Origin of the sequence: Pseudomonas sp. R32 (assembly GCF_009866705.1) — a bacterium.
In the GTDB taxonomy this organism is placed as follows: domain Bacteria; phylum Pseudomonadota; class Gammaproteobacteria; order Pseudomonadales; family Pseudomonadaceae; genus Aquipseudomonas; species Aquipseudomonas donghuensis.
This window is the reverse complement of record NZ_CP019396.1, coordinates 3,807,015-3,864,685: the sequence shown is the minus strand read 5'-3', so window position 1 is coordinate 3,864,685 and position 57,671 is coordinate 3,807,015. Positions and strand designations below refer to the sequence as shown.

The 57,671-nt window shown below is 62.6% G+C and carries 44 protein-coding genes and 1 pseudogene (2 of these 45 cut by a window edge); 24 read left to right on the top strand and 21 right to left on the bottom strand.

The annotated features are described in order from the left end of the window. On the top strand, window positions 1–3,619 hold the 3' portion of the coding sequence (locus PspR32_RS17880; RefSeq protein WP_159388975.1) for an NAD-glutamate dehydrogenase. Its footprint begins 1,247 nt before the window's first position; 3,619 of the gene's 4,866 nt are visible here — the last part of the coding sequence; its start codon lies beyond the left edge, outside the window; the stop codon is at window positions 3,617–3,619. Window positions 3,620–3,766: 147 nt separating this feature from the next. Here PspR32_RS17880 and ppsR read toward each other — a convergent pair whose 3' ends face one another. Further along, window positions 3,767–4,585: a posphoenolpyruvate synthetase regulatory kinase/phosphorylase PpsR gene (gene ppsR / locus PspR32_RS17875; protein ID WP_036996439.1), complete on the bottom strand. Its 819-nt coding sequence runs from the start codon at window positions 4,583–4,585 to the stop codon at window positions 3,767–3,769. Between the two features lie 176 nt (window positions 4,586–4,761). Here ppsR and ppsA point away from each other — a divergent pair, with 176 nt between their 5' ends. From ppsA to PspR32_RS17835, 8 genes are all read left to right on the top strand, one after another. Beyond that, the gene (ppsA, locus tag PspR32_RS17870; protein ID WP_010223311.1) at window positions 4,762–7,137 is read left to right on the top strand and encodes a phosphoenolpyruvate synthase; all 2,376 of its coding nucleotides are present in this window, start codon (window positions 4,762–4,764) and stop codon (window positions 7,135–7,137) included. A 107-nt stretch (window positions 7,138–7,244) separates the two neighbouring features. After that, complete coding sequence (locus PspR32_RS17865; RefSeq protein WP_159388974.1) at window positions 7,245–8,234, top strand: alpha/beta fold hydrolase; 990 nt, start codon at window positions 7,245–7,247, stop codon at window positions 8,232–8,234. Window positions 8,235–8,431: 197 nt separating this feature from the next. Further along, complete coding sequence (rraA, locus tag PspR32_RS17860) at window positions 8,432–8,920, top strand: ribonuclease E activity regulator RraA (RefSeq protein ID WP_036996437.1); 489 nt, start codon at window positions 8,432–8,434, stop codon at window positions 8,918–8,920. 28 nt (window positions 8,921–8,948) lie between these two features. Next, the gene (locus PspR32_RS17855; protein ID WP_159388973.1) at window positions 8,949–9,944 is read left to right on the top strand and encodes a zinc transporter ZntB; all 996 of its coding nucleotides are present in this window, start codon (window positions 8,949–8,951) and stop codon (window positions 9,942–9,944) included. A 93-nt stretch (window positions 9,945–10,037) separates the two neighbouring features. Then, window positions 10,038–10,292: a CrfX protein gene (locus PspR32_RS17850; protein WP_371128640.1), complete on the top strand. Its 255-nt coding sequence runs from the start codon at window positions 10,038–10,040 to the stop codon at window positions 10,290–10,292. Window positions 10,293–10,294: 2 nt separating this feature from the next. Then, on the top strand, window positions 10,295–11,119 hold the full coding sequence (locus PspR32_RS17845) for a mechanosensitive ion channel family protein (protein ID WP_010223316.1): 825 nt from the start codon (window positions 10,295–10,297) through the stop codon (window positions 11,117–11,119). A 114-nt stretch (window positions 11,120–11,233) separates the two neighbouring features. Continuing rightward, window positions 11,234–11,800: an RNA polymerase sigma factor SigX gene (gene sigX, locus PspR32_RS17840; protein ID WP_010223317.1), complete on the top strand. Its 567-nt coding sequence runs from the start codon at window positions 11,234–11,236 to the stop codon at window positions 11,798–11,800. 110 nt (window positions 11,801–11,910) lie between these two features. Continuing rightward, window positions 11,911–12,948, top strand: coding sequence for an OmpA family protein (locus PspR32_RS17835; RefSeq protein ID WP_159388972.1), 1,038 nt, complete (start codon window positions 11,911–11,913; stop codon window positions 12,946–12,948). 64 nt (window positions 12,949–13,012) lie between these two features. Here PspR32_RS17835 and PspR32_RS17830 read toward each other — a convergent pair whose 3' ends face one another. After that, window positions 13,013–15,136: a tryptophan 2-monooxygenase oxidoreductase gene (locus tag PspR32_RS17830; RefSeq protein ID WP_159388971.1), complete on the bottom strand. Its 2,124-nt coding sequence runs from the start codon at window positions 15,134–15,136 to the stop codon at window positions 13,013–13,015. A gap of 239 nt (window positions 15,137–15,375) precedes the next feature. Between PspR32_RS17830 and PspR32_RS17825 the strand changes: the two genes are divergently transcribed. Then, window positions 15,376–17,754, top strand: a complete 2,379-nt coding sequence (locus PspR32_RS17825; protein WP_232531754.1) for a penicillin acylase family protein — start codon at window positions 15,376–15,378, stop codon at window positions 17,752–17,754. Here the strand turns inward: PspR32_RS17825 and cobA are convergent. From cobA to PspR32_RS17800, 5 genes are all read right to left on the bottom strand, one after another. Beyond that, window positions 17,665–18,468 carry a uroporphyrinogen-III C-methyltransferase gene (gene cobA / locus PspR32_RS17820; protein ID WP_010223321.1) on the bottom strand — a complete coding sequence of 268 codons (804 nt, stop codon included), beginning with the start codon at window positions 18,466–18,468 and terminating at the stop codon, window positions 17,665–17,667. The genes PspR32_RS17825 and cobA overlap by 90 nt on opposite strands. A 29-nt stretch (window positions 18,469–18,497) precedes the next feature. Next, window positions 18,498–20,168 (bottom strand): bifunctional protein-serine/threonine kinase/phosphatase, encoded by a 1,671-nt coding sequence (locus PspR32_RS17815; protein ID WP_159388970.1) that lies wholly within the window; start codon window positions 20,166–20,168, stop codon window positions 18,498–18,500. A 10-nt stretch (window positions 20,169–20,178) separates the two neighbouring features. Continuing rightward, entirely contained in the window at window positions 20,179–21,390 is a 1,212-nt protein-coding gene (locus PspR32_RS17810; RefSeq protein ID WP_100782020.1) for a nitrate/nitrite transporter, read from the bottom strand. Window positions 21,391–21,540: 150 nt separating this feature from the next. Further along, the gene (locus PspR32_RS17805) at window positions 21,541–22,116 is read right to left on the bottom strand and encodes an ANTAR domain-containing response regulator (RefSeq protein ID WP_010223325.1); all 576 of its coding nucleotides are present in this window, start codon (window positions 22,114–22,116) and stop codon (window positions 21,541–21,543) included. A 14-nt stretch (window positions 22,117–22,130) separates the two neighbouring features. After that, complete coding sequence (locus PspR32_RS17800; RefSeq protein ID WP_159388969.1) at window positions 22,131–23,345, bottom strand: CmpA/NrtA family ABC transporter substrate-binding protein; 1,215 nt, start codon at window positions 23,343–23,345, stop codon at window positions 22,131–22,133. A 152-nt stretch (window positions 23,346–23,497) separates the two neighbouring features. Between PspR32_RS17800 and PspR32_RS17795 the strand changes: the two genes are divergently transcribed. Further along, window positions 23,498–24,520 (top strand): quinone-dependent dihydroorotate dehydrogenase, encoded by a 1,023-nt coding sequence (locus PspR32_RS17795; protein ID WP_159388968.1) that lies wholly within the window; start codon window positions 23,498–23,500, stop codon window positions 24,518–24,520. A gap of 96 nt (window positions 24,521–24,616) precedes the next feature. Here the strand turns inward: PspR32_RS17795 and rmf are convergent, their stop codons facing one another. After that, window positions 24,617–24,832 carry a ribosome modulation factor gene (gene rmf / locus PspR32_RS17790; protein WP_010223328.1) on the bottom strand — a complete coding sequence of 72 codons (216 nt, stop codon included), beginning with the start codon at window positions 24,830–24,832 and terminating at the stop codon, window positions 24,617–24,619. 537 nt (window positions 24,833–25,369) lie between these two features. Between rmf and rlmKL the strand changes: the two genes are divergently transcribed. Together rlmKL and PspR32_RS17780 are read left to right on the top strand one after the other, a co-directional pair. Continuing rightward, entirely contained in the window at window positions 25,370–27,568 is a 2,199-nt protein-coding gene (gene rlmKL / locus PspR32_RS17785; RefSeq protein ID WP_100782019.1) for a bifunctional 23S rRNA (guanine(2069)-N(7))-methyltransferase RlmK/23S rRNA (guanine(2445)-N(2))-methyltransferase RlmL, read from the top strand. Window positions 27,569–27,670: 102 nt separating this feature from the next. Then, window positions 27,671–30,064 (top strand): sensor domain-containing diguanylate cyclase, encoded by a 2,394-nt coding sequence (locus PspR32_RS17780; protein ID WP_010223330.1) that lies wholly within the window; start codon window positions 27,671–27,673, stop codon window positions 30,062–30,064. A gap of 7 nt (window positions 30,065–30,071) precedes the next feature. Here PspR32_RS17780 and dacB read toward each other — a convergent pair whose 3' ends face one another. Further along, complete coding sequence (gene dacB / locus PspR32_RS17775) at window positions 30,072–31,535, bottom strand: D-alanyl-D-alanine carboxypeptidase/D-alanyl-D-alanine endopeptidase (RefSeq protein ID WP_026001339.1); 1,464 nt, start codon at window positions 31,533–31,535, stop codon at window positions 30,072–30,074. A gap of 214 nt (window positions 31,536–31,749) precedes the next feature. Between dacB and PspR32_RS17770 the strand changes: the two genes are divergently transcribed. Next, window positions 31,750–32,094, top strand: coding sequence for a YggL family protein (locus tag PspR32_RS17770; protein WP_010223332.1), 345 nt, complete (start codon window positions 31,750–31,752; stop codon window positions 32,092–32,094). Window positions 32,095–32,151: 57 nt separating this feature from the next. Here the strand turns inward: PspR32_RS17770 and PspR32_RS17765 are convergent, their stop codons facing one another. The 6 genes from PspR32_RS17765 to PspR32_RS17740 form a co-directional block, all read right to left on the bottom strand. Then, on the bottom strand, window positions 32,152–35,802 hold the full coding sequence (locus PspR32_RS17765; RefSeq protein ID WP_159388967.1) for a transporter substrate-binding domain-containing protein: 3,651 nt from the start codon (window positions 35,800–35,802) through the stop codon (window positions 32,152–32,154). 8 nt (window positions 35,803–35,810) lie between these two features. Continuing rightward, entirely contained in the window at window positions 35,811–36,443 is a 633-nt protein-coding gene (locus tag PspR32_RS17760) for a response regulator transcription factor (RefSeq protein ID WP_010223334.1), read from the bottom strand. A 286-nt stretch (window positions 36,444–36,729) separates the two neighbouring features. Next, the gene (locus PspR32_RS17755; RefSeq protein WP_010223335.1) at window positions 36,730–38,061 is read right to left on the bottom strand and encodes a deoxyguanosinetriphosphate triphosphohydrolase; all 1,332 of its coding nucleotides are present in this window, start codon (window positions 38,059–38,061) and stop codon (window positions 36,730–36,732) included. Window positions 38,062–38,250: 189 nt separating this feature from the next. Next, the gene (locus tag PspR32_RS17750) at window positions 38,251–38,583 is read right to left on the bottom strand and encodes a hypothetical protein (RefSeq protein ID WP_010223336.1); all 333 of its coding nucleotides are present in this window, start codon (window positions 38,581–38,583) and stop codon (window positions 38,251–38,253) included. Then, on the bottom strand, window positions 38,580–38,957 hold the full coding sequence (locus PspR32_RS17745; protein ID WP_010223337.1) for a phage holin family protein: 378 nt from the start codon (window positions 38,955–38,957) through the stop codon (window positions 38,580–38,582). The genes PspR32_RS17750 and PspR32_RS17745 overlap by 4 nt, the downstream gene beginning before the upstream one ends. 9 nt (window positions 38,958–38,966) lie before the next feature. Beyond that, the gene (locus tag PspR32_RS17740; RefSeq protein WP_036996427.1) at window positions 38,967–39,281 is read right to left on the bottom strand and encodes a DUF883 family protein; all 315 of its coding nucleotides are present in this window, start codon (window positions 39,279–39,281) and stop codon (window positions 38,967–38,969) included. A 300-nt stretch (window positions 39,282–39,581) separates the two neighbouring features. On the opposite strand from PspR32_RS17740, the gene PspR32_RS17735 reads away from it, so the two are divergent. Beyond that, the gene (locus PspR32_RS17735; protein WP_036996426.1) at window positions 39,582–40,790 is read left to right on the top strand and encodes an ammonium transporter; all 1,209 of its coding nucleotides are present in this window, start codon (window positions 39,582–39,584) and stop codon (window positions 40,788–40,790) included. A gap of 5 nt (window positions 40,791–40,795) precedes the next feature. On the opposite strand, the gene PspR32_RS17730 is transcribed toward PspR32_RS17735, so the two are convergent. Further along, window positions 40,796–42,754: a monovalent cation:proton antiporter family protein gene (locus tag PspR32_RS17730; RefSeq protein ID WP_036996425.1), complete on the bottom strand. Its 1,959-nt coding sequence runs from the start codon at window positions 42,752–42,754 to the stop codon at window positions 40,796–40,798. Between the two features lie 178 nt (window positions 42,755–42,932). Here PspR32_RS17730 and PspR32_RS17725 point away from each other — a divergent pair, with 178 nt between their 5' ends. The 4 genes from PspR32_RS17725 (at window position 42,933) to PspR32_RS17710 (ending at window position 45,037) form a co-directional block, all read left to right on the top strand. Then, window positions 42,933–43,169, top strand: coding sequence for a glutaredoxin family protein (locus tag PspR32_RS17725; protein ID WP_010223342.1), 237 nt, complete (start codon window positions 42,933–42,935; stop codon window positions 43,167–43,169). 94 nt (window positions 43,170–43,263) lie between these two features. Continuing rightward, window positions 43,264–43,695 carry a D-Ala-D-Ala carboxypeptidase family metallohydrolase gene (locus PspR32_RS17720; RefSeq protein ID WP_010223343.1) on the top strand — a complete coding sequence of 144 codons (432 nt, stop codon included), beginning with the start codon at window positions 43,264–43,266 and terminating at the stop codon, window positions 43,693–43,695. A 92-nt stretch (window positions 43,696–43,787) separates the two neighbouring features. Next, the gene (locus tag PspR32_RS17715; RefSeq protein ID WP_010223344.1) at window positions 43,788–44,099 is read left to right on the top strand and encodes a hypothetical protein; all 312 of its coding nucleotides are present in this window, start codon (window positions 43,788–43,790) and stop codon (window positions 44,097–44,099) included. 50 nt (window positions 44,100–44,149) lie between these two features. After that, a complete protein-coding gene (locus PspR32_RS17710) occupies window positions 44,150–45,037 on the top strand; it encodes a pseudouridine synthase (RefSeq protein WP_036996424.1) in 888 nt (295 codons plus the stop codon). A 42-nt stretch (window positions 45,038–45,079) separates the two neighbouring features. On the opposite strand, the gene PspR32_RS17705 is transcribed toward PspR32_RS17710, so the two are convergent. The 3 genes from PspR32_RS17705 to acnA all read right to left on the bottom strand — a co-directional run bounded on the left by PspR32_RS17705 (window position 45,080) and on the right by acnA (window position 50,506). Then, window positions 45,080–46,645 (bottom strand): methyl-accepting chemotaxis protein, encoded by a 1,566-nt coding sequence (locus tag PspR32_RS17705; protein WP_010223346.1) that lies wholly within the window; start codon window positions 46,643–46,645, stop codon window positions 45,080–45,082. Between the two features lie 190 nt (window positions 46,646–46,835). Continuing rightward, entirely contained in the window at window positions 46,836–47,612 is a 777-nt protein-coding gene (locus tag PspR32_RS17700) for a CPBP family intramembrane glutamic endopeptidase (protein ID WP_159388966.1), read from the bottom strand. 152 nt (window positions 47,613–47,764) lie between these two features. Beyond that, window positions 47,765–50,506: an aconitate hydratase AcnA gene (gene acnA / locus PspR32_RS17695; protein ID WP_036996422.1), complete on the bottom strand. Its 2,742-nt coding sequence runs from the start codon at window positions 50,504–50,506 to the stop codon at window positions 47,765–47,767. A gap of 253 nt (window positions 50,507–50,759) precedes the next feature. On the opposite strand from acnA, the gene rlmM reads away from it, so the two are divergent. Next, window positions 50,760–51,824, top strand: coding sequence for a 23S rRNA (cytidine(2498)-2'-O)-methyltransferase RlmM (rlmM, locus tag PspR32_RS17690; protein WP_036996421.1), 1,065 nt, complete (start codon window positions 50,760–50,762; stop codon window positions 51,822–51,824). Window positions 51,825–51,946: 122 nt separating this feature from the next. Next, window positions 51,947–52,189, top strand: a complete 243-nt coding sequence (gene tusA, locus PspR32_RS17685; protein WP_010223351.1) for a sulfurtransferase TusA — start codon at window positions 51,947–51,949, stop codon at window positions 52,187–52,189. Here tusA and PspR32_RS17680 read toward each other — a convergent pair. After that, window positions 52,186–53,583, bottom strand: coding sequence for an MATE family efflux transporter (locus tag PspR32_RS17680; protein ID WP_159388965.1), 1,398 nt, complete (start codon window positions 53,581–53,583; stop codon window positions 52,186–52,188). The two genes, tusA and PspR32_RS17680, sit on opposite strands and share 4 nt — an antisense overlap. A gap of 143 nt (window positions 53,584–53,726) precedes the next feature. Here PspR32_RS17680 and pdxB point away from each other — a divergent pair, with 143 nt between their 5' ends. Next, entirely contained in the window at window positions 53,727–54,869 is a 1,143-nt protein-coding gene (gene pdxB, locus PspR32_RS17675) for a 4-phosphoerythronate dehydrogenase PdxB (protein ID WP_159388964.1), read from the top strand. A gap of 53 nt (window positions 54,870–54,922) precedes the next feature. Here the strand turns inward: pdxB and PspR32_RS26205 are convergent, their stop codons facing one another. Beyond that, on the bottom strand, window positions 54,923–55,096 hold the full coding sequence (locus PspR32_RS26205; RefSeq protein WP_010223354.1) for a PA1571 family protein: 174 nt from the start codon (window positions 55,094–55,096) through the stop codon (window positions 54,923–54,925). Window positions 55,097–55,372: 276 nt separating this feature from the next. On the opposite strand from PspR32_RS26205, the gene PspR32_RS17670 reads away from it, so the two are divergent. Both PspR32_RS17670 and PspR32_RS26735 read left to right on the top strand, forming a co-directional pair. Beyond that, window positions 55,373–57,145, top strand: a complete 1,773-nt coding sequence (locus tag PspR32_RS17670; RefSeq protein WP_010223355.1) for an ABC transporter transmembrane domain-containing protein — start codon at window positions 55,373–55,375, stop codon at window positions 57,143–57,145. Between the two features lie 209 nt (window positions 57,146–57,354). After that, window positions 57,355–57,671, top strand: a pseudogene (locus tag PspR32_RS26735) (methyl-accepting chemotaxis protein); its annotated part runs 367 nt beyond the window's last position; the annotation flags it as partial.

Here is a 57,671-nt window from a genome sequence, read left to right as displayed (position 1 = left end):
GCGCTTCTGCTACTGCCTGGCCTACGTGCCGCGCGACATCTACTCCACCGAAGTGCGGCAGAAGATCCAGCATGTGCTGATGGAGCGCCTCAAGGCCAGCGACTGCGAGTTCTGGACCTTCTTCTCCGAGTCGGTCCTGGCCCGCGTCCAGCTGATCCTGCGTGTCGACCCGAAAAACCGCATCGACATCGACCCGCAGCAACTGGAAAACGAAGTGATCCAGGCCTGCCGTTCGTGGCAGGACGACTACGCCAGCCTGACCGTCGAAAGCTTCGGCGAAGCCCAGGGCACCAACGTCCTGGCCGACTTCCCGAAAGGCTTCCCGGCCGGTTACCGCGAGCGTTTCGCCGCCCATTCGGCAGTGGTCGACATGCAGCACCTGCTGACCCTGTCCGAGCGCAAGCCGCTGGTGATGAGCTTCTACCAGCCGCTGACCCAGGCCGGCAAACAGCAACTGCACTGCAAGCTGTACCACGCCGATACGCCGCTGGCGCTGTCGGACGTGCTGCCCATCCTGGAAAACCTCGGCCTGCGCGTGCTCGGCGAGTTCCCGTACCGTCTGCGCCATGCCAATGGCCGCGAGTACTGGATTCATGACTTTGCCTTCACCGCCGCCGAAGGACTGAACCTCGACATCCAGCAGCTCAACGACACCCTGCAGGATGCGTTCGTGCACATCGTCAATGGCGATGCCGAGAACGACGCCTTCAACCGCCTGGTACTGACCGCCGGCCTGCCGTGGCGCGACGTGGCGCTGCTGCGTGCCTACGCCCGTTACCTCAAGCAGATCCGCCTGGGCTTCGACCTGGGTTACATCGCCAGCACCCTGAACAACCACACCGACATCGCCCGCGAGCTGACCCGGCTGTTCAAGACCCGCTTCTACCTGGCGCGCAAGCTCACCAGCGACGACCTCGACGACAAGCAGCAGCGTCTGGAACAGGCCATCCTGACTGCCCTGGACGACGTTCAGGTGCTCAACGAAGACCGCATCCTGCGTCGCTACCTGGACCTGATCAAGGCCACCCTGCGCACCAACTTCTACCAGACCGATGACCAGGGTCATAACAAGTCGTACTTCAGCTTCAAGTTCAACCCCAAGCTGATCCCCGAGCTGCCCAAGCCGGTGCCGAAGTTCGAAATCTTCGTCTACTCGCCACGGGTCGAGGGTGTGCACCTGCGCTTTGGCAACGTCGCCCGCGGCGGCCTGCGCTGGTCGGACCGCGAGGAAGACTTCCGTACCGAAGTGCTGGGCCTGGTAAAAGCCCAGCAGGTGAAGAACTCGGTGATCGTGCCGGTCGGCGCCAAGGGCGGTTTCCTGCCTCGCCGCCTGCCGCTGGGCGGCAGCCGCGATGATATCCAGGCCGAAGGCATCGCCTGCTACCGGATCTTCATCTCCGGCCTGCTGGACATCACCGACAACCTCAAGGACGGCGCCCTGGTGCCGCCGGCCAACGTCGTGCGTCATGACGACGATGACCCGTACCTGGTGGTGGCCGCCGACAAAGGCACCGCGACTTTCTCCGACATCGCCAACGGCATTGCCATCGACTACGGCTTCTGGCTGGGCGATGCGTTCGCTTCCGGTGGTTCGGCCGGTTACGACCACAAGAAGATGGGCATTACCGCCCGTGGCGCCTGGGTCGGCGTGCAGCGGCACTTCCGCGAGCGCGGCATCAATGTCCAGGAAGACCCGATCACCGTGGTCGGTGTTGGCGACATGGCCGGTGACGTGTTCGGCAACGGCCTGCTGATGTCCGACAAGCTGCAACTGGTGGCGGCGTTCAACCACCTGCACATCTTCATCGACCCGAACCCGGAGCCTGCCAGCAGCTTTGCCGAGCGCCAGCGCCTGTTCGATCTGCCGCGTTCGGCCTGGAGCGACTACGACACCAGCATCATGTCCGAAGGCGGCGGGATCTTCCCGCGCAGCGCGAAAAGCATCGCGATCACCCCGCAGATGAAAGAGCGCTTCGCCATCGAAGCCGACAAGCTGACCCCGACCGAGCTGCTCAACGCGCTGCTCAAGGCGCCGGTCGACCTGCTGTGGAACGGCGGTATCGGTACCTACGTCAAGTCCAGTGAAGAAACCCACGCCGACGTCGGCGACAAGGCCAACGACGCCCTGCGCGTGGACGGCAACGAGCTGCGTTGCAAGGTGGTGGGCGAGGGCGGCAACCTCGGCATGACCCAGTTGGGCCGGGTCGAGTTCGGCTTGAACGGCGGTGCGACCAACACCGACTTCATCGACAACGCCGGTGGTGTGGACTGCTCCGACCACGAGGTCAATATCAAGATCCTGCTCAACGAAGTGGTGCAGGCCGGCGACATGACCGAGAAGCAGCGCAACCAGCTGCTGGGCAGCATGACCGACGAAGTGGCCGGCCTGGTGCTGGGCAACAACTACAAGCAGACCCAGGCATTGTCGCTGGCTGCACGTCGGGCCAAGGAGCGCATCGCCGAATACAAGCGCCTGATGGCCGATCTTGAGGGCCGCGGCAAGCTGGACCGTGCCATCGAGTTCCTGCCGACCGAAGAGCAACTGACCGAGCGCCTGGCGGCCGGCCAGGGCCTGACCCGTGCCGAACTGTCGGTGTTGATCTCCTACAGCAAGATCGACCTCAAGGAGCAACTGCTCAAGTCGCTGGTGCCGGATGACGACTACCTGACCCGCGACATGGAAACCGCGTTCCCGCCGTCGCTGGTGAGCAAGTTTGCCGAGGCCATGCGCCGCCATCGCCTGAAGCGCGAGATCGTCAGCACCCAGATCGCCAACGATCTGGTCAACAACATGGGCATCACCTTCGTTCAGCGTCTGAAAGAGTCCACCGGCATGAGCCCGGCGAATGTCGCCGGTGCCTATGTGATCGTGCGTGACATCTTCCACCTGCCGCACTGGTTCCGTCAGATCGAGGCCCTGGATTATCAGGTCCCGGCGGAAATCCAGCTGACCCTGATGGACGAGCTGATGCGCCTGGGCCGCCGCGCGACCCGCTGGTTCCTGCGTAGCCGTCGCAACGAGCAGGATGCTGGTCGTGACGTGGCGCACTTCGGGCCGAAGATCGCCGCACTGGGCCTGAAGCTCGACGAACTGCTCGAAGGGCCGACCCGCGAGCGCTGGATGACCCGTTACCAGGGCTTCGTCGACGCCGGCGTGCCGGAGCTGCTGGCGCGCATGGTGGCCGGTACCACGCACCTGTACACCCTGTTGCCGATCATCGAAGCGTCCGACGTCACCGGCCAGGACCCGGCCGAAGTGGCCAAGGCCTTCTTCGCCGTTGGCAGTGCCCTGGACCTGACCTGGTACCTGCAGGAAATCAGCAACCTGCCGGTGGAAAACAACTGGCAGGCCCTGGCCCGCGAAGCCTTCCGCGATGATATCGACCTGCAGCAGCGGGCGATCACCATCTCGGTGCTGCAGATGGACGATGCGCCGGAGGACATGGACGCCCGCGTGGCCCTGTGGCTGAACCAGCACCGGGTCATGGTCGAGCGCTGGCGTGCCATGCTCGACGAGCTGCGCGCGGCGACCGGTACCGACTACGCCATGTACGCGGTGGCCAACCGCGAGCTGGTGGACCTGGCCTTGAGTGGCCAGGCAACGGTGATGCCGTCCTGAGCGTGAGCTGAAATGAAAAAGCCCCGGCATTTGCCGGGGCTTTTTTTGTGCCTGTCCCGGCCTCATCGCGGGTCAAGCCCGCTCCCACAGGGTGGATCGTGCTGTACCTGTGGGAGCGGGCTTGACCCGCGATGAGGCCGGAGAATTTTATTTGAACCTTCGCTCTACACCTTTCTCGACCAGAATCTTCGCCGCAATCTCTTCCACGGAGAAATGCGTGGAGTTGATGTGCGCAATGTTCTCGCGGCGGAACAGGTTCTCCACTTCACGTACCTCGAACTCGCACTGGGCAAAGCTTGCGTAGCGGCTGTTGGGCTTGCGCTCGTGGCGGATGGCGGTCAGGCGGTCGGGGTCGATGGTCAGGCCGAACAGCTTGTGCTGGTGGTTCTTCAGGGCCTGGGGCAGTTGCAGGCGCTCCATGTCGTCTTCGGTCAACGGGTAGTTGGCCGCACGGATACCGAATTGCATGGCCATGTACAGGCAGGTCGGGGTCTTGCCGCAACGCGACACGCCGACCAGGATCAGGTCGGCCTTGTCGTAGTAGTGGGTGCGCGCGCCGTCGTCGTTGTCGAGGGCGAAGTTGACCGCCTCGATGCGTTCCATATAGTTGGAGTTGCCGCCGATCGAGTGGGATTTGCCCACCGAATACGAGGAATGGGCAGTCAGCTCCTGCTCCAGCGGGGCCAGGAAGGTCGAGAAAATGTCGATCATGAAACCGTTGGAGGTGGCCAGCACCTCGCGGATATCCTGGTTGACGATGGTGTCGAAGATGATCGGACGGACGCCGTCCTTTTCAGCGGCGCTATTGATTTGTTGTACCATCGCACGCGCTTTTTCTACGCTGTCGATGTACGGACGCGTGAATTTATTGAACGGAATGGTATCGAACTGCGCTAGAAGACTTTGTCCCAGCGTCTCGGCGGTAATGCCGGTGCCATCGGAGATAAAGAAAGCAGATCGTTTCATTTGCGCCTTGGGCCTTAAGCTGGTGACGAATCTTGGATATGATAGGTTCGGTTTACCGAACACTGCGTTCGGCATTCTCACTTATTTTCCAGGTCCAGGCCACAAGCGCCCGGCCAAGCCAGAGCTGGCAGGCGGGCGACCTGAGCTTTTCCAACACAGTTAGTGGAGAGATCACCTTGGTAGAGTACGTAGTTTCCCTCGATAAGCTCGGCGTCCATGATGTAGAGCATGTGGGGGGCAAGAACGCATCCCTCGGCGAGATGATCAGTAACCTCGCGGGCGCCGGTGTCTCGGTCCCCGGCGGCTTTGCCACTACGGCTCAGGCGTATCGTGACTTTCTCGAGCAGAGCGGCCTGAACGCACAGATCCACGCCGCCCTCGATGCGCTGGACGTTGACGACGTCAACGCTCTGGCCAAGACCGGTGCGCAGATTCGTCAGTGGATCATGGAAGCCGAGTTCCCCGAGCGCCTGAACGCCGAAATCCGCAGCGCCTTCGCCGAAATGTCCCAGGGCAACCCGAACATGGCCGTGGCCGTGCGCTCTTCGGCCACCGCCGAAGACCTGCCGGACGCCTCGTTCGCCGGCCAGCAGGAAACCTTCCTGAACATCCGCGGCGTCGACAACGTCATCCGCGCCGCCAAGGAAGTATTCGCCTCGCTGTTCAACGACCGTGCCATTTCCTACCGCGTACACCAGGGCTTCGACCACAAGCTGGTGGCCCTGTCGGCCGGCGTGCAGCGCATGGTCCGCTCCGAAACCGGCACCGCTGGCGTGATGTTCACCCTCGACACCGAGTCGGGCTTTCGTGACGTGGTGTTCATCACCGGCGCCTACGGCCTGGGTGAAACCGTCGTGCAGGGTGCGGTCAACCCCGACGAATTCTACGTGCACAAGGGCACCCTGGAAGCCGGCCGCCCGGCGATCCTGCGCCGCAACCTGGGCAGCAAGGCGATCAAGATGGTCTACGGCGAAGAGGCCAAGGCCGGTCGCTCGGTCAAGACCGTCGATGTCGACAAGGCTGACCGCACCCGTTTCTGCCTGACCGACGCCGAAGTCAGCGAGCTGGCCAAGCAGGCGATGATCATCGAGAAGCACTACAAGTGCCCGATGGACATCGAATGGGCCAAAGATGGTGACGATGGCAAGCTGTACATCGTTCAGGCCCGTCCTGAAACCGTGAAGAGCCGCGCCCAGGCCAACGTCATGGAACGTTACCTGCTGAAAGAAACCGGCACTGTGCTGGTCGAAGGCCGGGCCATTGGCCAGCGCATCGGCGCCGGCAAGGTGCGGATCATCAAGGACGTCTCGGAGATGGACAAGGTCCAGCCCGGCGACGTACTGGTTTCGGACATGACCGACCCGGACTGGGAACCGGTGATGAAGCGCGCCAGCGCCATCGTTACCAACCGTGGCGGGCGTACCTGCCACGCAGCGATCATCGCCCGTGAACTGGGTATTCCGGCGGTTGTCGGTTGCGGCAACGCCACCCAGCTGCTCAAGGATGGCCAGGGCGTGACCGTGTCCTGCGCCGAAGGCGACACCGGCTTGATCTTCGAAGGCGAGCTGGGCTTCGACGTGCGCAAGAACTCCGTCGACGCCATGCCGGAGCTGCCGTTCAAGATCATGATGAACGTCGGTAACCCGGACCGCGCCTTTGACTTTGCCCAGCTGCCCAACGCCGGTGTCGGCCTGGCGCGCCTGGAATTCATCATCAACCGCATGATCGGCGTGCACCCCAAGGCGCTGCTCAACTACGCCGGCCTGCCCGCCGAGCTGAAAGAGAGCGTCGACAAGCGCATTGCCGGTTACAACGATCCGGTCGGCTTCTACGTCGAGAAACTGGTCGAAGGCATCAGCACCCTGGCTGCGGCGTTCTGGCCGAAGAAGGTCATCGTGCGTCTGTCGGACTTCAAGTCCAACGAATACGCCAACCTGATCGGCGGCAAGCTCTACGAGCCGGAAGAAGAAAACCCGATGCTGGGCTTCCGCGGTGCTTCGCGCTACATCAGCGAAACCTTCCGTGACTGCTTCGAGCTCGAGTGCCGCGCCCTCAAGCGCGTACGCAACGAGATGGGCCTGACCAACGTCGAGATCATGGTGCCGTTCGTGCGGACCCTGGGCGAGGCCAGCCAGGTCGTCGACCTGCTCGCCGAAAACGGCCTGGCCCGTGGCGACAACGGCCTGCGCGTGATCATGATGTGCGAACTGCCGTCCAACGCCATCCTCGCCGAAGAGTTCCTCGAGTTCTTCGACGGTTTCTCGATCGGTTCCAACGACCTGACCCAGCTGACCCTGGGCCTGGACCGCGACTCGGGGATCATCGCGCACCTGTTCGATGAGCGAAATCCTGCGGTGAAGAAGCTGCTGGCCAACGCCATCCAGGCCTGTAACAAGGCGGGCAAGTACATCGGCATCTGCGGCCAGGGCCCATCCGATCACCCGGACCTGGCCAAGTGGCTGATGGAACAGGGCATCGAAAGCGTCTCGCTGAACCCGGACTCGGTCCTTGAGACCTGGTTCTTCCTGGCTGAAGGCCAGGCCGCGAACTGATGCGCTGAACCGGAACCTTCACCTGGCCGTTACGCCGGTGAAGGTTCCGATCGTATTCCAGGGCGTGTTCCAGTGATGGACCTCGCCCTTTTTTGTGCAAGAACCCTATGCAAAGCAGCAGTACCCTTTTTCCCGTGGCCTTGCTCAGTGCCGAGCGCCGTGGCGACCTGAGCGAGGACGTGTACCGGATCAAAGCCGGTAACAGCCCGGATCGCACCGTGGAGCTGGCGCTCACCCGTCTGGGCATGGCCGATCAAGCCGAGGTGCGTGGCACCCCGGTGGTTTTGCTGCATGGCAGCTTTTCCAACCGGCGCTTCTGGTTTTCGCCCCGGGGCATTGGCCTGGGCGCATACCTGGCGCGCGCCGGTTTCGATGTGTGGATCCCGGAGATGCGCGGCCACGGGCTGTCGCCGCGCAACCATGACTACCGGCACAACCGCGTGGCCGACTACGCCCGTTACGACCTGCCGGTGATTGCTGCCTTTGTCTGTGAGCAGGCCGGCCAGCCGGCGCACTGGATCGGTCATTCCCTCGGTGGCACGACCCTGGCGGCAGCGCTGGGCGGCGAGTACCTGGGGCCTGAGCAGGTGGCCAGCGTGGCGTTTTTCGGCACCCAGGTCAGCCGCACCTACTGGCCGTTGAAATTGCCGCCGGTGGAGTGGGGCGGGCGGCTGCTGCTCAAGCGCTTTGCGCAGATTTCCGGCTCGCGGCTCAAGCGTGGGCCGGAAGACGAGCCCATTGGCCTGGCCCTGGAGAGCCTGCGCTGGTTCGGTCTGTTTGGTCGCTTTGGCGACAAGGACCGTGACTGGTGGGCGGGGCTTGCCGGGGTCGAGGTGCCGGTGCTGGCGGTGGCCGGCGCGGGGGATCACCAGGACCCGGTGTGGGCCTGCCGCAAGCTGTTCGAGCAGCTGGGCAGTGAGCACAAGCAGTTTGTTCGCCTGGGGCGCGAAGAGGGCTTCGACAATTTCGGGCATGTCGACATGCTGGTCAGCAAGCCGGCGCAGGCGCAGGTCTGGCCTTTGGTCGAGCGCTGGTTGCAGGATCCGCGGGCAGCTTTGCTGCCGGAGACGGCACAGGGCATTTCGCCGACAGGCTGATCCCGTTAAGATATGACGATTGTGAAGGTTCTGGTCATTTTTTGGGTTTTTCAGCGAACATCTGTTCTCTGATTGCTCTACCAAGGTGACCGCGCCGCCAGTGACGTGTAGCCTTGGGGCTAAAGCTGCCTCGCTGGGCCTCGTTCACTGAGTGAAACTGCGACATTCATCGTCTCGATAATCGACAGGAGTTTCCCATGCATTACATCACCCCCGATCTGTGCGACGCCTACCCGGAACTGGTGCAGGTGCTGGAGCCGATGTTCAGCAACTTCGGTGGCCGCGACTCCTTCGGGGGTGAGATCGTCACCATCAAGTGCTTCGAGGACAACTCGCGGGTCAAAGAGCAGGTCGAGCTCGATGGCACGGGCAAGGTGCTGGTGGTCGATGGCGGCGGTTCGCTGCGCCATGCCTTGCTGGGCGACATGCTGGCCGAAAAGGCGGCGAAGAATCACTGGCAAGGCCTGGTGATCTATGGCTGCGTGCGTGATGTCGATGTCCTGGCGCAAACCGATGTCGGCGTGCAGGCCTTGGCCAGCCACCCCCTGAAGTCCGTGCGCCGCGGCATTGGCGAACTCAACGTGCCAGTGACCTTTGCTGGCGTGACTTTCCGTCCGGGCGAATACATCTACGCCGACAACAACGGCGTGATCGTCTCGCCAAGCCCGTTGAAAATGCCTGAGTAAAGCTCTGAAACCGGTCAGTGGGGTAGGGATGTTCGAGGAAGAAAACGCGCAATGGGGGCTAGTGCATGCCCTGGTGCTGGATGGCAAAGGCGGTGCCCGTGCGATCGCCCGAACTGAACTGGACGCCCTTGCCCTGCAGCCCCAGGAAAGCCTGTGGCTGCACTGGGACCGCAGCCACCCGCAGACCCGCACCTGGTTGCGCCACGACAGCGGCCTGAACGAGTTTGCCTGCGATCTGCTGCTGGAGGAAAACACCCGTCCGCGCCTGCTGCCATTGCCGGATGCGCAAATGCTGCTGTTTTTGCGCGGGGTCAACCTCAACCCCGGCGCCGAGCCTGAAGACATGGTCTCGGTGCGCATCTTCGCCGAGGCCCAGCGGGTGATCTCGTTGCGTCTGCGGCCATTGCGCGCCAGTGATGAACTGCTGCAGCAACTGGCCGAGGGTCATGGGCCGAAAACCGCCTCGGAGCTACTGCTGAGCATGGCGCAACTGTTGACCGAAAAGGTCCAGGCGCTGATCAGCGACCTGTCGGAAGTGGTCGATGGCGAAGAAGAGAAGCTTGAAGTCGACAAACGCTATGCCCCGGACCAGGGCAGCCTGCAGCAGATCCGCCGACGCGCGGCCGGATTGCGGCGTTTTCTCAACCCGCAGCGGGAAATCTACGCGCAATTGGCGCGCAACAAGTGGACCTGGTTCGCCGCCGACGACGCCGATTACTGGAACGAGCTCAACAACAGCCTGACCCGCTACCTGGAAGAGCTGGAACTGACCCGCGAACGCGCCGCCCTGGTGCTCGAAAGCGAGGACCGGCGCCGCAGCGAGCGGATGAACCGGACCATGTACCGCTTTGGCATCATCACCTGCATTTTCCTGCCCATGAGCTTCGTGACCGGGCTGTTGGGCATCAACGTCGGCGGTATTCCCGGTTCCGACAGCCCCTACGGCTTCCTCTTCGCCAGCCTGCTGGTGCTGGCCCTGGCGCTGGGGCAATGGTGGCTGTTTCGCCGCCTGCGCTGGGTGTGAAGATGAAATTTGTGAACATGCAGTCACAAACTGCCTGGCCGGTTCATGTGACCCGTTGTGTGGCGACCTCGTCTTTGACAGATATTGCGCGAGGTGCCTATGCACGATCCGTTTGAAGAATCCCTGCGAGACCTGCTCAAGGCATCGCCGTCCGGCCAGGACCGCGACGACGATGCCTGCCTGGGCCGGGTCCTGAAAACCGCCAACCGCCAGGTTGGCGCGGGCGATCTGTTCAGCCTGCTGGGCCGTTGGAGCCAGGCGCTGATGATTGCCGTGAACAATGGCTCGGCGCATGTTGCGCCGGTGCGCCGTAACGCTACCGCTCGTAAAGCTGATAAGGCCGATTGAATATGGAACTTGATCTCTGGACCCAGAGCCTGGTCACTGCCATGACAGCATTGTGGACCAAAGTGGCGAACTTCATCCCCAACCTGTTCGGCGCCCTGGTTGTGGTGTTGCTCGGTTTCGTCGTGGCCAAGCTGCTCGACACCTTGCTGTCGAAACTGCTGGCCAAGCTCGGCCTGGACCGCCTGATGGGCGGCACCGGCCTGACCAAGATGCTCAGCCGGGTTGGCATTCAAGTGCCGATCTCGACCTTGATCGGCAAGATCGTCTACTGGTTCGTCCTGCTGATTTTCCTTGTCTCGGCCGCTGAATCCCTTGGCCTTGAGCGCGTCTCGGCGACTCTCGACATGCTTGCCCTGTACCTGCCGAAAGTGTTCGGCGCGGCGTTGGTGCTGCTGGCGGGCGTATTGCTGGCGCAATTGGTCAACGGCCTGGTGCGCGGTGCCGCCGAAGGCATCGGTCTGGAGTATGCCGCAGGTGTTGGGCGTATCGCCCAGGGCCTGGTGATTATCATCAGTATCTCGGTGGCAATCAGCCAGCTCGAGGTCAAGACCGACCTGCTCAACCACGTGATCGTCATCGGTTTGATTACCGTTGGTCTGGCCGTGGCGCTGGCCATGGGCCTGGGCAGCCGGGAAATTGCCGGGCAGATTCTGGCTGGAATTTACGTGCGTGAACTGTATCAAGTGGGCCAACACGTGCGGATTGGCGAGGTCGAAGGGCACATCGAGGAGATCGGCACGGTCAAGACGACCCTGCTGACCGACGACGGCGAGCTGGTCTCGTTGTCCAACCGGATTCTGCTCGAACAGCGAGTCAATAGCCGCTAACCGGGCAAATCCTGCTAATGTATGCCGCCGCAAAAATGCCCCAGGCAGGGGTATGCGGCGACATTGACCTGACTGTCGGCCAGATCCGTTTTGAATAAAGTTCACTCGCTGCCCATGCGTTACGACCCCCGCGAGCTCACTGATGAGGAGTTGGTGGCGCGTTCGCATGAGGAGCTGTTTCATGTTACTCGCGCGTATGAGGAGCTCATGCGCCGCTACCAACGGACCCTTTTTAACGTCTGTGCACGTTATTTAGGGAACGATCGGGACGCTGACGATGTCTGTCAGGAGGTGATGCTCAAGGTGCTCTATGGGCTGAAGAACTTCGAGGGCAAATCGAAGTTCAAGACATGGCTCTACAGCATCACCTACAACGAATGCATCACCCAGTACCGCAAGGAGCGGCGCAAACGTCGACTGATGGATGCCTTGAGTCTTGATCCGCTCGAGGAGGCCTCGGAAGAGAAGGCGCCTAAACCGGAAGAGAAAGGCGGGCTGGACAAATGGCTAGTGCATGTCAATCCGATTGACCGCGAGATTCTGGTGCTACGATTTGTCGCAGAGCTGGAATTCCAGGAGATCGCCGATATCATGCACATGGGCCTGAGCGCAACGAAAATGCGGTACAAGCGTGCGCTTGACAAGCTACGTGAGAAATTTGCGGGCCTCACTGAAACTTAGTGGCGCGCAAATATCTCTAACGTACCGGCAAGTTCTGCTAAACTTGCCGTCGAGTTGTCCCCCGGATGTTGGTGGGACTGCTTAACTATCACCAGATGGGGATTTAACGGATGAAATTGAAAAACACCTTGGGCTTGGCCATTGGTTCTCTTGTAGCCGCAACTTCCTTCGGCGCTCTGGCACAAGGCCAAGGCGCGGTCGAAATTGAAGGCAACGTCACCAAGCAGTACTACGATAGCGAGCGCAATTTCAAGAACACTGGCACCAATCCAGGTGTTCGCCTTGGTTACTTCCTGACCGACGACCTGTCCCTGGACCTGGGCTACAACGAGACTCACAACGCTCGTGGTGAAGTCTTCAACAAAGACATCAAAGGCTCCAAGACCAAGCTGGACGCGACCTACCACTTCGGTACCGTCGGCGACGCTCTGCGTCCGTACGTTTCGGCTGGTTTCGCTCACGAGAGCCTGGGCCAGGCTGAGCGCAGCGGCCGTGACCACTCCACCTTCGCCAACGTTGGCGCTGGCGCCAAGTGGTACATCACCGACATGTTCTTCGCCCGTGCCGGCGTTGAAGCCATGTACAACATCGACAACGGCAACACCGAGTGGGGTCCGACCGTTGGTCTGGGTCTGAACTTCGGTGGTAGCGGTGGCAAGGTTGAAGCCGCTCCTGCTCCAGTTGCTGAAGTCTGCTCCGACAGCGACAACGATGGCGTCTGCGACAACGTCGACAAGTGCCCTGACACCCCAGCCAACGTTACCGTTGACGCTGACGGCTGCCCGGCTGTTGCCGAAGTCGTACGTGTTGAGCTGGACGTCAAGTTCGACTTCGACAAGTCGGTCGTCAAGCCAAACAGCTACGGCGACATCAAGAACCTGGCTGACTTCATGAAGCAGTACCCACAGACCACCACCACTGTTGAAGGTCACACTGACTCCGTCGGTCCTGACGCTTACAACCAGAAGCTGTCCGAGCGTCGTGCAAACGCCGTTAAGCAGGTTCTGACCAACCAGTACGGTGTTGAGTCGAGCCGCGTTGAGTCGGTTGGCTACGGTGAAACCCGTCCGGTTGCTGACAACGCCACCGACGCTGGTCGCGCTGTTAACCGTCGCGTAGAAGCACAAGTAGAAGCCCAAGCCAAGTAATTGGTCCAAGCCCTACTGAAAAGCCCGGCCTAGGCCGGGCTTTTCTTTGCCTGCGATTTGCCCCTCAGGCAACCGCTGCCAAGGTGGTGAACAGCTTGCGCGCCTCGACATTGAGGCTGTTGAGCGAACCGTCGTTGGCGGCGACCACAACCCCCGCCACTGCATTGATCGCACTCATGAATGCCCCTTCAATCCAGCCTCCCAGGTGACTGTAGCTGTCACAGGCGAGGAAAAAACGGTTATCCAGGGTGCTGTTTTGCGCATGGGTGTGATAGCGGAAACACAGATTGCTCTGGTAGTGATCGCCGCACATGTCCAGCTTGAAGCCGCCGGCACTGGTGTTGGTGGTCCAGTCGAACACCAGGCGGCCATCACCTTCGACCTTGTTCAGCAGCGCACCGAACCACCAGCGCTTGTAGCCCTCGGTGTCGGGGTCGTAGAGCTCATGGTCGACCCGATTGACCATGCGCTGGAACATGTAATGGGGGCTTTGCTGTTCACTGCCGTTGTCAGGGTTTTGCGGGTACTGGTCATAGTCATGTTGCAGGCGGGTCGAGTCGTCGTCCCAGCTGTAGCTGGCGAGGAAGCTTGAGTATGGCTGGCCGCTCAGGGTGCTGGGAACGATGTAGCTGGCGGCAAGCCCTGTGTCGCTGACCACGGCCTGGATGGGACTGCCGTTGAATGTCGGCACCTCGGGCCCGCTGCTTTCATCGTTATGAATCAGGCCGAATACTTTCGAGGTGCGGGTCATGTGCAACTGGCTGATGGCGCTGGCCATGCGTGCGTTGGGAGCGCTATAGGCCCGGCTCAATTGCAGAGAAGGCTGAGTGTTGATGACCGTGCGAGGCTGCAAGCCGAGATACCGATCACCGACCTGGAGCCTGGGCGTAACCTCTGGGTTGTGACCGGCGCGTTTGACCAGCGGGCTGAGCTGATCCTGGGGCATGGCCAGCACGACATAGTCGTAGCTGGCTTCGATCAGGGCCGGCTGCGGGGTATCGGCTGGGTAGTAGCAGACATTGGCGCAGCGATTGCCCGTCTGGGTGCTGTGATAAACGTCACTGACGCGGGCGCTGCGGAAGTTGACCGTCAATTGGCTACCGCCTATGGACTGTGCAGCCTGGAACAGCCGTTCGATGAACTGCACATTCTCTTTCACCGGCAAGGTGTACTCGTTGCTGTAGTCCCACAGCACCAGGCGCATCATTTCCACCAGGGAAATGTTGTACAGCGGTTTGAAACCACCAGTGCCGAAACCGAAGCGACCGAACAGTTCCACGCAGTAGTTCACCGTTTCGGTTGTGTTCAAGCCAGCGATAACCGGCAGCTCTGCCTGAGCGCTGGCATGCTCCATGATTGTTCTGATTGCCCCGGCCAAGGTCGTGGCGTCATAGTCCTGGATGAAGGTGGCCCAGTCCCTTTCGATCCTGTCCAGCTCGCCGGCGGCCGGTGCTGCTTGCGCCAGAATTCCGGCAACCACAGCGGGGTCGCGGCTGCCGATCTTGAACAGCGAGGCGCCGGTGAGTTCACCGTTTTCGATGTTCACGCCCGGGAAATACTTGAGCACCAGGGCAAACACCTGCCGAGTGGGGGATTGCGGATCCTGCCATTGACCATTGCCATAACGATCAACGCGATCGGCAAAGACGAATTCGGTCGCGACCTTGCCTGGATTGGGGAAGACATTGACCTGAGTCGTCGGGTTGAATACCCGGCTGGCGTAGAGCCAGGTCAGCCCGGCAATTTCCGGGAAGCGCATGGCGCCGATTTCGTACACCGATCTTTCAGTTTCACTGCCACCCAGGCCGGTCGTCGCCCTGGCTGCACTGACTCGGCCGGCTCTTTTACCCGCAGTGCGCACACCTCGCTTGTGGCCGTTGGTTGGCTGCTCGTGCAGGAAGTGATCCGGATCGTTGTCGTACAGGTCGACTTCGATCTGCGCACCCCCTGTGAGCGTGCGTGACAGCTCGTACAAGGCAGTAATACCCGCCACACCGGCGCCGACGATGGCGATGCGATGGCGGCCGACGGGAAGCTCGCCCAGGGGGGCGTCAACCGTGGTGGGGTAGGCGATGTGCACCGAGTCGGGATGGCGGTAGTAGCGTGATCGCTCTACCAGATTGGCAATGGTTTCGCTGTTGGGCATTTGGGCCGAACGGGCCCAGTTCCAGATGACAGTAACGCTCATGGCGGTTTCTCCGAAGAAAGTAAGCTCCGAGTACTTACTGTCTGTCTTACTTCCCTGCGGAGTTGGTTCAGTGTAGTCCAGCCTTTGCGAGGCGAGTCTGTAACGCTTGGACAAACTTCCTTTGGCGGGAAGGCTAGCCTTAAGTGATACGGTTATTTCCGTGAAGGCAAATAATTTGTATCTTATCTGGGGATTGAATGTGTCATCTACTGCGTCTTGGGGGATTGCTGGGTGTGCTCATGGCAATGGCGGGCTGCCAGATTGCCGGGCAACAGCCTGAAGGTGACATCCTGATCAAGCGTGATGAATGGGGTACGCCGCATGTCTACGCCGACAGTCCTTACCGGCTGTTCTACGGCTACGGTTACGCCATCGCCCAAGACCGCCTGTTTCAACTGGAGATGTCTCGGCGCACCACCCAGGGGCGGGTGGCCGAGGTGCTAGGGCGCGACTACCTGGCCTTCGATGAGGGTATTCGCCGGCAATATTCGCCACAGGCCATTGCCCGACAGCTGGCTGCGCTGGCCCCTCAGGAGCTGCAGATACTCCAGGGCTACGCAGAGGGTATCAACCGCCATCTTGGCGAGATTGAACAGCGCCCCGACAGCGTGTTGCCCAAGCAGTTTTCGTATTACCAATTCCAACCCAGGCCCTGGACGGCGTTTGATGTGGCGATGGTTTACGTCGGCTCGATGATCAACCGTTTTGGTGATTACAACACTGAACTGGACAACCAGAACCTGCTGGCCGGGCTGATCGAAAAGCATGGGCTCAAGGGCGGACAGTCATTGTTCGAATTGCTGCTGGCCAATGACGACCCACAGGCGCCGACCACTATCGCCCGCGGCGAGTGGGACCCGGCACGGCGAAGTGCGGCGGTGGTGCCACGGACAGCAGGCACGGCAGTGGAGCCACCGTTGCCGATGCGTGCCGTTCACCCGATAGACCCCAGTAGCGGGCGCGGTTTCAGCAATATCATCGTCCTGGGGGCAAAAAAGAGCGCCGATGCCCGGGCAATCCTGGTCAACGGTCCGCAATTCGGCTTTTTTCAACCCGCTTACACTTATTCAATCGGTCTGCATGGGGCAGGCTACGATGCGGTTGGCAACAGCCCGTTTGGCTATCCGCTGATCCAGTTCGGTCACAACCGCGAGATATCCTGGGGTAGCACCTGGGGCGCGGGTGATAACGTCGATGTCTATCGGCTCCAGCTCAACCCGCAGAACCCGAACCAGTATTGGTTCCAGGGCCGCTATCGGGATTTTGAGCGGCGGGTCGAAACGATTGCGGTCAAAGGTGAAGCGCCCCGACAGCTCACGGTGTATCGCAGTGCCCAGGGTGCGGTGTTCGAGCATCTGCCCGAACAGGGCGTGGCCTATGCTCGCCGCCGCGGCTGGGAAGGCCAGGAGCTGGCGACCCTGATGGCCTGGAACCAGGTGGCCAAGGCCGGCAATCACGCGCAGTGGCTGGCCCAGGTGGAGCGCTCGGCGATCAACGTCAATTGGTACTACGCCGACCAGCAAGGCAACATTGGCTATGCCCTCGGCGGTCGTTATCCGGTGCGTCTGCAAGGGCATGACAGTCGCTTGCCGATGCCCGGCAATGGTGACTATGAATGGCAGGGTTTCCTGCCGTTCGCTTCCAATCCGCAGGTGTTCAATCCGGCCAGTGGCTACATTGCCAATTGGAACAACCAGCCGGCAGAGGGCTTCCCCGGGCCGGACCAATGGTGGTATGCCTGGGGTGCTGCCGATCGATACGCAGTGCTCGACGAGCGGTTGCGCCAGCAAGCCCGTTTCACCCCGGAGCAAGCCTGGAGCCTGATGATGGAGGCCGCGTTCGAGGACCCCAATGCGCGCTATTTCATGCCGCGCCTGCTGGCGCTGAGCGAACGCTTGCCAGCAGAGTTCGCTGCCGTCCACCAGGCGTTGGCGGCCTGGGACTATCAGGACCTGGACCGCAATCGCGACGGTTTCTACGACCAGCCCGCCACGGCGATTTTTCGGCGTTGGCTCGGGCAGATGCTTGACTTGACCCTGGCCGATCAGTTGCCGCCCGCGCAGGCCGGCTGGTTTACCGACACCGGTTACAGCGCCCCCGGCGCCAGCTCGCCGGGCAGTCACAATATTTCGGTGGGCACCAAGGTGCTGTACCGGGCATTGACGGCAAAAGAGCAAGGCGAGTCCTTGCCCTTCGATCTGTTCAAAGGCCACAACGTCGATGAGCTGATGCTCCAGGCATTGCGCCTGAGCGTTGCCCAGCTCAAGCGCGAACAAGGCCCGCAGGTGTCGGCCTGGCGCCAGGGGGTCTCGACCTTGCGCTTTGCCCACAAGAACTTCCTGGGCGTCCCGCAAGCGTTGCAACGCGAAGAGCAGGCCCTGGCGCCAAGCATGAACCTGGGTACTGAAAACAACATGGTCGTGCTCAGCGAGGGCAAGGTCAGCGGCTTCGAACTGGCGGCACCCGGGCAATCCGGATTTATCGCCGCCGATGGCAGCCCTGGCAAGCACTATGACGACCAGGTGCCGCTACTGCGCGAGCAGCGCAAGCGGCGTACCTGGTTGAGCGAAGACGAGATCGAGCGCCACACCGTCGAGCGCTTGCGGCTGCAGCTCTAGTGCGCCAGCGGCATTGACCACCTCGCCGATCACCAGCACCGCCGGGCTCTTGAGCTCGAATTCGGCGGCGCGTTGCAGGAGCTGGTACAGCGGACTGCGACAGGCGCGCTGCCCAGGTAGCGAGGCGTTTTCGATCATCGCCACCGGCGTGCTGCCCGGCATGCCGGCGGCGAGCAGTTGCTGCTGGATATCGGCCAGGCGCGCTACGCCCATGTAGATCACCAGGGTTGTCGCTGACGCCGCCAGCGCCTGCCAGTTCAATGGGCTGTCATCCTGGGTATGAGCGGTGACCAGGGTGACGCCACGGCTGATCCCGCGCAGGGTCAGGGGAATGCCGCACTGGGTGGCACCGGCGAGGCCGGCGGTAATGCCATTGACCACTTCGACTTCTATGCCGCGTGCTTGTAGCCAGCAGGCTTCTTCGCCGCCACGGCCGAAAATGCAAGGATCGCCGCCCTTGAGGCGCACTACGCAACGCCCCTGACGGGCATGGCGCAGCATCAGGCGCTGGATGAAGGCTTGTGGCGTGGAACGGCAGCCGCCGCGTTTGCCCACGGCAATGACCCGGGCGTCGGGGCAGTGTTGCAGAATGGCCGGATTGACCAGGTCATCGATCATCACGACAGCGGCTTGCCCCAGCGCGCGCACAGCTTTCAGGGTCAACAGCTCCGGGTCGCCCGGGCCCGCGCCTACCAGCCAGACTTTTGCATTCATGGTGATTTCCTCATCGGCAGTATTGGCCATCAGCCTTTGAACAGGCAGATCAGCAGGATCAGATTAAGGAGCAAAGACAGCAGTGCCAGGCTGCGCCAGACCTTCAGGGGCTCGCGTTCAAGCAATGGCCGCGGGCGCACACTCAGTTGCTGGCGCTCGCCCTGTTCGAGCAGCAACAGCCATTGCTCGGCGGTTTCAAAGCGTTGTTGTGGATCGCTGAGCAGTGCCTGGGCGAGGTTGTGCTCAAGCCACTCGGGCAGGTCCGGGCGATAGCGTGCGGCGCTGACCGCCTGGGTGAAACGGGGGTGCTGGAAGGCTTCGATTTCGCCATAGGGGTAGTGCCCGGTGAGCAGGTAGAACAGCGTTACGCCCACGCTGTACAGGTCTTGCCGGGGGCTGGGCGGCTCGCCTTCAAAGGCTTCCGGGGCAATGAACGATGGCGTGCCCGGCAGCTCATGGGCGCGGTCTTCGGAGAGCCCCGGGCAGAAGGCCAGGCCGAAATCCAGCACGCGCAGTTGGCCGTCATCACCCAGGTGCAGGTTTTCGGGCTTGATGTCGCGGTGGAGGATATTGCGCCGATGCAGCGTGCCTACGGCCTGCAGCAGTTGCTGGGCCAGTGACTGCCACTGCGCCAGCGGTAGCGGGCCGCTGGCGGCGTACAGTTGCGCCAGGGTCTGGCCGGGGTATTCGCGCATCAGGTAGTACAGGTGCTGGCGCTGGCTGGCCAGGTGCACTTCGGGGAAGTAACGCCCGGCCACCCGGCGCAGGAACCATTCTTCCAGCAGCAGGCTTTGCAATGCGCCGGGTTCATCCTTGCGCTCTGCAGGCAGGGTTTTCAGCAGCCACGCCTGTTGCTGGTGGTCGCGCACGCGGTACAGCAAGGACTGGCGGCTGTGGCCCAGCGGTTGCTCGACGCTCCAGCCGTCGATCGTCTGCCCGCAGCGCAGGGCAAGCGGCAGCGGCCATTGCTGCAGTTGCGCCAGGGAGTCGCCAAGGTTGCTGGCGCCCAGTCGCTCGACCCGCACCAGCAGCGCGCTGGCGTTGTCCTGGCTGCCACTGTGATGGGCCGAGCTGACCAGGGTCTGGGCGGCATCCTGCAGGTCGATCTGTTCGCGCAGCACGGCCCTGATCTGCGCTTCGCTGAGGCTGGCCCAGACACCGTCGCTGAGCAGCACGAAGCATTCGCCAGCCTGCAGCTCGCCTTCCAGGTAATCGACCTGCAGGTGCTGGTCCAGGCCCAGGGCGCGCTTGAGCACGTGCTGCATGCCCGGTTGGTCCCAGACGTGATCTTCGCTGATGCGTTGCAGCTGCCCGGCAGCCCAGCGGTAGATCCGGCAGTCGCCGACATGCGCCAGGGTAAAACGCCGCCCGCGCAGCACCAGGGCGCTGAGGGTGGTCAGCAACGGCTGGCCGCCGCCGTTGGCGCGCAGCCAGCGGTTTTGCGCCAGCAGCAGGCGGTCCAGGGCCTGGGCCACGTCCCAGGTGGCGGGGGTGGCGTAGTAGTCCAGGGCCAGCGCCTGCAGGCTGGCCCGCGCCGCCAGGCCGCCATCGGCGCACTGGCTGACACCGTCGGCGAGGGCGAACAGGTAGCCTTTGCTGGCGGCCAGTTCCGGGTTGGGGGTCACCAGGCGCAGGGCGTCCTGGTTTTCCTCCCGGGGGCCGCTGGCGCTAGCCTGGGCGAAGCTCAGTTGCAGGCTCATGGCGTAACCCTCAGACCCGCGCCGCGGTCACCGCCGCCGAGCCCCAGGTGGTGCGCCAGCGCTGCTTGACGCCGTGCAGACCGAACCAGGCAAGGATGCCGAGGCTGGCGAACAGCCACAGGCCCGACTGATAGTCGCCAGTGTGCTGCTTGATCGTCCCCAGGCCCGCGGCGAGCAGGAAGCCGCCGATGCCGCCGGCCATGCCGATCAGCCCGGTCATCACGCCGATTTCCTGGCGAAAACGTTGCGGCACCAGCTGGAACACCGCGCCGTTGCCGGCACCCAGGCCGAGCATGGCGCTGACGAACAGGGCCAGGGCGGCCACCGCGCTGGGCAGGTTGAAGCCGACGGCGGCAATGCAGATGGCGGCGACGCTGTACATCGCCAGCAAGGTGCGGATACCGCCGAAGCGATCAGCCAGGGCGCCACCCAACGGGCGCATCAGGCTGCCGGCGAATACGCAGGCGGCAGTGTAGTAGCCGGCGGTCACCGGGCTCAGGCCGTACTGGTCGTTGAAGTAGCCGGGCAGGGCGCTGGCCAGGCCAATGAAGCCGCCGAAGGTAACGCTGTAAAAGAACATGAACCACCAGCTGTCACGGTCACCCAGGGCCTTGAGGTAGTCGGCCAGGGCTTTGGGTTTGGGCCGCTCGGGGGCGTTGCGCGCCAGCAGGCTGAACAGCACCAGGGTCAGCAGCAGCGGGATCACGGCAAAACCGAAGACGTTGTTCCAGCCAAAGCCTGCGGCCAGGGCCGGGGCCAGCAGCGCGGCGAACACGGTGCCGGAGTTGCCGGCGCCAGCGATGCCCATGGCCTTGCCCTGGTGCTGGGCCGGGTACCACTGCGAGGCCAGCGGCAGCGATACGGCAAACGAGGCCCCGGCAACGCCGAGGAACACCCCGAGCAACAGGGCTTGTTCATAACTATGGATGCCCAGGCGCCAGGCGCAGAACAGTGCGACGATGACAATCACCTGGCCGATCAGCCCGGCGGTCTTGGGCGACAGCCGGTCCACCAGCAGGCCCATGACAAAGCGCAGGATCGCCCCGGCAAGGATTGGCGTGGCGACCATCAGGCCGCGTTGCTGGGTGGTCAGTTGCAAATCAGCGGCGATCTGCACCGCCAGCGGGCCGAGCAGGTACCAGACCATGAAGCTCAGGTCGAAGTACAAAAAGGCGGCGAACAGGGTAGGGACATGCCCGGACTTCCAGAAACTCGTATTCATCGAACACCTCGTTGAACAGGGACGGAAACGAAAAAGACGTCGCCACCCGACCCGCTTGCGCGAGTGGGGGTGCGACGTCTTTGTCGTGAAGGGGGCAACCGCCGTTGGCTACCTGTCCTTTGCTGATAGCAAGAGCCGGGCCAGAATGCCTCAGCCGAGCAGGTCGCTCATGGCAATGATCTGCTCGGCCACCTGGATCAGCTTTTGTTGCTTGCTCATGGCCTGGCGGCGCATCAGGGTGTAGGCCTGTTCTTCGTTGCAGTCCTTCATTTTCATCAACAGACCCTTGGCCAGCTCGATCCGCTTGCGCTCCGCCAGTTGCTGGTCGCGGGCCTGCAGCTGGGCCTTGAGCGCCTGGTCGCTTTCAAAGCGGGCCATGGCCACGTCAAGGATCGGCTGCAGCCGCGTGGCCTGGATGCCTTCGACGATGTAGGCGCTGACCCCGGCCTGGATGGCCTGGCGCATCACGCCGGGGTCGTGCTCGTCAGTGAACATGACGATCGGCCGCGGCCGGTCGCGGCTGACCAGCACCACTTGCTCCATGACATCCCGGCCCGGTGACTCGGTATCGATCAGCACCACGTCCGGATGCACCGTTTCGACGCGCGCCGGCAGGTCGATGGTCAGGCCCGACTCTTCGATCACCTCGAACCCGGCCTGGACCAGGGCGGCCTTGAGGCGACCGACTTTTTTCGCAGTGTCGTCGATCAACAGGATTCGCAGCATGGTGGCGTCTCCTTTCAGCGGCGGGCGAGGGTGGCTGGCGGTTCCGCCAGTGCATGCAGGCGAAAGCTGCGGGCGTAGCCATACGGGTCGCTGCCATCCCAATGGCTGCCATCGATCAGTGGGCTGCTGCGCATGTCGGGGCCTGCGCAGGGCACGCCGATCGCTGTGGCGGCATCGCGGTACAGCGCCAGTTGCTGGACCTGGCGGGCCACGGCGAGGTAGTCGGGATCTTCGCGCAGCAAGCCCCAGCGGCGGAACTGGGTCATGAACCACATGCCATCGGACAGGTATGGCACGTTGGCCCGGCCTTCATCGTGCAGGCGCAAGGCGTGGGGGTCATGCCACTGGTTGCCCAGGCCGTCCTGGTACTGGCCGAGCAGGCGTGGCTCGATACTCGACAGCGGTGCATCCAGGTACGCCTTGCCGCTGAGCAGCTGCGCGGTACTGCGCCGATTTTCGTTGTTCTGCTCGATGAAACGACTGGCGGCCAGCACCGCCATCACCAGGGCCCGGGCGGTGTTCGGGTACTGTTCGACAAAGGCCCGGGTGCAACCCAGGACCTTTTCCGGATGGTCCGGCCAGATCGACTGGCTGGTAGCCAGGGTAAAACCCTGGCCCTGCTCGATGGCGCCCGCCGACCAGGGTTCACCGACGCAAAAGCCATCGATGCGTCCGGCTTGCAGGTGCGCGAGCATCTGTGCAGGCGGCACCACTACGCTGTTGACGTCAAGCAACGGGTGGATGCCCTGGCTGGCCAGCCAGTAATACAGCCACATGGCATGGGTGCCGGTGGGAAAGGTCTGGGCAAAGGTCAGTTTTGTCCTGCTTTGGTGCACGAAATGCTCCAGTGCCTCGGGACTGGTCACGCCTTGGCGTTGCAATGCCGCGCACAGGTTGATGCCCTGGCCGTTCTGGTTCAGCCCCATCAGCACCGCCATGTCGGTGGCCGCGCTACCGCCGATGCCCAGTTGCAGCGCATAGATCAGGCCATAGAGGCTGTGAGCGGCATCCAGCTTGCCACTGGCCAGCTTGTCACGCAGGCCGGCCCAGGAGCTTTGGCGCTGCAGGTTCAGGCTCAGGCCGTAGGCCTGGGCGAAGCCCTGGGTGGCAGCCACCACCACCGAGGCGCAATCGCTCAGGGCCATGAAACCGAGATTCAGGCTGGGCTTTTCCGGGGCATCGCTGCCGTTGACCCAGGCCAGGGAAGTTGCGGGAATAGGGTTGGTCACGTCATTGCGCCTGTGTCGAAGGTCAGGCCGTACCGCTCGCGTGGCAGGCGTTGTAAGAGGGATCTAGCAACGCATATGCCAAGGCGGCCCTGTCCCCCGGACGACGCCACCGCTATAATCGCCCCCTCACTCACGTCGAGCTAAGCCCGCCCATGTATACCCTGGCCCGCCAGTTGCTGTTCAAGCTCTCCCCGGAGACTTCCCATGACCTGTCCCTGGACCTGATCGGCGCCGGTGGCCGCCTGGGCCTCAACGGGCTGCTGACCAAGGCGCCGGCCTCTTTGCCGGTCACCGTCATGGGCCTGAACTTTGCCAACCCGGTCGGCCTGGCAGCAGGCCTGGACAAGAACGGCGCGGCCATCGACGGCTTTGCCCAACTGGGTTTCGGTTTTGTCGAGATCGGCACCGTTACCCCGCGTCCGCAACCGGGCAACCCCAAGCCGCGCCTGTTCCGCCTGCCGGAAGCGCAAGCGATCATCAACCGCATGGGTTTCAACAACCTGGGTGTCGACAACCTGCTCAACCGGGTACGTGCGGCCAAATACCGTGGCATTCTCGGTATCAACATCGGCAAGAACTTCGACACTCCGGTCGAGCGCGCGGTCGACGACTACCTGATTTGCCTCGACAAGGTCTATGACCAGGCCAGCTACATCACCGTCAACGTCAGCTCGCCCAACACCCCGGGCCTGCGCAGCCTGCAGTTCGGCGATTCGCTCAAGCAACTGCTCGACGCCCTGGCCGAGCGCCGTTCGCAACTGGTGAGCGAGCGCGGCAAGCATGTGCCGCTGGCAATCAAGATCGCCCCGGACATGAGCGATGAAGAAACCGCGCTGGTGGCTTCGGCCCTGCTCGAGGCAGGCATGGACGCGGTAATCGCCACCAACACCACCCTTGGCCGCGAAGGCGTCGAAGGGTTGTTGCATGGTGATGAGGCGGGTGGCCTGTCGGGCGCGCCGGTGCTGGAAAAAAGCACCCATATTGTCAAGGTGCTGGCCGGCGAGCTGGGCGGCAAGCTGCCGATCATTGCCGCAGGCGGGATTACCGAAGGCAAGCATGCGGCGCAGAAGATTGCCGCCGGTGCCAGCCTGGTACAGATCTACTCGGGGTTCATCTACAAGGGGCCGGCCCTGATCCGTGAGGCAGTGGATGCCATCGCAGCCTTGCCACGCTGAAACGGCAGGCATAAAAAAGGGCCCCCTCAAGGGGCCCCTGGGCCTTAGCCCGCCGCCCGGATGGGGCGTGCATGGTAATCGGATTCAGTTCCTCGTTCAGCCAACGGCGTGAAGTTCGTTGAGTCTATGGATACCCGCAGTGCCGGTCATACCGTCCCAGTTGTCGCCGCGTCCTTCGCGCCAGCCATTGATCCATGCCTGACGTACAGACGGTAGAGTAAAGGGGCAAAGCTCGCGGGATTTGCCGGTGACCCCATATTGGTAGCCACGTGAAAAAGCTCGTTCCAACGGATCACGCTTAAGTCTTCTCATAGGGTGTTGCCCTCACTTGTTGACTGTAATGTCCCGTCGACCTCTAGAAGGTCGGGCAGAATCGTTCTGCCGGTTTGCGCTCGCTGCCGGCGTCGCGAGCGGAAGTGTTGTACCGTTGCGGTGACAACCTGAGATCAGTTCTAACCAATGCACGACACAGTGTGAATGATCGTTTTGTCATAAGGACGTAACCTTTCATAGGGTCACAGGATAAGTAAATAAATGCGTCTGATTAGGATCTGGCGCAAAGCCCGCTATGATCAGGGTTTGGTCTGAAACGAAATCATCTGGCCATTGCCATGTGATAATTTGTAACAACGAAGGTAAAACGACGAAGGGTCATTTTTCCCGGTTTTTTACCTGAATTTTTCATTCTGCTCGGCAATCAAAGACTTTTCTGCCATGGCAAAAGTCAGGTTGGCGGGTGGCCCGGCGTAAAAAAGCGCCACTCGAACGCTGTGGAAAGGCGTTCGATTAAACATCGGAAGGGCGATGCGCTTGCTCTTCCACTTTATTGCTCAAGGCTCTGGATACCCCATGTCGGACCGTTTCGAACTTTACCTCACCTGCCCCAAAGGCCTTGAAGGCCTGCTTGCTGAAGAAGCGCGTGGCCTTGGCCTTGAAGAAGTGCGTGAGCACACCTCGGCGATTCGCGGCACCGCCGACATGGAAACCGCCTACCGGCTGTGCCTGTGGTCGCGTCTGGGCAACCGCGTGCTGCTGGTGCTCAAGCGCTTCAACATGAAAAACGCCGACGACCTCTACGACGGCGTCAATGAAGTCGAGTGGCAGGATCACCTGCAAGCCAGCGGCTCGCTGGCGGTGGAGTTCAGCGGTCATGGTTCGGGCATCGACAACACCCACTTCGGCGCCTTGAAGGTCAAGGATGCGATCGTCGACAAACTGCGCACCAGCAGTGGTGAGCGCCCGTCGGTGGACAAGCTCAACCCTGACCTGCGCGTGCACCTGCGCCTGGAGCGCGGCGAGGCGATCCTGTCCCTGGACCTGTCTGGCCACAGCCTGCACCAGCGCGGCTACCGCCTGCAGCAAGGCGCTGCACCGTTGAAGGAAAACCTCGCTGCCGCGGTGTTGATCCGTGCCGGCTGGCCGCGCATCGCCGCCGAAGGCGGCGCCCTGGCTGACCCGATGTGCGGCGTGGGCACCTTCCTGGTCGAAGCGGCAATGATCGCCGCCGATATCGCACCGAACCTGCGTCGCGAGCGTTGGGGTTTCAGCGCCTGGCTCGGCCACGTGCCAGCACTGTGGCGCAAACTCCATGACGAGGCGCTGGCCCGTGCCGAAGCCGGCCTGGCTCGTCCACCGCTGTGGATCCGTGGTTACGAAGCCGATCCACGGCTGATCCAGCCAGGCCGCAACAACGTCGAACGCGCAGGCCTGAGCGATTGGGTGAAGATCTACCAGGGCGAAGTCGGCACCTTCGAGCCGCGCCCGGACCAGAACCAGAAAGGCCTGGTGATCTGCAACCCGCCGTATGGCGAGCGTCTGGGCGACGAGGCCAGCCTTTTGTACCTCTATCAGAACCTCGGCGAGCGTCTGCGCCAGGCCTGCCTGAACTGGGAAGCGGCGGTGTTCACCGGTGCCCCGGACCTGGGCAAACGCATGGGCATCCGTAGCCACAAGCAATACGCCTTCTGGAACGGCGCCTTGCCGTGCAAGCTGCTGTTGATCAAGGTCCAGCCCGATCAGTTCGTCACCGGCGAGCGCCGTCAGCCGGAGCGCAACGGCGAAGTTGCCGAGCAGCGTTCGCCCGCTGCCGTGGCCAGCGAGCCGGCCCGCCTGAGCGAAGGCGGGCAGATGTTCGCCAACCGCCTGCAGAAGAACCTCAAGCAACTGGGCAAGTGGGCCAAGCGCGAGAACGTCAGTTGCTATCGCCTGTACGATGCCGACATGCCCGAGTACGCCCTGGCCATCGACCTGTACCAGGATTGGGTGCATGTGCAGGAGTATGCCGCACCGCGCTCGATCGATCCGGAAAAAGCCCAGGCGCGCCTGTTCGACGCCCTGGCAGCGATTCCCCAGGCGTTGGGTATCGACCAGAGCCGGGTGGTGGTCAAGCGCCGTGAGCGCCAGACCGGCACCCGTCAGTACGAGCGCCAGAGCACCCAGGGTCAGTTCCTGGAAGTGCGGGAGGGCGGCGTCAAGCTGCTGGTCAACCTCACCGATTACCTGGACACCGGGCTGTTTCTCGACCACCGTCCGATGCGCCTGCGCATTCAGCGCGAGGCTGCGGGCAAGCGCTTCCTCAACCTGTTCTGCTACACCGCCACGGCCAGTGTGCATGCGGCCAAGGGCGGTGCGCGCAGCACCACCAGCGTCGATTTGTCCAAGACCTACCTGGACTGGGCGCGGCGCAACCTGTCGCTCAATGGCTTTTCGGACAAGAACCGCCTGGAGCAGGGCGACGTCATGGCCTGGCTGCAAGCCTGCCGCGACGAGTACGAGCTGATCTTCATCGACCCGCCGACCTTCTCCAACTCCAAGCGCATGGAAGGCGTATTCGACGTGCAGCGCGATCATGTCGAGTTGCTCGACCTGGCCGTGGCACGCCTGGCGCCGGGGGGCGTGCTGTACTTCTCGAACAACTTCCGCAAGTTCCAGCTCGATGAAAACCTGGCTGAGCGCTACGCGGTGGAAGAGATCAGTGCCCAGACCCTGGACCCGGACTTTGCCCGCAATAGCAAGATTCACCGGGCATGGAAGATCCAGGCGCGCTGATCGGCTGATTGTCGCGGGCGATGATTGCTTCGTTAATGGCTAATGGCTATAACTCAATCAGAGCCCGCGATCCGCAGGACGCTGGCGTTTTGAGTGCTTTCTATGTCGATGCACGTCGCTCGTCCGAAGATGCTCGGCTTTGTCAGCGAAGAAGTTTCCGCCTGGCTGGTGGCCGGTGTGGCGTTTGTGGCCGGCAGCCTGTTGACAGCGCTGCTGGCGCTGGCGACTCATGACCTGTACCACCAGCAGCTGCGGCAGCGCTTCGAACTGCTGGCCAGCGAACGCTACAGCCGTATCGAAGAACGCTTCGAGGACCAGGTGCAGCGTCTTGACGGCCTGCGCCGTTTCTTTGTGTTCTCCTCAAACGTTACCCTGGATGCGTTCAACGGCTATGCCCAACCTTTGCTCTACCGGACCCAGGCCTATGCCTGGGCGCCACGGGTAGCCGGCGAGGCGCGCGAGGCGTTCGAGCGCGGCGCCGCACAGACACTCGGCAAACCCTTTGCCATCCATGAACTCACTGACGCGGGCAGCCTGCAGGTCGCGGCGCCGCGGCCGTTTTATTATCCGCTGTACTACACCCAGGCGCTGAGTCACCAGGCGCAGCCCCTGGGCCTGGATATGCTATCCCAACCGCTGCGCCAGGCTGCTCTGGATCGCGCCCGGCAGCCTGGCAGCATGGCCGTTTCGGCGCCGCTGAACCTGAGCAATGTCGATCCGGCTTTTACCCGGGGCGTGCTGATGGTGGCCCCGGTGTTCGCGCCCGGCAATACTGCCAGCGCCCCTGACGGCTACGTGCTGGCGGTGATCAGCCTGCAGCAACTGATGGCCGAAGGGCTGCCCAGCCCGAGCCAGGACAATCTGGTAGTGCGCATTCTCGACCTGTCCGGGCAAGGCCGGCGTGAGGTGTTGTTTCAGTCGGGCAACGAGGGCGCCAGCACTGAGCTGACCGCCAGCCATCTGTTGCGCCTGGCCGATCATGACTACCAGCTGGATATTCAGCCGAGTCTGGCGTTCATGGAGGCCAATCGCTCCTCGGCGGTGAACGCCGTGGTACTGCTTGGCGGCCTGCTCAGCCTGTTGCTCAGCGCGTTGCTGTTCAGCCTGTTCGGCCAGCGCCAGCGGGCCCTGACCCTGGTCGAGCAGCGCACTGGCGAGTTGCGCGTCAGCGAGCAGTCGTTGCGCGACACCCATAATCAGCTGCGCAGCGTGCTTGATGCCGCGACCCAGGTGGCAATCATTGCCACCAGCTTGCGCGGGGTGATCAGTACCTTCAACGCCGGTGCCGAACGCATGCTCGGCTATCACAGCGCTGAAGTCATCGGCCAACTGACCCTTGAAGATCTGGTATTGCCGCAGGAACTGCAGGCCCGCGCACGAGCCTTGAGCCAACGTTATGGCCGCGAGGTCAGCGCGGCCCAGGCGATGTTTGCCGAGACGGTCCAGGAGGGTGAAAGCGAACCGGGCGAGTGGACGCTGTTGCGCAAGGATGGCAGCCACCTGCTGGCCAATATGCTGGTCACCGCGGTGCTCGACGAGCACGGGCTGTGGGTCGGGCACCTGGCCATTTGCATCGATGTCACGGAGCGCAAGCGTGTGCACGAGGCCCTGGCAGCCCGTGACCGCCTGCTGGAGAAACTCAGCGCCGAGGTGCCCGGTGGCATCTATCAGTTCCACCTCGACCGCGATGGCCACTCCTGTTTCAGCTATGCAAGCGAAGGTTTGCGCGATATCTACGAGATCGACCCGCAGCGTCTGCGCGAGGATGCGACGGCGGTGTTCGAGCGCATTCACCCGGACGATCTGGCGCGGGTGCGCGCGTCAATCCGCTACTCCGCCGATCACCTGACGCCCTGGCGCGAGGAGTATCGGGTGGTCCTGCCGGCGGCCGGGATGCGCTGGATACGTGGCGAGGCCACGCCGGAGCCGGCCGAGCAGGGCGCTACCTTGTGGCATGGCTACCTGACGGATATTTCCGATCTCAAACGCGTCGAGGAGGAGCTGCGGGCGTTGTCAGTGACGGACTCGCTGACCGGCATCCACAACCGGCGTTACTTCCAGGAGCGGCTCAAAACCGAACTTGAGCGGGCCCAGCGCGATAGTCAGGATCTGGCAGTGATCATGCTGGATATCGACCACTTCAAGCGGATCAACGACCTGTATGGTCATGCCGTGGGTGACCATGTACTACGCAGCCTGTGCCAGCGCATCAACCATCGCTTGCGCCGCACCGACGTGTTCTGCCGCCTGGGTGGCGAGGAGTTCATGGTCCTGTGCCCGGGCAGCAATGCCGAACGGGCCTACACCCTGGCCTTGGAACTCTGGCAGGGCTTGCGCAGTATGCCGGTGGACGGTGTCGGCATGGTCACGGCGAGTTTCGGCGTAGCCGGCTGGCGCCCCGGGGAGGGCGCCGATGCCTTGCTGCTGCGCGCCGACTCGGGGGTGTATGCGGCCAAGCAGGCTGGCCGCGACCGGGTCGAGGGCGAACAGCCCTGAGCCAGGCTCAGGGCTGAATGGCGGCGGTGCTGTTGACCAGCTTTGGCTGGCGGTACAGGTCCAGCAGGACCTGATCGAGCACTGCCGAAGCACCCCAGGGTTTCGGATCGTTGAGGATCGCCGCCACCGCCCAGGTGTTGCCGTTGCTGTCGCGGCTGAAGCCGGCGATGGCCCGTACGGTATTCAGGGTGCCGGTCTTGATGTGCGCTTCACCGGTCATGGCGGTGCGCTTGAGGCGCTTGCGCATGGTGCCGTCCATCCCCACCAGCGGCATCGAGCTGATGAACTCGGCGGCGTACGGGCTGTTCCAGGCAGCTTGCAGCAGGGCCGCCATTTCCCGGGTGCTGACCCGTTCGGCGCGCGACAGGCCCGAGCCGTTTTCCATGATCAGGTGCGGCGCGGTGATGCCTTTTTTCGCCAACCACTGACGCACCACGCGCTGGGCGGCACGGGCGTCGTCACCATCGGCGTCGGTACGGAACTGCGCACCCAGGCTCAGGAACAACTGCTGGGCCATGGTGTTGTTACTGTACTTGTTGATGTCGCGGATGATCTCGACCAGGTCCGGAGAGAAGGCGCGCGCCAGCAAACGGGCGCTTTTCGGCACGTTGTCGACCCGGTCGCGGCCCTGGATGCTACCACCCAGTTCGTTCCAGATCGCCCGTACCGCACCGGCGGCGTAGGTCGGGTGATCAAGCAGCGACAGGTAGGTTTGCGAGTTGCAGCCATCGCCCAACTGGCCACTGACCACGACGCTGACGCCGTCGGCCTGAACCACCGGGTTGTAGCGCACGTCGCCGCTGCACTGCTTGGCGTTGACCGCCTTGACCTGGTTGTCGATGCGAATGTTGGCAATCGGCGGCTCGACCGACACCAGGACCTTGCCACCGTCGTTACGGGCGACGAAGCGCAAGGCCTTGAGGTTGATCAGCAGCGAGTCGGGCTTGACCAGGAAGGGCTTGTTCTCATCGCCGCCGTCATCGTTGAACTGCGGCAGTTGCGGCTGGATGAAGTGGCTGCGGTCAAGCACCAGGTCACCGCTGATGGTCTGCACGCCATTGGCGCGCAGGTCGCGCATCAGCAGCCAGAGCTTTTCCATGTTCAGTTTCGGGTCGCCACCGCCCTTGAGGTACAGGTTGCCCTGCAGCACGCCATTGCGCAGCGGGCCATCACTGTAGAACTCGGTCTTCCACTGGTGGGTGGGGCCGAGCATTTCCAGGGCGGCATAGGTGGTCACCAGCTTCATGGTCGAGGCCGGGTTGACCGAGACATCGGCATTGAACACGGTCGGAGTGCCCGGGCCGTTGAGCGGCAGCATCACCAGCGACAGGGCCGAATCCTGCAGTTTGTTGGTTTTCAGCGCTTGCTGCACTTTCGGTGAGAGCGTGGTGTTGACCGCGGCCGCGTGGCTGGAAAGCGCCAGGGGCATCAGCAGGCCGGCAAGCAGAAGAGGGCGAAGAGATCTGATCATGTGCGATAAAACCCTGCGAGCGAGGGGTGAAAAAAACGGAGCGAAAAAAGGTGAAGGCCCCGATACGGAAAAATATAGCGCGCATTATGCCCCAAGCCGAAGGCCCATGGGCCTGTGAATACCGGATCGAGCAGCAGCTTATCGGCTTTTAGTCCGGCAAGGGCGCGGCGAAACTGGTAAAGTGCCGCGCGTTAATACTCAAGAGGATTGTTTCATGGCCACTAACCGTTCCCGCCGTCTGCGCAAAAAACTCTGCGTGGATGAATTCCAGGAGCTGGGTTTTGAGCTGAACCTGGAATTCAAGGAAGATCTGTCCGACGAAGCCATTGACGCCTTCCTCGATGCTTTCCTGGATGACGCCATGGATGCCAATGGTCTGGACTACGTTGGCGGCGACGACTTCGGTCTGGTCTGCAAGGCCGAGCGTGGCTCGGTCACTGAAGAGCAGCGTGCAACTGTTGAAAGCTGGCTCAAAGGCCGCAGCGAACTGACCAAAATCGAAGTCAGCCCGTTGCTGGACGCCTGGTATCCGGAAAACCCGGTTAACCCGGCTTCCTGATCCTGCTGAAACGGCGGCCCCAGTGGCCGCCGTTTTCGTTTCTGCCCCGCCGCCTGTTCAGGTGTTGCCCCGCGATCGTTGGGCTGGCTGTGCGTGCAAGTACCCCTGCAACGCGTCTTCAAGCGCGCTCAAGACGCTCAGTAGCTGCTGCTGGCGATCCTCCAATACCGATGCTGCCTGGTTGCTCTGGCAATCGGCCTCCAGCTGCTCGCAGGCCTGAATCAGACTGTCGGCCTGAATGATGCGGGCGGGTCCGAGAATCTTGTGTGCCTGATTCATCAGTTGCACTGCATCGCCGAGCGGATCGATGGCCTTGAGCGAGGCGCGGTCATGTTTGAAACTGCGCAGCAGTTCTTCGAGCAGTTGGCGTAAATCACTCATGCTCTTGCCCACCACCGGCTCCAGCCCCTGCAGGTCGAATGGCAGCGGTGCAGGCGCTGGCGGCTGTGCGGCCAGCAAGGGCGCTTCGGCCAGGCGCCGGCTCAGTGCATTGAGGCTGATGGGCTTGAGCAGGCAGTCGTCCATGCCAACCTGGCGGCAGCGCTCGCGTACCTCCGGCTGGGCGTTGGCGGTGTAGCCGAGGATGGTGCAGGGGACCCATTGATACTGCCGTTCGTGGTCTCGCGCTGCCTGGGTGAACTGGTAGCCATTCAACTGTGGCATGTTGCAATCGACGATCACCACATCGAACTGCCCCTGGCGCCAGGTGCTCAGGCCACTCAGTCCATTGTCGGCGCTTGCATGTTCAAGCCCCAGAAAGGTCAACTGCTGGGCAATCAGCAGCAGGTTGGCGGGATGGTCATCGATGACCAGTACGCGCAGCGGGGGCAGCACGGCACAGGGCTCTGGCGGTGCCGGAGCAGGCTTGGGGGTTTCCGCCAACAGGGTCATGGGCATGCCGATGTGCACATGGGTGCCCTGGCCGAGCACGCTGTGCAGGGTCAGGTTGCCTCCCATCGACTGGCACAGGTCGCGGCTGATCGCCAGGCCGAGGCCGGTGCCGCTGCGGGCCAGGTTGCTGTCCGGGTTGGCCTGGGCGAACGGCAGGAACAAGCGCTGCTGGTCCTGTGGGCTAATACCGATGCCACTGTCCTGTACCGTTACCCGCAAGGTCGGCCGGTTGGCAGCGGGGCCGGGCTCCAGGGCCAGGTGTACGGTGACTTGCCCTTTTTCGGTGAACTTGATCGCGTTGCTGACCAGGTTCGACAGGATTTGCTTGAAACGCAGGGGGTCGAGCAGGACCTCGCAGTGGGCCTGCGGGGCAATCTCCAGGCGCAGGAGCAGGTCCTTTTGCCGGGCCACGCCATCGAACACGCGACCGACCGATTCGACCAGCTCCGCCAGGTTGACAGGCTCCGGTGCGAGGGTCAGGTGCCCGGATTCGATGCGCGCCATGTCGAGGATGTCGCCAATCAAGGCCAGCAGTTCTTTGGCCGAATTGTAGGCTACCTCGATGGCCGGGCGATCGATATGCCCTTGATCCGCGCGTTTGAGCGTAAGTTCGAGCATGCCGATGATGGCATTCATCGGCGTGCGTATTTCATGGCTGATGGTCGCCAGGAAGACGCTTTTGGCGCGATTGGCGTCATCGGCCCGCTGCTTGGCCAGGCGCAGGTCCTGAATCAGCTGGCGTCGCTCGCTGATATCGATCCAGCCGCCAATGATCCCCTGGACTTCGCCCAGGGAATCCCGATAAGGCAGGATCCAGTGGTAGATGGTCAGTTCGCGCTCCTTGAGCAACAGCGGCCGGTCAACGATCAACGGGATCCCTTCGTGCATGACCTTCTGGTAATCGGCCTGGATCTGACTGGCATAGCAACTGTCGCCCAGGGTGCTGTCCTGGATCCTTTTGCCCAGCACGTCGCTCAGTTGCGCCTCGACAGCTTCCAGGTAACTGTCGTTGCAACTTTGCAGCAGTCCGTCGCGATCGCGAACGTACATGGGATGGGGAGTGCCGTTGAGCAGGGCGCGCATGAACTCGAGCTGGTCGTTCAGGGCCCGTTCGGCGGCCTCACGTTGCTTGATCTGGCGGCGCATCCAGGCGTTCCAGGCCAGTGACAGCAGGAGCAACAGGCTGGTACCCAGGACCACCTGGAGAATCAGGCGCTGGTATTTTTGCCAATAGGCGTCGGTTTCGGTGCTGTAGCCGCGCCAGCGGCTATTGATGATGCCCAGTTCCTCCGGGTCGATGCTCAACAGCGCCTTGTCGAGGATCGACGCCAGTTCCTGGGCGCTGCGCGCAGTGGCCATGGCGAAGGTGGCCGGTTCCGCGCCGACCGAGGAGCGGATCATCAAGTCGCGCTGGGACACGAGGCTGAAGTTGGCATTGATCAGCGCCGTGATGGCCGCATCGACTTGGCCACTGGCCAGCAATGAAGTGGAGTAGAACGTGCTCTCGGTCTCCACCAGTTGAATATCGGGAAAGCGTTGGCGCAAATCATCGTACAAGGGGCTGTCGCGGGTCAGGGCCAGACGCCGGCCGGCCATCTGCTCGAGCGAATCGGGGCTGTCAGCACCCTTGCGGGTCATTAGTACGTAGGAGTTTTCCAGGTAAGGGCGACTGATCGCCAGGGTCCCGGCGCGACGAGGGCTGGGTGAAATCGCTGCGATGACGTCCGCCTGGTCATGGTTGAGGCGGTCGATCATATCGCTGATACCGCTGGCCCGTTGCACTTCGAAGCGCAACCCGGTACGCAGGCGGATAAGTTCCAGCAAATCGGCGGCAATCCCGCGAAAGTTGCCGGCGCTATCGAAGAAGGTCAACGGCGCAGCGGTTTCGTTAACCACCACCCGCACCACCGGATGCCCGCTCAGCCAGCGCTCCTCACGTTGTGACAACTGCAGTTTGCGGTCGGTCAGCAAGACGTCGCTGCCGGCACTCCAGCGTTTGAAGATGCTTTCTCGGGTGCTGCTGGACACCAGGTCGAGGGTGGTGTTGACCAGTTCCAGCAGGGTCTGGTTGTCGTGTCGCACGGCGAAGCTGAAGCCTACGGGCTCGTGCTTGCCGAAGTTGGCCATCTTGACGTTTTGCAGATGGCCCTGGTTGATAAGGTAGTGGGTCGAGATGGTATCGCCCAGAAACACATCGGCCTGGTCGAAGGCGACCGCATTGAGTGCATTCTGATAGGACGGGTATGACTGGATGGTGGCATCAGGATAACTGGCCAGCACTTCATCCAACGGCAGGTAGTGATAGACCATGCTCAGGCGCAGGCCCGCCAGGCCCATATCGAGCGGGCGTGACTCGTTCTCGCGGGTCACCAGCACCGGCTGATCGACGGCATAAGGCTTGGACAGGGCAATGCCGGGAGTCGCTGCCTCGAAGCCGTTGGTACTGCCCAGCAGGTCGATCTGTCCTTGTACCAGGGCCTTAACCGCCTCCTGGCGAGTAGCGAAACGTTGAACCTGGATCGGCAGGTTCAGTGCCGAACCGATCAACCCGGCGAAGTCGGCGGTCAGGCCTTCGTAATCACGGCCGCTGGCGGTCATGTCAAAGGGCGGGTAATCCGGCGCTGAAGTCCCCAGAACCAGTTGGCCCTTGCCTTGGACCCACATCCGCTGGGTCGACGTCAGTGGCAGTTTTGTGGGCAGCGCACCGGCACGGCTGAACAGCGTGAACAGGCTGGCGGCGACTTCATCTGCCTGGGCGGCAAGGCTCAGGCAGGCCAGGGCAGCGCACAGTAACAGGATCAGGCGTTGCCTATGCATGAGTGGCCTCAAACCAGTGCATTGCGTTTCGCCATCTCAATCAATTCGACCAGTGAGTTGGCTTTGAGCTTTTGCATCAGTCTTTTCTTGTAAGTACTGACGGTCTTGTTGCTGAGGAACATGCCCTGGGCGATTTCCTTGTTACTTCTACCTTGGGCAAATAGTTGCAGAACCATCAGTTCGCGATCGTTGACCTGTTTGAACAGGTCCAGTTCCGATACCGAATCATCCTGGCGACGTACAGGGTTGATGGCCTGACTTGGGAAATAGTTGTAGCCGGAAAGTACAGCTTTTATTGCGCTGAGCAGTTCGCAGAGGTCTTCTGCTTTGCACACATAGCCAGCGGCGCCCGAATGCATGCAGCGGCTGCCGAAGAGCGCCGGCGATTGCGCGGTCAGTACCAGGATTTTCATTTTTGCGGGGACGCCCATGGCATGGAAGCGCGAGAGCACCTCCAGGCCGTCCAGCCGCGGGATGCTGATGTCGAGGATGATCAGGTCAGGCAGGCATTCACGAACCATTTGCATGGCGTCCACGCCATTGTCCGATTCCCCGACCACTCGATAGCCTTCGTTCTCCAGAAGCATGCGCACCGCCAGGCGGATGACCGGGTGATCGTCGACGATGAATACAGAGTACATGTTGAACTTCCATAAAGGTGCCAGAGAGGAATAGCACCTTAACGCAGATAGAACTGGTCGCACATGAACTCAAGGCGTGTTAATCGATATATAGGAAAAGTCCTACTAACTTTGCAAGCGGAGATTACAGAGGGTTCTTTGTAGGGCGGGTGTTGGGCGGGTTGAAAGTAAGGTGAAGTTACGAAAGTGCCGGTCTGTTGATGATCGTTATCTGCGTGTAAGTTATTTCCTACTTGCTACGGATACGCACGCACCGTCCGGTACCCGGACAGTGCGTCGCAGCCGTTCAGGTCGGGCTGGAACGGCCAGTCATTTCACGGGCCATTTCACTGGCATAGCTGTCCGTCATCCCGGCAATGAAGTCGATCATGCGCAGGAAGGAAGTGTGCAGTGAGGCGTTGGGGCTTGGCGCGTTGTTACCCAGCAGGTCGAGGATACGCCGGCTCTTGAACGAGGGCGTGCGGCCGCCGTGCTGCTCCAGGGCGGCGCCACAGAACGAGTTGAGGAGAATTTCCAGGGTGGTGTAGGCACCAATTTCATGCAGGGTCTTGCGTTTGTCCTGGAAGATCTTCTTGCGCGCGATGTCCTTGGCCTGCAATACACAGCGTTTGGCCGGGCCATGCATATGCTCGACCAGATCACCGTGGAGTGTGCCTGCCAGCAGGGCGTGCTGTTGCTCGACGAAGGCACGCGCGGCGGCGTTGGTCAGGTGTTCGATGGCTTTCCCGCGCAGGATCGCCAGTTTGCGCCGTCGAGAGTCGTCCGGGCCCAGCTGACGGTAGGTTTCCGGCAGGTCGTCACCCACCAGGCTCAGCAGGAGCGACTCCACTTCGGCATAGTCAAGCAAGTCCATTTCCAGGCCGTCTTCCAGGTCGATCAGGGCATAGCAGATGTCATCGGCCGCCTCCATCAGGTACACCAGTGGATGGCGTGCCCAGCGTTGTTCTTCGAGCTGTGGCAGGCCGAGCTTGCGGGCAATCTGTTCGAGCAATGGCAGTTCGCTCTGGTAGCAGCCGAACTTGTGTTTCTTGTAACCCAGTGCGTCGGCATGGCGCGCAGTCCAGGGGTACTTCAGGTAGGTGCCCAAGGTGGCATAGGTCAGTCGGGTGCCGCCATCGAACTGGTGGTACTCAAGTTGGGTGAGCACCCGGAAACCCTGGGCATTGCCTTCGAAGTTAAGAAAGTCGGCGCGCTCGGGCTCGCTCATCGCATCCAGCCAGCCGCGCCCGGCGGCCTGCTGGAACCAGTGACGGATAGCGTCTTCGCCGGAATGGCCGAAGGGTGGGTTGCCGATGTCATGGGCCAGACAGGCTGACTGCACGACCATGCCCAGGTCGCTGGGTTCGCACCATTGCGGCAGGCTGGCGCGCAGGGTTTCGCCAACGCGCATGCCCAGCGAGCGGCCGACGCAGCTGACTTCCAGGGAATGGGTCAGGCGGGTGTGGATGTGGTCGTTGCTTGACACCGGGTGTACCTGGGTCTTGCGCCCCAGGCGGCGAAAGGCGCCGGAGAAGATGATCCGGTCGTGGTCTTTGTGGAACGGGCTGCGGCCGAGTTCTTCGGGGCTGTGCAGGGGTTTGCCGAGGCGTTCGCGGGTGAGCAGGGTGTGCCAATCCAAGGCCATTTCTCCGGTGCGGGGGCTGGGGGGTAGCTTCGCGGTTAGGGGGCGGCGCTGCAAGTGGCTTTGTGAGCTTAGGTCGGGGCAGGTAGATCAAGAGTGAGCGCGCCGATCTGTGGGAGCGGGCTTGACCCGCGATCACGCGCGCAGCGGTCGTAACCCAGGCGCTGCCTGTCGTGCTGGCGGCACTTACCGCTTGCTACCAGCGCCTTGCATGGCCAGCTTCAACAACGGGATCAAGCTGGTGGCCAATTTCACCAAGCGGCTGACGCTACCGCTGCGGGCGCCTTTGCCGGTCAGGAAACCCAGCAGCACCACGGCACCAATGCCCCACAACGGCGCGTGCTTGATGCCCAGGCCGCCTTGCAGCGAGTCGCCCATGGCGCGCAGGCGGGTCAGGGGGTTGAGCAGTTGCCCGGACTCATGGCGAATCTCCTGGCGGTGCATCTCCAGGCGCAGACGCACCAGGGCCTTGCGCAGCTCTCGGCGGTTGGCGGATTGCGGTAGTTCAGGCAGGCTCATGGCAACAGGCGCTCCCGGTCCTTGGCAAGTTCTTCGAGGGTCGAGCTGAACGGCGACGATTCATCGAACATCGCAGCCTTCAGGCGCAGGCCGCAAAACAGCGCCGCCAGCCCATAGAACACGCACAGGCCAACGATGCCCGCCAGACGATAACTGTCCCAGAGCATCACCAGCACCAGGCCGGAGAGGGCGGTCAGCAACAGCAGGGCAAATACCAGGGCCAGCCCGGCCAACAGCAGCAGGCTCAGGGTCCGGGCCTTCTGCTCCTGCAATTCGATGCCAAACAGTTCGACATGGCCGTGCAACAGGCCCAGTACCGCCGCACCGAGGCGCTTGCTGGAGGGGCCGGCGCCGGCCAGTGGTTCGCTTTCCATGCTCGGTCCTCAGCGGCGGGTGGCCAGCAAGCCAATCAGGAAGCCGACACCGGCGGCGATGCCGATCGACTGCCAGGGATTGCTCTGCACGTAATCTTCAGTGGCGCTCAGGGCCGCCTGGCCTTGTTCGCGTACCGAGTCCTGGGTCAGTTGCAGGGTTTCCCGGGCGCGCAGCAGGCTGTCGTGGATCTGTTCGCGCAGTTCATCGGCCTGATCGCCAGCCAGGGTTGCGGTGTGTTCCAGCAGCTTCTCGGTATCGCGTACCAGGGCCTGGAAGTCAGCCATCAGTATTTCTTGAGCAGTCTTTGCCGATTTGCTGGCCATGGGGCTCTCCCTAACAGTGTGTATGGCTATTTCGAGTCGTGGGCGCGGGCGAAGGTTCAAGTGCAATTCACTGGTACAGCTTTTGCTTTGCCGTGGTGCGCCGGGGCCGGTGCCTGCGCCGCTTGTGGGCGTGGACAAACACCGGACCTGTAAACCTTAACCCAATCCACGACAAACCCAAGGAAAAACTCCCGTATCACCCGGATTGGCCAGGGAGGTGGCCGTGACAACGATCCAGGTTGGTGCACGAAGGGGTGTATCTGAGCTGTCTTGGTGCTTTTTTGCAGGCCTGCCTACTCCATGGAAAATTTGCAAAGCGCAGTGGACACCCTGGTCCACGGCTCCAACACGCTGTTCATTTTGCTCGGTGCGGTGATGGTCCTGGCCATGCACGCAGGTTTCGCCTTCCTTGAGGTGGGCACTGTGCGGCACAAGAACCAGGTCAACGCCCTGTCGAAGATTCTCAGCGATTTTGCCGTCTCGACCCTGGCGTACTTTTTCATCGGCTACTGGATTTCCTACGGCGTCAGCTTTCTGCAGCCGGCGCAGGTGTTGAGCCAGGCGCATGGGTACAGCCTGGTGAAGTTCTTTTTCCTGCTGACCTTTGCCGCGGCGATTCCGGCGATCATTTCCGGCGGTATCGCCGAACGGGCACGCTTTGCCCCGCAACTGTGCGCCACGGTGTTGATCGTGGCCTTTGTCTACCCATTCTTCGAAGGCATCGTCTGGAATGGCAACTTTGGCCTGCAGGCCTGGCTGGCGGCACGTTTTGGTGCAGGCTTCCATGATTTTGCCGGCTCTGTCGTGGTGCATGCCATGGGGGGCTGGCTGGCACTGGCAGCGGTATTGCTGCTGGGGCCGCGCAACGGCCGTTATCGCGACGGCAAGCTGGTGGCGTTTGCGCCGTCGAACATTCCTTTCCTGGCGCTGGGTTCGTGGATCCTGATCGTCGGCTGGTTCGGTTTTAACGTCATGAGCGCACAAACCCTGCAAGGGGTCAGCGGCCTGGTGGCGGTCAACTCGTTGATGGCCATGGTTGGCGGAACGGTGGCGGCCTTGGTGGTAGGGCGCAATGACCCGGGCTTCCTGCACAACGGCCCGTTGGCCGGGTTGGTGGCGGTGTGCGCAGGTTCCGACCTGATGCACCCGGTGGGCGCGCTGGCTACCGGGGCGATTGCCGGCGCCTTGTTTGTCGGCTGCTTTATCGCCGCGCAGAACACCTGGAAGATCGATGACGTGCTGGGCGTGTGGCCGTTGCATGGCTTGTGCGGGGTATGGGGCGCAATTGCCTGCGGGATCTTCGGTCAGAGTGCCTTGGGCGGGCTGGGCGGGGTCAGCCTGGTCAGCCAGTTGCTCGGCAGTTTGGCCGGGGTTCTGGTGGCCCTGATCGGCGGCTTTGCCGTGTACGGGGGGATCAAACTGTTGCTCGGTCTGCGCCTGAGTCAGGAGCAAGAGTATTACGGCGCCGACCTGTCGATTCACAAGATCGGCGCCACCAGTCAGGACTGAATCGTTCAGCGCCCGGCGAGCAAGCGTGCTTGGCAGGCTTCCACGGCGCTCAACGGGCCGCTGACCAGTACCGCATCACCGGCGTGCAGGCAGGTGCCGGTATCCACTTGCAGCTCCTCGCCCTGGCGCTGGACCGCCTGCAGCTCGACGCCCAGTTGTTCAAGGCCCAGCTCGCTCAAGGTACGGCCACAAGCGAAGGCTTCGGCGCCGAGGTTGACCGCGTGCATCATGGCCTTGGGCAGGCCTTCACTGTCGACCGGGCTGGTCTGGGCGCCATGGTAGAAGGCATGCAGCAGGCGGTAGCGGGTCTTGCGCACCTCATCCACCCGGTGCTGTACCTGATCTTGCGGCAGGCCGAGCATCACCAGGGCATGGGAGGCCAGCATCAGGCTCGATTCCAGCAGTTCCGGGACCACCGCCGTGGCGCCGGCCGCGCGCAACTCGTCGCGCTGGCTGTCGTCGCGGGTGCGTACCAGGATCTGCACCTGGGCGTGACGTGCGCGGGCGGCCTTGAGCACGCTCAGGGCGATGTCGGTCTTGTCCACGGCTATCACCAGTAGCCGCGCCCGCTCAAGGCCGATGGCCGTGAGCAGTTCGCCACGGCGCGAGTCGCCGTAGTGCACGCAACTTTCCCCGGCGGCGGCTTCCTGAACCCGCACCGGGTCGTCATCCAGCGCGATGAAGGGGATGTCCTCGCGGCGCAGGAAGCGCCCGATCGACTGGCCAACCCGGCCGTAGCCGCAAATCAGCACATGGCCGTTCATCGAGGCGCTCTGGGCTTCGATTTCTTCCAGTTGAACTTCCTGGTTGGGCTTGCGATGCAGGCGCGCGGCAATGCCGGGGGCGGCCCGGAGCAGCAGGGGGGTGACCAGCATCGAGCAGAAGGTCGCGGCCAGCAGCAGGTGCCCCAGCTCCTCGGGCAGCAGCTGGGTCTGTTGCATCTGCGCCATCAGGGCGAAACAGAACTCGCCCCCCTGGGCCAGGGCCAGGCCGCTGCGCCAGGCGGTTTCAGCGTCGCTGCCGCGCACCCGCACCAGGGCGGCGACGATGCAGCCCTTGACCAGCAGCAGTGCCAGGGTCAGGCCGAGGATCTGCAGGCCATGGCTGGCAAACAGTTGCAGGTCGATAAGCATGCCGATACTGACGAAAAACAGCCCCAGCAGGATGTCGCGGAACGGGCGGATGTCCGCTTCGATCTGATGACGGTAATTGCTTTCGCCCAGCAGCATGCCGGCGAGGAAGGCCCCCAGGGCCGGGGACAGCCCCAGCAAATGAGTCAGCCATGCCGTCAGCAGCACGATCACCAAGGCCAGAAGCACGAACAATTCCGCCGAATGCGAGCTGGCCACTTCATGGAACAGGCGCGGCAGCAGCCAGCGGCTGGCCAGCAGCAGGCCGACGAAGAGGATGACGGTCTTGCCCAGGGTCAAGGGCAAGGCCCAATACCAAGCCTGGCCGCTCTGGCCGGCAAACACCGGGACCAGGGTCAGCAGCAACACCGCCACCACATCCTGGAACAGCAGCACGCCGATGGCGTTCTGGCCGTGGCTGCTGAAAATCTCGCCGAGGCTGGTCAGCTCCTTGCTGACGATTGCCGTGGACGAGAGCGCAAGACCTGCGCCTAACAGCAATGCCGCGTTGCTCGGCATGCCCAGCAGGGCCAGCAGCCCGGCAAGCAGGATGCTGGTGCAGATCACCTGCAGGCTACCCAGGCCAAACACCACCTGGCGCAAGGCAAGCATCTTCGACAGGGAAAACTCAAGCCCTAAGGAAAACAGCAGAAACACCACACCCATTTCAGCCAGGTCCGGCAGCTCCTCACTTTCATTGACCCAGTCCAGGGCGGTAGGGCCAACGAACAGGCCGACGCACAAATAGCCGAGTACCGGCGGCAACTTCAGGCGCCGGAAGATAGCGATGACGACCAGCGATGAGGCCAGGATGATCAACAGGTTGGCAAACACAAAACACTCCCTTGCGAAAACAGCGAAAAAACCATTAAGTCTGAACGACTTGCGCCATTTGGCCATTGATGTGCATCAGCACTTCAATGCCGTTCGCCGACTTCAAGGGCGGCGCTCGACTGGCCCCGAATGCAGACCTAGAATAATGATCCGTTCCTACAGATGCTGGTACCCATAAATGCCTCCTGAATGCCAATTGTTCGGCACCCTGGGGTGTCACCTGTGTGAAGTGGCCGAGGCGCTGCTGATGCCGTTTGTCGAGCATGGGCTGCTGGTCGAGTTGGTTGATATTGCCGACCATGAGGGCATGTTCGAAGCCTATGGCCTGCGTATCCCTGTGCTGCGCCGATGTGATTCCGGGGCGGAGCTGAACTGGCCGTTTGACGCCGAACAAGTCGTGACCTTTCTGAAGTAAAGCAGTCGTGGGCGGGGAGCCGCTTCCTGTCGTGCGTTGATTGAGCGGTGCGGGGACAATCCTTGGCGAATTCAAAACGCCAAGGAATGGTCCCATGCTGCTTTCCCCGCATTTCACGCTCGCCGAGATGACCGTCTCGGAAACCGCCGCACGTCGCGGTATCGACAATACCCCCAATGAGCAGATCATCAGCAACCTGCAACGGCTCAGCGCCGGGCTCGAAGAGATTCGCAGCCTGATCGGGCGGCCGATCCTGGTCAGCAGCGGCTTTCGCTCGCAAGCGCTGAACCAGGCGATCGGTGGCTCAGCCGGCAGTGTTCATACTCAAGGCCTGGCGGCGGATATCAACGCTGCCGGGTTGTCGCCCCGCGAGCTGGCCATGCGGGTAATGGACAGTGACCTGGTGTTCGATCAGTTGATCCTGGAGTTCGGCCAGTGGGTGCACTTTGGCCTAAGCGCCAATGTGCCGCGCCGTCAGGTGCTGACCATTCGCTACGACAGTGGTTATCTGCCAGGCCTGGTCTGACAGCGGCTGTCTGATTGACGCCGGCGACATCTCTGAATATGCTGTATATAAATACAGTGTAGGGGTGGCGCTTGCGTCGAGGGTCCGGATCAATGGTCAATGTCGAACAACTGAAATATTCCGTCAATCGCATGGCTGTCGAGGTCGTGAGTGAAGCGGTGCTCGAGTTGCGCCTTGACGGCCTGGTGCTGGAAGGCAAAACGCCGTTCAACAAAGTGCACTTCAATACGTGCTTCGCCGAGATCGAAGCCTTGTTCCAGCGTGCTGGCTATCATCGGCCACTGGATGTGGTCGGTTATCAGGGCCTGCTGTACGCCCTCTACGATCCCAGCCGTTGGGAGGCGGTCGAGGTGCTGCGCTGGCTCAAGGAGTACACCGAGGCTGCAGCCGCCGAAGCTGGCTGAGCGGGCGGGCATGGGGGATAATGGCCGGTCCACCTGTCTCGAGTGTTCCCATGGCCACGCCCCCCTTCGATCCGGCTCAGCATCAAGCCAGCACCGTGTGCCTGCCGCCTGGCAACTGGGCGACGGTACTCGATTGCTTGAGCGAGCACTTCAAGGCCATTGGCCGCGAGCAGTGGCTCGATCGCATCGCCCGCGGCCGGGTGCTGGATGCTCAGGGGGCGCCGATCAGCGCCTCGCTTGTCTACCGTCCGGGCCTGCGCATCCATTATTTTCGCGAAGTGCCGAACGAGAAGCCGATTCCGGTCGAAGAGGCCATCCTGCACATCGATGAGCACCTGGTGGTGGCGGACAAACCGCATTTTTTGCCGGTCACCCCGACTGGCGAGTATGTCGAGCAGACCTTGTTGCGCCGGCTGATCCGTCGTCTCGACAACCCCAATCTGGTGCCCTTGCACCGCATCGACCGGCATACCGCCGGGCTGGTGCTGTTTTCGGCCAACCCGCAGAGCCGTTCGGCCTATCAGTCGCTGTTCCCCAACCGGCAGATCGACAAGCGCTACCAGGCCATCGCCCGCGCCTTGCCCGAGCGTGCTTTCCCGTTGGTGCACAAGAGCCGCCTGGTCAATGGCGAGCCGTTCTTTCGCATGCAGGAGGTGGACGGGCTGAGCAACAGCGAAACCCTGGCCGACGTGCTGGAGAAAAACGGCGAACTGTGGCGCTACGGGCTGTCGCCGGTGACCGGCAAGACCCACCAGTTGCGCGTGCACATGACCGCGCTGGGCGCGAGTATCTGCAATGATCCGTTCTATCCGGACATCGTTCAGGGGCCGGACGACTACAGCAAACCATTGAAGCTGTTGGCCCACAGCCTGCGCTTCAAGGACCCGCTGAACGGTGCAGAGCGTTACTTCGAAAGCCGGCTGACGCTCGACTGGTAAGGCGCGAAGCCGCGCACCGCCAAAGGCGATGCGCGGAAGGGCTTAGCGGTTGAAACGCTCCACCAGCGAGTACTGGGTGGTCGCGGTACGGGTCAGCTCTTCGCTGAGCAGTGCCGAATGCTGGGCCTGTTCCGAGGTCTGGTCGGCCAGTTGGGCGATGGTGCTGATGTTGCGGCTGATTTCGTCGGCAACCGCAGTCTGCTCTTCGGTGGCGGCAGCAATCTGCGTGGCCATGTCGGTAATGTTGGCCACCGCTTCACTGATACCCACCAATGCCTGGTCGGCTTCCATCACCCGTGCAACGCCTTCTTCAGCCTGGCGATGACCGCTTTCCATGGTCTGCACGGCGCTGTTGGCGGTCTGTTGCAGCTTGGCGATCAGGCCGTGGATCTGCCCGGTGGACTCAGCGGTGCGTTGTGCCAGTTGACGCACCTCGTCAGCGACCACGGCAAAACCGCGCCCCATCTCGCCGGCACGGGCCGCTTCGATGGCGGCGTTCAGGGCCAGCAGGTTGGTCTGGTCGGCAATGCCCTTGATCACATCGACCACGCCACCGATCTCGTCGCTGTCGCGGGCCAGCTGCGTGACGGTCAGGCCGGTTTCGCCAACGGCAGCCGACAGGCGCTGGATGGCTTCGCGGGTTTCCCCGGCGATGTCGCGGCCACGGCCGGTCAGGCGATTGGCTTCCTGGGTGGCATCGGCCGTGCGCTGGACATGGTTGGCCACTTCCTGGGTGGTGGCGGCCATCTGGTTGACGGCGGCGGCGACCTGCTCGGTCTCGACCCGCTGGCGTTCCAGGCCCGAGGAGCTGTTGTGGGCCAGGGTGTCGGACTGGCGCGCTTGCTCGTTAAGGTGTTCGGCGGTGTCCTGCAGGCGGGTCAGGCAGGTTTTCATCCGTGCGTCCTGGCTGAGCATGGCCATTTCCAGACGCGCCTGCACGCCGCGGCTGTCGGTGTACATCTGCGCGATCAGCGGGTCGGAGGTGGTCTGTTCGGCCAGGCGCAGCAGGCGCTTGAGGCCGCGTTGCTGCCAGCTCAGGCCGAGCAGGCCGAGCGGTACCGAGAGGCCGGCGGCCAGGGCGAAGCCCCAGGAGTGGCCCAGCCAGTTGCCGATCAAAAAGCCGACCTGGCTGACCAGAATGAACGGCAGCCAGTCCTGTACCACCGGCAGCCACTTGTCGCGACGCGGAATCGCCGGTTTGCCCTGGTTGATGCGCTGGTACAAGGCCTCGGCGCGGCGTACCTGCTCGGCGGTGGGCTTGACCCGCACCGACTCGAAACCTACCACCTGATTGTTCTCGAACACCGGCGTGACATAGGCGTTGACCCAGTAATGGTCACCCGACTTGCAGCGGTTCTTGACGATGCCCATCCAGGGCAGGCCTTGCTTGAGCGTGGTCCACATATGCGCAAACACTGCGGGTGGCACATCCGGGTGGCGCACCAGGTTGTGCGGCGCGCGCATCAGCTCCTCGCGGGAGAAACCGCTGATCTCGACGAAAGCGTCGTTGCAGTAGGTGATCACGCCCTTGGCATCAGTGGTCGAAATCAACCGTTGCTGAGCTGGGAAAGTCCGTTCGCGCTGGGTAATCGGCTGGTTGTTACGCATTAGCTGTTCAATCCGCAAGGCTTTCGAAAGGTATCGGCACGCCGGGGGTTTTGTTGAATGAATATTTGCAGGGTTTGATTTTGATCAAGGAGTCCTGATCTGACCTGCGCTAAGACATTCGTGCAAAGTTCAACAAATTAGCTGCATTCTTTCATGGTTTTGACACAAAAGTCAGCTAATGACCGCCTGTTCACGACGGCATCAGCATCGGGTAGCTGAAACCGGCAAAATGCGCCAGGTTCAGGCCGAAATGGCACAGAACCGCAGCGAAAAGGCCGCCATAACGGTAAGCCAGGCCGTAGCCGATACCCGCCAGGCCAGCCAGCAACACCCATTGCCAGCCGCCACCCAGGTGGGCCAGGCCGAACAGTGTGGCGGCCAATAGCAGGGCCAGGTTCTGGTTCTTTAGCAGCCGTTGCAGACCGCCCTGGATATAGCCCCGGAACAGCAGCTCTTCAGTCAGGCACACCAGCAGCAGGTTGTTCATTGCCCAGACCCAGCCTTGCTCTGGCCACTTTGGCGCCCAGGCGACCATCCCCAACAGCCAGGCACCGCCCAGGCACACCGCGACAACCACGGGTAAGGTCAGGGCGAGGCTGGCCAATGGGCGCTTGTTCTTCAGTGCCAGCACCCAAGGGCAGGCCAGGAGCAGCCAGAAGCCAATCAGCGGCTTGTCGAGGTTCAGGTACATGGAAAAGGGCAGGGCGTCGCTGCTAAAGCGCACCTTGTCGATGACCTTGGCGCCGCTGAAGCCCGGCAGCATATGCAGGGCCAGGGCGATGGCCAGCATCACGAACAGGGCATGGCCGACCAGTTTCTGCCAGAGGCTGGCACGACGCACCAGCAGGCCGGCGCACAGCAGGGCAATCAGGGTGGGCAGGGCCAGCAGGCCGAGGTTGCCCTTGAACAGGGCGAAGATATAACCGAGGCCGAGCAGCGCCAGGCCGATCCATTGCGGAGCAAGCATGAGACATCCTTTGAAAAGCAAAACGTGAATCCTTCGACTGCGTTACTGCGGTCGAGGACACGCCTTTCGGCCATCCTTTGGCCATTACTGCTTATCCTACGTGTTCTGCCGCACAGGGCAAAGGCCCGGTCACCAAGGACCGGGCCCTGACTTCAGGCTGCGATCAATTGCCGCAGCACATAGTGAAGGATGCCGCCGGCCTTGAAGTACTCCACTTCGTTGAGGGTGTCGATCCGGCACAGCACTTCGATCTGTTCCTGGCGACCATCCTCGCGGCTGATCTTCAGGTTCAGGGTCATGTGCGGTTGCACCTGGGCATGGCTCAGGCCGAGTATGTCGATACGCTCGCGGCCATCCAGCGCCAGGCTCTTGCGGTTCTGCCCGGGCTTGAACTGCAGTGGCAGCACGCCCATGCCCACCAGGTTGGAGCGGTGGATGCGTTCGAAGCTCTCGGCCAGCACCGCCTTGACCCCCAGCAGGTTGGTGCCCTTGGCGGCCCAGTCGCGGCTGGAGCCGGTGCCGTACTCCTGCCCGGCAATCACCACCAGGGGCGTGCCATCGGCTTGGTAGCGCATGGCCGCGTCATAGATCGCCAGCTTCTCGCCAGTGGGCACGTACAGGGTGTTGCCACCTTCTTCTCCGCCGAGCATTTCGTTGCGGATGCGGATATTGGCGAAGGTGCCGCGCATCATCACTTCATGGTTGCCACGCCGTGAGCCGTAGGAGTTGAAGTCGCGGGGCTCTACGCCCTTGTCGCGCAGGTAGTGTCCGGCCGGGCTGTCGGCCTTGATGTTGCCGGCCGGGGAGATGTGGTCGGTGGTCACCGAGTCGCCGAGCAGGGCCAGCACCCGGGCGCCGTGGATATCCTCGATCACCGGCAGCGGCCCGGTAATGGCATCGAAAAACGGTGGATGCTGGATGTAGGTGGAATCGTCCTGCCATACATAGGTGGCCGCCTGCGGCACCTCAATGGCTTGCCACTGGGCGTCGCCGGCGAACACCTCGGCATACTCCTTGTGGAACATCGCGGTATCGACGCTGGCCACGGCATCGGCGATTTCCCGCTGGCTTGGCCAGATGTCGCGCAGGTACACCGGTTGGCCATCCTTGCCGATGCCCAGTGGGTCACGGCTGATATCGATGCGCACGGTGCCGGCCAGGGCGTAGGCGACCACCAGCGGCGGCGAGGCCAGCCAGTTGGTTTTCACCAGCGGGTGCACGCGGCCCTCGAAGTTGCGGTTGCCCGAGAGCACCGAGGCGACGGTGAGGTCGGCGCTGGTGATGGCTCTCTCGATGGCTTCGTCCAGCGGGCCGGAGTTGCCGATGCAGGTGGTGCAGCCATAGCCGACCAGGTCGAAGCCCAGGGCATCGAGGTACTGGGTCAGGCCGGCGGCCTTGTAGTAGTCGGTCACCACTTTGGAGCCGGGGGCCAGCGAGCTCTTGACCCAGGGTTTGCGCTGCAGGCCTTTCTCAATCGCTTTTTTCGCCACCAGGCCTGCGGCCATCATCACGCTGGGGTTGGAGGTGTTGGTGCAGGAGGTGATCGCAGCGATCACTACCGCGCCGTTTCTGAGCAGGTGTTGCTGGCCTTGATGCTCATAGCTGACTTCGCCGGCCTGGTCGGCATTGCCCACCGCCACGCCGCCACCGCCCTCGCTTTCCAGGCGGCCTTCTTCCTTGCTCGACGGCTTGAGTTGCAGGCCGATGAAGTCATCGAAGGCCTGACTGACATTGCTCAGGGCCACGCGGTCTTGCGGGCGCTTGGGTCCGGCCAGGCTCGCTTCGACTTCATTCATGTCCAGGGCCAGGGCGTCGGTGAATACCGGCTCCTGGCCGGGCAGGCGCCACAGGCCCTGGGCCTTGCAGTAGGCCTCGACCAGTTTCACCGTGGCTTCAGGGCGGCCCGACAGGCGCAGGTAGTCGAGGGTAATCTGGTCGACCGGGAAGAAGCCGCAGGTAGCGCCGTACTCCGGCGCCATGTTGGCGATGGTGGCGCGGTCCGCCAGGGGCAGGTCGGCCAGGCCATCGCCGTAGAACTCGACGAATTTGCCGACCACGCCTTTCTTGCGCAGCATCTGCGTGACGGTCAGCACCAGGTCGGTGGCGGTGATGCCTTCACGCAGCTTGCCGGTCAGCTTGAAGCCGATCACTTCCGGGATCAGCATCGACACTGGCTGGCCGAGCATCGCCGCCTCGGCCTCGATACCGCCCACGCCCCAGCCCAGCACGCCCAGGCCGTTGATCATGGTGGTGTGCGAATCGGTGCCGACCAGGGTGTCGGGGAAGGCGTAGGTGCGCCCGTCCTCTTCACGGGTCCAGACGGTGCGGCCCAGGTACTCAAGGTTGACCTGGTGGCAGATGCCGGTGCCCGGCGGCACCACGCTGAAGTTGTCGAAGGCGTTCTGGCCCCAGCGCAGGAAGGCATAGCGTTCACCGTTGCGCTGCATTTCGATGTCGACGTTCTGGGCAAAAGCCTGCGGGCTGGCGTAGCGGTCGACCATCACCGAGTGGTCGATGACCAGGTCGACCGGCGACAACGGGTTGATCCGCTGTGGGTCGCCGCCGGCCTTGGCCATGGCCGCGCGCATGGCCGCCAAGTCGACCACCGCCGGAACGCCAGTGAAGTCCTGCATCAGCACCCGTGCCGGGCGGTACTGGATTTCGCGGTCGGAGCGCCGCTCCTTGAGCCAGTTGGCCAGCGCCGAAAGGTCGCCGCTGGTGACGGTCTTGCCGTCTTCCCAGCGCAGCAGGTTTTCCAGCAGCACTTTCAGCGACATCGGCAGGCGCTGCAGATCGCCGAGGGTGCGAGCGGCGTCGGGCAGGCTGTAATAGTGGTAGAGACGATCATCGACCGTCAGGGTCTTGAGGGTTTTCAGGCTATCGAGCGAGGGCATTACCAACTCCTTCTGCGCCGGTGAACGGCAATCTTCCCTGCTGTCGCCGGTTCACCGCCTCTGTGACGGTCCGCACGGCACGGACCTGGCTGAACGGTCAGGTTAGCCCTGTTTGGCGGACCTGACCATGTACTGGACCGGCAGGAAGTGTCGCAGGTTCCGAACTTCCTTTATCATTCGCCGATTTACCGGCGCTGCGTATTGCGCCCGGTCAGGGTTGGCGTGATTGGGCGCCATCCGTCCTGGAGTGAAGATGAATACCCTGTTTATGCATTGCCGGCCCGGTTTCGAAAGTGAAGTCTGTGCCGAAATCGCCGAGCACGCCGCGCGCCTGAACGTCGCCGGCTACGCCAAGGCCAAGCCGCAGAGCGCCTGCGCCGAGTTCATCTGCAACGACGCCGAAGGTGCCGAGCAAATGATGCGCGAGCTGCGTTTTGCCCAGCTGATCTTCCCCCGGCAATGGGCCCGCGGCGCGTTCATCGAGCTGCCGGAAACCGATCGCATCAGCGTACTGCTCGACGCCCTGGCTGATTATCCGCAGTGCGGCAGCCTGTGGCTGGAGGTGATGGACACCAACGACGGCAAAGAGCTTTCGACCTTTTGCCGCAAGTTCGAAGTGCCGCTGCGCAAAGCCCTGAGCAAGGCGGGGCGCCTGGTTGAGGATGCACACAAGCCACGTTTGCTACTGACCTTCGTCAGCGGCCGGCGGGTGTTTGTCGGCCTGGCGGCGGCGGACAACTCGGCGATGTGGCCGATGGGCATTCCGCGCCTGAAATTCCCCCGCGAAGCACCGAGCCGTTCGACCCTGAAGCTGGAAGAGGCCTGGCACCACTTCATCCCGCGCGACCAGTGGGATGCACGGCTGTCCGATGACATGACCGGGGTCGACCTCGGCGCGGCGCCGGGTGGCTGGACCTATCAACTGGTCAAGCGCGGCATGCTGGTGACCGCCATCGACAACGGTCCCATGGCCGAAAGCCTGATGGACACCGGCCTGGTCCAGCACCTGATGGCCGACGGTTTTACCTACAAGCCCAAGCAGACCGTGGACTGGATGGTCTGCGATATCGTCGAGAAGCCGGCGCGCAGTGCTGCCTTGCTGGAAACCTGGCTGGGCGAAGGCCTGTGCCGGGAGGCGGTGGTCAACCTCAAGTTGCCGATGAAGCAGCGCTATGCCGAAGTGCGGCGCTTGCTCGAACGCATCGAGGAAGGCTTCAAGGCGCGCAAGGTCAAGGTGTCGATTGGCTGCAAGCAGCTGTATCACGACCGCGAAGAAGTGACCTGCCACTTGCGCCGCCTGGATCTGAAACCGCGGTGAGGCCATCGCTGGCAAGGGTGGCTGCAAAACCTGTGGGAGCCGGCGTTGCCGGCGATCAGCCCAGCGAAGATGACCCTGCCGCGTGCATGAGCGATAATAGCTGATTGTTTCCGGAGTTCTACATGACTGACCTGACCCCAGATGCCATCCTCGACGCCACCGGCCTCAACTGCCCGGAGCCGGTGATGATGCTGCACCAGCACATCCGCGACCTGGCCGCCGGTGGCCTGCTCAAGGTGATCGCCACCGATCCCTCGACCCGTCGCGATATCCCCAAGTTCTGTGTGTTCCTGGATCACGAACTGGTCCAGCAGCAGGAAGACGCGGGCACCTACCTGTACTGGATCCGCAAGAAGCTCGACTAACGCTTTTCAGCCCGGCGAATGTGCTTGGCGCTGCTGCGCGCCAATCGAATCGCCAGCATCAGCGCCGCGCAGGTGAGCCCGGCAATCAGGCCTTCCCACAGGCCGTTGGGGCCGCTGGCCGGGCCGAACAGGTCGGTCAGGCCCAATACATAACCCACCGGCAAGCCAATGCCCCAGTAGGCGAACAGGGTCAGGATCATGGTCACCCGGGTGTCCTGGTAGCCGCGCAGGGCACCGGCGGCGATCACCTGGATGGCATCGGAGAACTGATACAGCGCGGCATACACGATGAGCATCGCGGCAATCTGGATCACTGCCGTATCCGGGGTGTAGATCGAGGCGATCGGCTCGCGCATCAGCAGGATCAAGCTGGCCGAGAAGCAGGCGAACACCAGCGCCGCGCCCAGGCCGACCATGGCGGCGAAGCGCGCCTGGCGTGGCAACCCGGCGCCAACCGCCTGGCCAACCCGCACGGTCACCGCCATCCCCAGCGAATACGGAATCATGAACAGCAGCGAGCTGATGTTCAGAGCAATCTGGTGCCCGGCGACCACGGTCGGGCCGAGGCTGCCGATCAGCAAGGCAATCACCGCGAAGATGCTCGACTCGGCGAATACTGCGATACCGATCGGCAGACCGACGCCGATCAGGCGCTTGATCACCGGCCACTGCGGCTTGTCGCAGCGCACCAGCACCCGGCTTTGGGCATAGGCCGGGGCCCAGCGGGTCCAGGCGGCCATGCTCAGGGCCATGAACCACATGACAATGCCACTGGCCCAGCCGCAACCGACGCCGCCCAGGGCCGGCAGGCCCAGATGGCCGTAGATCAGCACATAGTTCAGTGGAATGTTCAGCAGCAGGCCGGACAGGCCGATGACCATGCTTGGCCGGGTCCGGCCCAGGGCATCGCTATAGCAGCGCAGCACGTAATAAAGGGCGACGCCGGGGAAGCCGAAGGCAATGCCTTGCAAATAGCCCATGCTCGGCGCCACCAGTTGCGGGTCGACTTTCATCACCTGCAGGATCGGTTCGGCGCTGAGCAACAGGCCGCTGGCAATCAGGCCAACGCTCAGCGCCAGCCACAACGCCTGACGCACCAGCGGGCCGATCTCGGCATGCTGGCCGGCACCATAGCGCTGGGCAACCTTGGGCGTGGTCGCCAGCAGGGTGCCGGTCATCAGCAGGTACACCGGGATCCAGATCGAGTTGCCCAGGGCCACGGCTGCCAGGTCGCGCGGGCTGACCCGGCCAGCCATCACCGCATCGACAAAGCCCATGGCGGTGGTCGCCAACTGGGCAATGATGATTGGCGTGGCCAGCATTAGCAGGCCGCGCAGCTCGGTGCGGACCTGCGCCGGACGCGACAGGGCAGGGGTTGGGGTATCGGCAGTCATCGGTGTCACAAGGCAGGCGTCCACATAAAAGATGGGCAAAGCCGGCTAGTCTACGCCTTGACGCGGCAGTCAGGAAACCTTGCCTGCCTGTGGATCAGTCCACCCGTATCGGCCTACACTGCGCACCCCGATAGGAGAGCGCCATGCTGATTGTTGCTGACGAGAATATCCCGCTGCTCGATGCCTTCTTTGCCGGCTTCGGCGAGATCCGCCGTTATCCCGGGCGCGCTATCGATGCCGCCTGCGTGAAGGACGCCGACGTGCTGCTGGTGCGTTCGGTGACCCAGGTCGACCGGGCCTTGCTCGAAGGCAGCCAGGTGAAGTTTGTCGGCACCTGCACCATCGGCACCGATCACCTGGCCCTGGACTACTTCGCCGAGGCCGGTATTCACTGGTCCAGCGCGCCGGGCTGCAACGCCCGTGGGGTGGTCGATTATGTGCTCGGCAGCCTGCTGACCCTGGCCGAACTCGACGGCGCCAGCTTGCCTGCGCGTACCTATGGGGTGGTGGGGGCCGGTGAAGTCGGTGGGCGCCTGGTCGAGGTGCTGCGTGGCCTGGGCTGGCAGGTGCTGGTCTGTGATCCGCCGCGTCAGGCGCGCGAAGGCGGCGATTATGTGAGCCTGGAGCAGATCCTTGAGCAGTGCGATGTGATCAGCCTGCACACCCCGCTGACCCGCAGCGGCGAGCTGCCGACCTGGCACCTGCTTGGCCAGGAGCAATTGGCCTGCCTGCGCCCCGGCGCCTGGTTGATCAATGCCAGTCGTGGCCCGGTGGTCGACAACCAGGCCCTGCGCCAGCTACTGCGCGAGCGCGATGATATCCAGGCGGTGCTTGATGTCTGGGAAGGTGAGCCCCAGGTCGACCTGGCCCTGGCCGACCTCTGCGTGATTGCCACCCCGCATATTGCCGGCTACAGCCTGGACGGCAAGCAACGCGGCACGGCGCAGATCTATCAGGCGTTCTGCGCTTGGCGCGGCGAACCTGAGCGGGTGCAACTGGCCGACCTGCTACCGCAGCCGTGGTTGACCGAAATCGCCTTGCAGGCCGAGACCGATCCGGCCTGGGCCCTGGCCACCCTGTGCCGCGCAGTGTATGACCCGCGCCGCGACGATGCTGATTTCCGCCGTAGTTTGAGCCGCGACCCGGCTCAGCAGAAGGCCGCCTTCGACCGCCTGCGCAAACACTACCCGCCGCGTCGCGAGATCGAAGGCCTGGCCGTGCGCTTGCACGGCCAGGCGCCGCAGTTGGCGCAGATGGCCCGCGCCCTGGGCGCAGTGCTGGTCTGAATCGCGGGCAATAAAAACCCGGCGCGTGCGCCGGGTTGAAGAATTCGGGTGGGTCAGTCTTTCTTGGCGAGTTCTACCCGGCTTTTTTCCAGCTCCTCGCAGGCATGCTGGATCATCTCTTCGGTGATGATAATTTCTTTACCATCCTTGTCGATGATCGTGCCGCCTACCGATGCCTGCGGGTTAGGCACGGGTTTTTCCTGGGTATTGCCTTGTTGCAAGCTCATTTCCTGTCTCCTCATCAGGTTGCAAGCTCAGACTAGAATCGCCTCGTGACCGGCCTGTGACAGCTCTTTCGTTTATCACTGTGCGACCTGTCCACTCCACCAGAAAGGTGAGTAAACCTCCAGTGGTACTTTAGACCGAAACGGTCTAGCCCGCTGCGCCCTGGGTCTTATATGCCCAGGTTCTGGTTCCGACGCCTGCCATTACCGGGAGTTCCTTGGCGCTGGACGAGCGGTCCGGTGTAGGCTGGCGCAAACAGCAGACAAACGGCGTACTCCATGCTCAACCGGTTTTCTCCCCGCCAGCGCCAGGCCATGCGCCTGGGGTGGCGTTTCATCCGTCCTTACCGCAAGCAGGTGCTGCTGGCCTTGCTGGCGCTGATAGTCACCGCGGCGATTACCCTGTCCATGGGCCAGGGCATCCGCCTGTTGGTCGACCAGGGCTTCATGACCCGCTCGCCGCACCTGCTCAATCAGTCCATCGGCCTGTTCCTGCTATTGGTGCTGGCCCTGGCGATCGGCACCTTCAGCCGCTTTTACCTGGTGTCCTGGATTGGCGAGCGTTGCGTGGCCGATATCCGCCAGCAGGTGTTCGACCACCTGATCGACCTGCACCCGGGCTTTTTCGAAAACAACCGCAGCTCGGAAATCCAGTCGCGGCTGACCGCCGATACCACCTTGCTGCAGTCGGTGATCGGCTCGTCGCTGTCGTTGTTCCTGCGCAATGCCTTGATGGTGCTGGGTGGGATCGTCCTGCTGTTTGTCACCAACCCCAAGCTCACCAGTATCGTGGTGCTGGCCTTGCCGCTGGTGCTGGCGCCGATCCTGATCTTCGGCCGGCGGGTGCGCAGCCTGTCGCGGCAAAGCCAGGACCGGGTGGCCGATGTTGGCAGTTACGTGGCCGAAACCCTCGGCCAGATCAAGACCGTGCAGGCCTACAACCATCAGGCCAGTGACCAGCAGCGATTCGCCACGACGGTCGAGGCGGCCTTCGCTGTGGCACGCCAGCGCATCCTCCAGCGCGCCTGGCTGATCACCTTGGTGATCGTGTTGGTGCTTGGCGCGGTCGGGGTGATGCTCTGGGTCGGTGGCATGGATGTGATCGCCGGGCGCATTTCCGGGGGTGAACTGGCCGCTTTCGTGTTCTACAGCCTGATCGTCGGCAGTGCTTTTGGTACCTTGAGCGAAGTGATCGGTGAGCTGCAGCGTGCCGCAGGGGCGGCCGAGCGGATTGCCGAGCTGCTGGCGGCGCGCAGCGAGATTGTTGCGCCGGCGCAAGGCCTGCAGCGTACGGCGGCGCGGGCCAGCGGGCGGGTCGAGTTGCAGGCTGTGGGTTTTGCCTATCCGTCACGGCCGACGCCGCCCGCCATCGATGGCTTGAGCCTGACGGTCGAGCCCGGCGAAACCCTGGCCCTGGTCGGCCCGTCGGGGGCGGGCAAGTCGACGCTGTTCGACCTGCTGCTGCGTTTTTATGACCCGCAGCAAGGGTGCATCCGGCTCGATGGCCAGGATATCAGTCGCCTGGATCCCCAGGACCTGCGCCGCCACTTCGCCCTGGTGGCGCAAAACCCGGCGCTGTTTTTTGGTACGGTGGAAGACAACATCCGCTACGGGCGGGCCGATGCCACAGTCGAGCAGGTCCAGGCCGCGGCCCGCAGTGCCCATGCCCATGAATTCATCCTGCAGTTGCCCAAGGGTTATCAGACCCATCTGGGGGATGCTGGCCTCGGATTGTCGGGTGGTCAGCGCCAGCGCCTGGCGATTGCCCGGGCGTTGCTGATGGATGCACCGATCCTGTTGCTCGATGAAGCCACCAGCGCCCTCGATGCCCAGAGCGAGCACCTGATCCAGCAAGCGCTGCCGACCTTGATGAGCGGGCGCACCACCTTGGTGATCGCCCATCGCCTGGCCACGGTGCAGCATGCTGATCGCATTGCGGTGATCGACCAGGGCCGGTTGGTGGCGATCGGCAGTCATCGCCAGTTGATTGCCGAGAGCCCCTTGTATGCGCGGCTGGCGGCGTTGCAGTTCAACACCATGACGGATTTGTGACGGCCTCCTACAGACTGTCACAATTCTGTAGCAATGCCTTGAGACTATCTGCTCCAGCTGTTGCGTAATGCTTGAACCTGGCTGCTATCGATCGATGGCAGCTTTTTTTTGGCCTGCCGTCAGCGGCCAAAGAACAAGGACAGGGAGGTCTTTGCCGGGTCGACGCCACGTGCGTCGCGTCCTCATTCCTTGTTTCGGGACTTCTTCCGATGTTGCGTACATCCCTCAGAGTACAAATCCTCGCCTTGCTCGGCGGCAGCCTGCTGGCGATTCTGCTGATCGCCCTGGTGTGTTTTCAATTGTTGTCCTCCAGCGTCCGTGGCTACGGGCAATTGATCGACGGGCCGTTGCAGGCGTCGCAGTTGATCGATGAGGCCAACCTGCAGTTCAAGGTTCAGGTCCAGGAATGGAAGAACGTGCTGCTGCGCGGCAAGCAGCCCACCGAGCTGGACAAGTACTGGCAGCAGTTCTTGGCGCGCGAGCAGCAGGTGCAAGGCATCCTTGACCAGTTGATCGAGCACAGCGA

Excerpts from the sequence above, each read along its gene's own strand:
- ppsR (WP_036996439.1), bottom strand. The coding sequence starts at position 4,585 with ATGAAACGATCTGCTTTCTTTATCTCCGATGGCACCGGCATTACCGCC.
- PspR32_RS17865 (WP_159388974.1), top strand. The coding sequence starts at position 7,245 with ATGCAAAGCAGCAGTACCCTTTTTCCCGTGGCCTTGCTCAGTGCCGAG.
- rraA (WP_036996437.1), top strand. The coding sequence starts at position 8,432 with ATGCATTACATCACCCCCGATCTGTGCGACGCCTACCCGGAACTGGTG.
- PspR32_RS17855 (WP_159388973.1), top strand. The coding sequence starts at position 8,949 with ATGTTCGAGGAAGAAAACGCGCAATGGGGGCTAGTGCATGCCCTGGTG.
- PspR32_RS17845 (WP_010223316.1), top strand. The coding sequence starts at position 10,295 with ATGGAACTTGATCTCTGGACCCAGAGCCTGGTCACTGCCATGACAGCA.
- sigX (WP_010223317.1), top strand. The coding sequence starts at position 11,234 with ATGCGTTACGACCCCCGCGAGCTCACTGATGAGGAGTTGGTGGCGCGT.
- PspR32_RS17835 (WP_159388972.1), top strand. The coding sequence starts at position 11,911 with ATGAAATTGAAAAACACCTTGGGCTTGGCCATTGGTTCTCTTGTAGCC.
- PspR32_RS17830 (WP_159388971.1), bottom strand. The coding sequence starts at position 15,136 with ATGAGCGTTACTGTCATCTGGAACTGGGCCCGTTCGGCCCAAATGCCC.
- PspR32_RS17825 (WP_232531754.1), top strand. The coding sequence starts at position 15,376 with ATGGCAATGGCGGGCTGCCAGATTGCCGGGCAACAGCCTGAAGGTGAC.
- cobA (WP_010223321.1), bottom strand. The coding sequence starts at position 18,468 with ATGAATGCAAAAGTCTGGCTGGTAGGCGCGGGCCCGGGCGACCCGGAG.
- PspR32_RS17815 (WP_159388970.1), bottom strand. The coding sequence starts at position 20,168 with ATGAGCCTGCAACTGAGCTTCGCCCAGGCTAGCGCCAGCGGCCCCCGG.
- PspR32_RS17810 (WP_100782020.1), bottom strand. The coding sequence starts at position 21,390 with ATGAATACGAGTTTCTGGAAGTCCGGGCATGTCCCTACCCTGTTCGCC.
- PspR32_RS17805 (WP_010223325.1), bottom strand. The coding sequence starts at position 22,116 with ATGCTGCGAATCCTGTTGATCGACGACACTGCGAAAAAAGTCGGTCGC.
- PspR32_RS17795 (WP_159388968.1), top strand. The coding sequence starts at position 23,498 with ATGTATACCCTGGCCCGCCAGTTGCTGTTCAAGCTCTCCCCGGAGACT.
- rmf (WP_010223328.1), bottom strand. The coding sequence starts at position 24,832 with ATGAGAAGACTTAAGCGTGATCCGTTGGAACGAGCTTTTTCACGTGGC.
- rlmKL (WP_100782019.1), top strand. The coding sequence starts at position 25,370 with ATGTCGGACCGTTTCGAACTTTACCTCACCTGCCCCAAAGGCCTTGAA.
- PspR32_RS17780 (WP_010223330.1), top strand. The coding sequence starts at position 27,671 with ATGTCGATGCACGTCGCTCGTCCGAAGATGCTCGGCTTTGTCAGCGAA.
- dacB (WP_026001339.1), bottom strand. The coding sequence starts at position 31,535 with ATGATCAGATCTCTTCGCCCTCTTCTGCTTGCCGGCCTGCTGATGCCC.
- PspR32_RS17770 (WP_010223332.1), top strand. The coding sequence starts at position 31,750 with ATGGCCACTAACCGTTCCCGCCGTCTGCGCAAAAAACTCTGCGTGGAT.
- PspR32_RS17765 (WP_159388967.1), bottom strand. The coding sequence starts at position 35,802 with ATGCATAGGCAACGCCTGATCCTGTTACTGTGCGCTGCCCTGGCCTGC.
- PspR32_RS17760 (WP_010223334.1), bottom strand. The coding sequence starts at position 36,443 with ATGTACTCTGTATTCATCGTCGACGATCACCCGGTCATCCGCCTGGCG.
- PspR32_RS17750 (WP_010223336.1), bottom strand. The coding sequence starts at position 38,583 with ATGAGCCTGCCTGAACTACCGCAATCCGCCAACCGCCGAGAGCTGCGC.
- PspR32_RS17745 (WP_010223337.1), bottom strand. The coding sequence starts at position 38,957 with ATGGAAAGCGAACCACTGGCCGGCGCCGGCCCCTCCAGCAAGCGCCTC.
- PspR32_RS17740 (WP_036996427.1), bottom strand. The coding sequence starts at position 39,281 with ATGGCCAGCAAATCGGCAAAGACTGCTCAAGAAATACTGATGGCTGAC.
- PspR32_RS17735 (WP_036996426.1), top strand. The coding sequence starts at position 39,582 with ATGGAAAATTTGCAAAGCGCAGTGGACACCCTGGTCCACGGCTCCAAC.
- PspR32_RS17725 (WP_010223342.1), top strand. The coding sequence starts at position 42,933 with ATGCCTCCTGAATGCCAATTGTTCGGCACCCTGGGGTGTCACCTGTGT.
- PspR32_RS17720 (WP_010223343.1), top strand. The coding sequence starts at position 43,264 with ATGCTGCTTTCCCCGCATTTCACGCTCGCCGAGATGACCGTCTCGGAA.
- PspR32_RS17715 (WP_010223344.1), top strand. The coding sequence starts at position 43,788 with ATGGTCAATGTCGAACAACTGAAATATTCCGTCAATCGCATGGCTGTC.
- PspR32_RS17710 (WP_036996424.1), top strand. The coding sequence starts at position 44,150 with ATGGCCACGCCCCCCTTCGATCCGGCTCAGCATCAAGCCAGCACCGTG.
- PspR32_RS17705 (WP_010223346.1), bottom strand. The coding sequence starts at position 46,645 with ATGCGTAACAACCAGCCGATTACCCAGCGCGAACGGACTTTCCCAGCT.
- PspR32_RS17700 (WP_159388966.1), bottom strand. The coding sequence starts at position 47,612 with ATGCTTGCTCCGCAATGGATCGGCCTGGCGCTGCTCGGCCTCGGTTAT.
- acnA (WP_036996422.1), bottom strand. The coding sequence starts at position 50,506 with ATGCCCTCGCTCGATAGCCTGAAAACCCTCAAGACCCTGACGGTCGAT.
- rlmM (WP_036996421.1), top strand. The coding sequence starts at position 50,760 with ATGAATACCCTGTTTATGCATTGCCGGCCCGGTTTCGAAAGTGAAGTC.
- tusA (WP_010223351.1), top strand. The coding sequence starts at position 51,947 with ATGACTGACCTGACCCCAGATGCCATCCTCGACGCCACCGGCCTCAAC.
- PspR32_RS17680 (WP_159388965.1), bottom strand. The coding sequence starts at position 53,583 with ATGACTGCCGATACCCCAACCCCTGCCCTGTCGCGTCCGGCGCAGGTC.
- pdxB (WP_159388964.1), top strand. The coding sequence starts at position 53,727 with ATGCTGATTGTTGCTGACGAGAATATCCCGCTGCTCGATGCCTTCTTT.
- PspR32_RS26205 (WP_010223354.1), bottom strand. The coding sequence starts at position 55,096 with ATGAGCTTGCAACAAGGCAATACCCAGGAAAAACCCGTGCCTAACCCG.
- PspR32_RS17670 (WP_010223355.1), top strand. The coding sequence starts at position 55,373 with ATGCTCAACCGGTTTTCTCCCCGCCAGCGCCAGGCCATGCGCCTGGGG.